Genomic DNA, 56,899 nt, shown 5'->3' on the forward strand with positions numbered 1-56,899 from the left:
CCCGCCAGGACGCGCTCGCCGCGGAGGAGCTCCTCGTCGGCCCGGGTGACCCAGGTCGTGAAGGACTCGCCGTCGGCGCGGTCGGCCAGGTAGTTCGTGACGACGGCGGTGACGTAGTCGTCGAGACCGGCGCTGGTCACCTTGTGGGCGCGCAGCTTGCGGCCGAAGCTGGCCTGGAGCCCGGTCGCGCCGCCGAGGTGCACCTGGAACCCCTCGACCTGCTGGCCGTTCTCGTCCATGACCAGCTGGCCCTTGAGGCCGATGTCGGCGACCTGGGTGCGGGCGCAGGCGTTGGGGCAGCCGTTGACGTTGACGGTGATGGTGGCGTCGAGGTCGGGGAAGCGCCGCTCGAGCTCGGCGACGAGGTCGCGCGCACGGTTCTTGGTGTCGACGATCGCCAGCTTGCAGAACTCGATGCCGGTGCAGGCCATGGTGTTCTGCCGCCAGTTGGACGGGCGGGCCGACAGGCCGATGGCCTCGAGATCGGCGACGAGCGGGGCGACAACCTCGGGCTCCACGCCGATCAGCACGATCTTCTGGTACGGCGTCAGCCGGGCCCCCGCGACGGCGTACTTCTCCATGGTGTCGGCGAGCGCGACCAGCATGGTGCCGGAGACCCGGCCCGCGACCGGCGCCAGGCCGACGTACTTGCGGCCGTCCTTCTGGTCGTGGACGCCGACGTGGTCGCGGTGGCCGAGCGGGGACTCGGGGGAGGGGCAGTCGACGAGCGGACGGCCGAGGTACTCGTTCTCCAGGACCTCGCGGAACTTCTCGACGCCCCAGTCGGCGACCAGGAACTTCAGCCGGGCGCGCGAGCGGAGCCGGCGGTAGCCGTAGTCGCGGAAGATCGACGCGACGCCCGCCCAGACGTCGGGGACCTCGTCGAGCGGGATCCAGACGCCGAGCCTGCGGGCGAGCATCGGGTTGGTGGAGAGCCCGCCGCCGACCCAGAGGTCGAAGCCCGGGCCGTGGACCGGGTGGGTCGTGCCGACGAAGGAGACGTCGTTGGTCTCGGGGGAGACGTCGTGCGAGGGGTGGCCCGTCACGGCGGTCTTGAACTTGCGGGGGAGGTTCGAGAAGGCCGGGTCACCGATGTAGCGGCGCTTGATCTCCTCGAGCGCGGGTGTGCCGTCGATGATCTCGTCGGCCGCGACGCCGGCAACCGGCGAGCCGAGGAACGGACGCGGGCTGTCGCCGCACGCCTCGGTGGTGTCGAGGCCGCCGGCCTCGAGCCGCTCCCAGACGGCGGGAACGTCCTCGATCCGGATCCAGTGGTACTGGATGTTCTCCCGGTCGGTGACGTCGGCGGTGTCGCGGGCGTAGTCACGGCCCACCTCGCCGAGCGCGCGCACCGTGGCTGGCGGGAGCAGCGCGCCGTCGGAGCGGACGCGCATCATGAAGAAGCGGTCGTCGAGCTCCTCCTCCTCGAGCACCGCGGTCTTGCCGCCGTCGATCCCGGGCTTGCGCTGGGTGTAGAGGCCCATCCAGCGGAAGCGGCCACGCAGGTCGCTGGGGTCGATCGAGTCGAACCCGCGACGGGAGTAGATGGTGAGGATCCGGTCACGGACGTTGAGCGGGTCGTCGTCCTTCTTGGACATCTCGTTCTTGTTGAGCGGCTCGGTGTAGCCGAGCGCCCACTGTCCCTCGCCCTTCTTGGGCCTCGGGACCTCGGTGTGCTGGGGCGGCTTCGCCTGGTAGCGCAGATCGGACATCGGTGTCAGAGTTCCTTGTGGTCAAGGGACACACGGTGGCACCAGAGGACAAGGCCTGCTCGCGAACCGTGCGCCCGGGATGATCTGTGGATGGGGGCGGCGGGCCGAGCTCGACGCGGTGACGCGGGGCTCGGCGATCAGCGGGGCCAACAGATCATGCTGCGCATGCGGCAGAAGTCCACGTGGCGGCGTACCACGAGGTGCTTGTGCGTTGCAGCGCTGACCATGTCAAGCAGTCTCAGGGTTCGGACGGCCTGTCCGCAAATCATGATCTCGGATAACGAGACGCGTGTCCAGAATATGGGCATCGCGGCGGTCCTGCGCCTGGAACGGCGACCTCAGGCACGCGGTGGTGACGCAGAGTTAACGCGTCTCGGATTCCGTGACGATGCCGCCCGCTGACTACGCTTGGCGCCCATGAGCGACCTCTCCTCCCTGACGAGTTCCGCCTACCAGCAGGCCCTGGAGGTGATCGCCTCGGTGGAGCCACGGATCGCGGAGGCCACCAGGCAGGAGCTGGTCGACCAGCGCGCGAGCCTCAAGCTCATCGCGTCGGAGAACTACGCGAGCCCCGCCGTGCTGATGACGATGGGCACCTGGTTCAGCGACAAGTACGCCGAGGGGACGGTCGGACACCGGTTCTACGCCGGCTGCCAGAACGTCGACACCGTCGAGGCGCTCGCGGCCGAGCACGCGCGCGAGCTGTTCGGCGCGCCGTACGCCTACGTCCAGCCGCACTCGGGGATCGACGCCAACCTGGTCGCCTTCTGGTCGATCCTCGCCCACCGGGTCGAGGGGCCCTGGCTGGAGAAGTTCGGCGCCAAGAACGTCAACGACCTCTCCGAGGCCGACTGGGAGTCGCTGCGGGCCGAGCTCGGCAACCAGCGGCTGCTGGGCATGGCGCTCGACGCCGGCGGCCACCTCACCCACGGCTTCCGGCCCAACATCAGCGGCAAGATGTTCCACCAGCAGCAGTACGGCACCGACCCGGAGACCGGCCTGCTCGACTACGACGCCGTCCGCGCGAAGGCCAAGGAGTTCAAGCCGCTCGTCATCGTCGCCGGCTACTCGGCCTACCCCCGCCGGGTGAACTTCGCGAAGATGCGGGAGATCGCCGACGAGGTCGGCGCCACCCTCATGGTCGACATGGCCCACTTCGCCGGACTCGTGGCGGGCAAGGTGTTCACCGGCGACGAGGACCCGGTCCCGCACGCCCACCTCACGACGACCACGACGCACAAGTCGCTGCGCGGCCCGCGCGGCGGCATGGTGCTTGCGACGGAGGAGTACGCCCCGTCCGTCGACCGCGGCTGCCCGATGGTCCTGGGCGGCCCGCTCTCGCATGTCATGGCCGCGAAGGCGGTGGCGCTGGCCGAGGCCCGCCAGCCCGGCTTCCGCACGTACGCGCAGAGCATCGCCGACAACGCCAAGTCGCTCGCCGAGGGCTTCCTGAAGCGTGGGGCGAAGCTCGTCACCGGCGGCACCGACAACCACATCGTGCTGCTCGACGTCAGCTCATTCGGGCTCACCGGTCGCCAGGCCGAGTCCGCACTGCTCGACTCCGGCGTCGTGACCAACCGCAACTCGGTCCCGGCCGACCCGAACGGCGCGTGGTACACCTCCGGCATCCGGCTCGGCACCCCGGCGCTCACGACCCGCGGCTTCGGCCACGACGAGTTCGACAAGGTCGCGGAGCTGATCGTCGACGTGCTGACCAACACCGAGCCGGGCACCACCAGCGCCGGGGCGCCGTCGAGGGCGACGTACGTCATCGCAGACGGCGTCGCCGACAAGACCAAGTCCGCCGCCGCCGAGCTGCTCGACAAGCACCCGCTCTACCCAGGTCTCGACCTCGCGTGAGCGACGCGACAACCGTGCATTCGTGCCGTTGTGACGGCCCCGGGCCGGCCTGAGGGCGTCACTCTCGGGCAATTGTGGGGAAGTGACGCCGCAGGGGCAGCTACGCGCTCAGTTTGCGCCACACCGACACGTGCTTGTCGCTGTCGGCGGTGAACTCGCTGCGGCCCCAGTCGGCGTACCTCGCCTCGAGCCGCATCCCCGCGAGCCGCGCCATCAGGTCGAGCTCGGAGGGCCAGACGTAGCGGTAGTTGTGGGGTGAGTAGCGGAACCGCCCGTCCGCCTCGCGGGTGAGGTGGTGCGACACGGCCTGCTGGCTCACCAGGTCGTACGTGTCGAACCCGACGTGCTCCTCGGAGACGTCGAACGGCGCCGCGGTCTGGCCGGGCGGCAGCCGCCGCAGCGAGGGCACGCCGACCTCGACGACGAACCGCCCACCCGGCGCGAGGTGGCGGGCGGCATTGGCGAAGCAGGCGACCTGCTCGTCCTGGGTGCGCAGGTTGCCGATGGTGTTGTAGACGAGGTAGGCGAGCGCGAAGCCGCCGCACCCGGGCGCCTCGGCGGTGGCCATGTCGCCGACCACGACGGGGAGCGTGGCCTCGTCGACCTTGCGGCGGAGCACCGCGACCATCGGCGCGGAGAGCTCGATGCCCGCGACGGGGACGCCCCGCTCACGCAGGGGTACGCCGACGCGGCCGGTGCCGATGGCGAGCTCGAGCGCCGGGCCGCTGCCGGCCAGGCCGGCGAGGAGGTCGACCACGGGCGCGACCGCCTCCGCGCTGTTCATCGGGTCGGTGGGGTCGTCGTAGCGCTCGGCTTGGTCCTCGGTCCACAGGTCGCTGCTGGTCACGGTGGGCCAGCCTGCTGGGGGCGGCCGCCGGGGTCGAGCGAATTACGGCGGGAGTCGGCGGGCATCAGAGCACCGGCGTGGTGCGCTCCACGATCGCGCGCAGGTCGCCGCCGTCGAGCATGCCGTAGGTGCCGTCGTGACCGGTCCCGAGCCGGGAGGCGCAGAAGACGTCGGCGACCTCGGCCGGGGCGAACCGGACGAGCAGCGCGCCCTGGAGCACCGCCGCCATCCGGCCGGCCAGCCGCCTGGCCGACCCCTCCAGCTGGTCGGGCGAGCCCATCAGCGTGCCGAGGAGCTCGAGGGTGGTGTCGATCGCGCGGTCCAGCCGGGGGTCGCCGCCGCGGGCCAGCCCGACCTCGGTGATCCACGCGTCGAGCGCCTCCGGCTCGCGGCCGAGGGCGCGCAGGACGTCGAGCGCGTTGACGTTGCCCGAGCCCTCCCAGACCGAGTTGAGCGGCGCCTCGCGGTACAGGAGCGGCAGGCCCGACTCCTCGACGTAGCCGTTGCCGCCGAGGCACTCCAGCGCCTCGGCCACCATCCCGGGCGTGCGCTTGCACACCCAGAACTTCGCCAGCGGCAGCGCCAGCCGCCGGAAAGCCGCCTCGGCCGGGTCGTCGGCGTGGTCGACGGCGGCGGCGAGCCGGATCGCGAGCGCGGTCGCCGCCTCGGACTCGACGGCGAGGTCGGCGACGACGTTCTGCATCAGCGGCTTGTCGGCGAGCAGCCCGCCGAAGGCGGAGCGGTGCGCGACGTGCCAGGACGCCTCGGCGACCGCCTTCCGCATCAGCGACGTGGAGCCGAGGACGCAGTCGAGCCGGGTGGCGGCCACCATCTCGATGATGGTGCGCACACCGCGGCCCTCCTCGCCGAGCCGGTGGACCAGGGTGCCGTCGAACTCCAGCTCCGAGGACGCGTTGGACCGGTTGCCGAGCTTGTCCTTGAGGCGTACGACGTCGAGCCGGTTGCGCGACCCGTCGGGAAGGACCCGCGGCAGGACGAAGCAGGTGAGGCCATGGGGCGCCTGCGCGAGGACGAGGAAGACGTCGTTCATCGGGGCCGAGGTGAACCACTTGTGGCCGTGCAGGGTGTACTCCCCGTCGACCGACGTCGGCCTCGCCACGGTGACGTTGGCGCGGACGTCGGACCCGCCCTGCTTCTCGGTCATCCCCATGCCGGCGAGCGCGCCGAGCTTCTCCGTCGCGGGCAGGCTGCGCGGGTCGTAGGACAGCGACGCCAGCAGCGGGGTCCACTCCTTGGCGAGGGTGTCGTCGGCCCGCAGGGCGGGCACGGAGGCGTACGTCATGGAGATGGGGCAGCCGTGACCGGGCTCGGTCTGTGACCACGCGACGAAGCCGGCCGCGCGGCGTACGTGGGCGTGCTCGGTCGTCCCGGAGGTCTCCTGCTCCCACGGCGCGGCGGCGAGGCCGTGGCCGACGGCGCGCTCCATCAGCCAGTGCCACGACGGGTGGAAGTCGACCCGGTCCACCCGGCTGCCGTAGCGGTCGTAGTTGACCAGCGTCGGCTCGTGCTGGTTGGCGAGCAGGCCGTGCTCGCGGGCCTCCGCGCTGCCGGCCTCGCGTCCCACTGGCGTGAGCGAGTCCAGCACGTCGTCGGAGGCGTGCCGGCGTACGGCCTCGGCCAGGGCCAGGTCGGAGGTCACGACGTCGTGGCCGACGAGCGGGGGAGCCTGGTTGAGGGCGGCCCGGAGAGCCGCCCGGTCGTCGGCACGGGGCGAGGCGGAGGTGTCGGCTGGTGTGTCGGGAGCCATGTCCAGAGACGATAGACCGGCTCGCGCTAGATTGCCTGCGTGCCCGAGGAGAGCAGCGAGTCCGCGTTCGGAGCGCGCACCGGCCCGGGGCACGTGTCGCTGCCCGAACGGGTCCGCTCGCCATGGTGGGAGCTGGGCCGGAGGCTGCTCATGGCGGTCGGCATCCTCGTCGGCACGGTCGTCCTCGTGTACGCCGACCGGCACGCGTACGCCGACAACGCGCACCCGGGCCGGCCGATCACGCTGCTCGACTCGATCTACTACACGACCGTCACGCTGAGCACGACCGGCTACGGCGACATCGCGCCGGTCGAGGAGCACGCCAGGCTGATCAACGCGTTCGTCGTCACCCCGGCTCGCATCGGCTTCCTGGTCCTGTTGATCGGCACCACCCTGGAGGTGCTGGCCAGCCGCGGCCGGGAGATGATCCGGGTATCCCGATGGAGGAGGAACATGGGCCACCACGTCGTCGTCATCGGCTACGGCACCAAGGGACGCAGCGCGGTCGAGACGCTGGTCAACAACGGCCAGGACCGCGAGCAGATCGTCGTCGTCGACCCGAGCACCGGCGCGCTGCAGGACGCGCACGCCGACGGCCTCGCGGTCGTGACCGGCGACGCGACCCGTCGCGACGTCCTCATCCGGGCCGGGGTCGGCACCGCCGACCAGGTCATCATCACGACCAACCGCGACGACTCCAACGTGCTGGCGATCCTGACGGTGCGCCAGCTCAACCCGAACTCCTGGATCGTCGCCGCAGCGCGCGAGCAGGAGAACGCACCGCTGATGAAGCAGTCCGGCGCCGACTCGGTCATCACCTCCTCCGACGCGGTCGGCCGGCTCCTCGGCCTGTCGTCGCTCTCGCCGATGCTCGGCCAGGTGATGGAGGACCTGCTGACCTACGGCGAGGGCCTCGAGGTGGCCGAGCGTGACCTGCTGGTCAGCGAGGTGGGCAGGCAGCCGCAGCACCTCGACGACCAGGTGATCGCGGTGGTCCGCGACGAGAAGGTGTTCCGCTACTTCGACCCCGTGGTCAGCCAGCTCGCCCGCGGCGACCGGCTCATCGTCGTACGCCCCGCCAAGGAGCTGCCGTGGGCTCCTCGCCCGGGGACGCACGACGAGGACTTCGCGACCGACGACTCCTGACCTCACCTCACGGAAGGCCCGGGAAATAGGCTGAGCCGCTGGCGTCTCGGGTCACCAGCGGCTCAACAAGACCTAGATTAACCCGGCGTTCACGCGAAATCACGCGGACGCCGCGCGGGCGGCGAAGAGATGGCCCGGACGGGCCGGCGGACTAGTCCGAACGGGCTATGCCGCGGGACCGCCGGTCCCGGCGCGTGGCCCGCATCCGGCGCAGCCGGCGGACCAGCAGCGGGTCGTGGTCGAGCGCCTCGGGCCGGTCGATGAGCGCGTTGAGCGCCCGGTGGTAGTCGGCCGGGGTGAGGCCGAACTGCTCGCGGACGGCGGCGTCGCGGCCCCCGGCGTACGACCACCAGGAGCGCTCGAACTCCAGCATCCGGCGCTCCCGCTCGGTGAGCCCGGGGGAGGCGGCGGAGCGCTCGTCGGGTGCCTCGGTCATGGGTCAAGTCTCCCAGCCCGGCGTGCGACGCGGCCCGCCGGGCCGGGCCGCCGGGGCCGGCCGAGGATTCTTGCGACTTCTTGCACTGCACATTTGTGGGGACAGCACTCCGTTGACCGGCAACTTTGCGGCGCGACAGATTCACGGCCGAGAACCATTTCGGGGGGGTTCGTCGCAGGACGGGCTCGGGACGAGGAGTCTGCGATGGACAGACGCGTTGCGGGGGGCTTGGCGGCGGTCCTCGTCGCGGCCGTGGCGGTCGTGGCGGTGCCCACCGGCGCCGACGCCGCCACGGGCAAGCCGAAGGGCAGCACCGGGGCTCCGACCAAGAGCGCGGGCCCGGCGAAGAACGCCCAGGGCCCCGGTCTGGCGCAGGGCAAGCCGGACATCGCTGCAGCCAAGGACGCCGCGTCCGCGCTCGTCGCGAGGAAGCCCGCGGTGCTCAAGCTGGCCGCGGGCGACAAGGCGGTGGCCCAGCCGGTGGTCACCTCCCACGGCCTGACCTACCTGCCGTACCAGCGCACCCACGACGGTCTGCGGGTCGTCGGCGGTGACTTCGTGGTCGCGACCGACAGCGACGGCGACGTGGTCGCGACCACGGTCGCGCAGGGCCGGAAGGTCTCGCTGGCGACCACGACGCCGGCGATCACGAAGGCGCGCGCCCGCGCAGTCTCCAAGGGCCTCGTGAAGCACCCCTCGCTCGAGGGGACCGACCTCGTTGTCCTGCAGAAGGGCGGCTCGCACCTGGCGTACGAGACGATCGTGGACGGGACGACCGCCACGGGCGCCCCCTCGCGCCTGTCGGTCTACGTCGATGCCGCCAGCGGCACGGTGCTCGAGACGAAGCAGCACGTCCTGTACGGCGACGGCACCGCCCACTGGAGCGGGCCGAACCCGGTGCACCTCGACACGACGCAGAGCGGGTCGACGTACTCGATGACCGATCCGGACGAGCCGACCCTGAAGTGCCAGAACGCCGCCAACAACACGACGTACACCGGCTCCGACGACACCTGGGGCAACAGCGACGGCACCAACCGGGAGACCGGCTGCGTCGACGCTCTCTACAGCATCCAGCAGGAGAAGGCGATGCTCGCCGACTGGCTCGGCCGGGACGGCATGGACGGCAGCGGCGGCTGGGTGCCGATCCGGGTGGGCGACCAGGAGGAGAACGCCTACTACGACGGCACCCAGGTGCAGATCGGCTACAACGAGAACGGCGAGTGGATCGGCTCGATCGACGTCGCCGCCCACGAGTTCGGCCACGGCGTCGACGACCACACCCCGGGCGGGATCTCCGGCGGCGGCACGCAGGAGTTCGTCGCCGACACGTTCGGCGCCGCCACCGAGTGGTACGACGACCAGGGCGCCGACTACGACGCCCCGGACTTCACCGTCGGCGAGCAGGTCGACCTGGTCGGCTCCGGGCCGATCCGCTACATGTACGACCCGTCCCAGGCGGGCGACGACAACTGCTACTCGTCCTCCACGCCGACCGACGAGGTGCACGCGGCGGCCGGGCCGGGCAACCACTGGTTCTACCTGCTGGCGGAGGGCTCGAGCCCCACCGACGGCCAGCCGGAGAGCCCGACCTGCGACGGCTCGTCGGTCTCCGGCGTCGGGATCCAGAAGGCGATCACGATCATGTACAACGCGATGCTGCTCAAGACCAGCTCGTCGTCGTACCTGAAGTACCGCACCTGGACCCTGACCGCCGCGAAGAGCCTGTACCCGGACAGCTGCACCGAGTTCGACGCCGTGAAGGCGGCCTGGGACGCCGTCTCGGTGCCCGCCCAGTCCGGTGACCCGACCTGCGGGGACGGCGACGGCGGCGGCGGCGGGGGCGGCGGCTCCGGCTCCTGCTCCGGCAACGTGCTGGCCAACCCGGGCTTCGAGTCCGGCAGCACGGGCTGGACCGCGAGCAGCGGGGTCATCGACAGCTCGAGCGACGCGCCCGCACACAGCGGCAGCTACAAGGCCTGGATGGACGGCTACGGGAGGACCCACACCGACACGCTGAGCCAGTCGGTCACGATCCCGTCCGGGTGCTCGGCGAGCCTGACGTTCTACCTGTACGTCGCGAGCAACGAGACGTCGAGCTCGACGGCGTACGACAAGCTGACGGTGAAGGCCGGGTCGACCACCCTGGCGACGTACTCGAACCTCAACGAGTCGTCGGGCTACGTGAAGAAGACCATCAGCCTCAGCTCGAAGGCCGGGACGACCTTCACGCTGGGCTTCACCGGAACCGAGGACAGCTCGCTGGCGACGAGCTTCCTCGTGGACGACACCGCGGTCACGCTCAGTTGACAGTCCGCGCCGGGCTGGCGGGGCAGCCCCGGCGCGGCACGTGACCGCGGTGGCGGGGGGAAACGGCAGCGGCCGCTCTCGGGGGAGGCGGCCGCTGTCGTTCCGCCGTACGAGCCCCGAAACATTTAGTTAGCGTGCCGCAAGTAAATTGCGCCCGTGAGCCCAGCCCCGACACCGACCACCGCGCAGAAGCGGATCCAGGCCGACCACCCGCACTACAAGTGGATCGCCCTCTCCAACACCACGCTCGGCATCCTGATCGCGACGATCAACAGCTCGATCGTGATCATCTCCCTGCCGGCGATCTTCAACGGGATCGACCTCGACCCGCTCGGGGCGGGCAACGTCAGCTACCTGCTGTGGATGATCATGGGCTTCCTGGTCGTCTCTGCCGTCCTGGTGGTGATGCTCGGGCGGCTGGGCGACGTCTACGGGCGGGTGAAGATCTACAACCTCGGGTTCGTGGTCTTCTCACTCGCCTCGGTGTTCCTCTCGCTCGACCCGTTCCACGGCGGGACCGGCGCGATGTGGCTCATCGTCGGCCGGGTCATCCAGGGCATCGGCGGGTCGATGCTGTTCGCCAACTCCACCGCGATCCTCACCGACGCCTTCCCCGCCGAGCAGCGCGGGATGGCGCTCGGCATCAACAACGTCGCGGCGGTCGCCGGCTCGTTCATCGGGCTGATCGTCGGCGGCGTGCTCTCCGAGGTCGACTGGCGGCTGGTCTTCTGGGTCTCGGTCCCGATCGGCGTCCTCGGCACGGTCTGGTCCTACAAGTCGCTGCACGAGACCGGCACACGCCGCCAGGGCGGCCTCGACCTGCCCGGCAACCTGACCTTCGCGATCGGGCTGACCGCCCTGCTGGTCGCGATCACCTACGGCATCCAGCCGTACGGCGACAGCACGATGGGCTGGGGCAACCCCTGGGTCCTCGGCGGGATGATCGGCGGCGTCGCGCTGCTCGTCGCCTTCTGCATCATCGAGACGAAGGTCCACGACCCGATGTTCGCGATGAGCCTCTTCAGGATCAGGCCGTTCTGGGCCGGCAACCTCGCCGGGCTGCTCTCCTCGGTCGCCCGCGGCGGCATGCAGTTCATGCTCATCATCTGGCTGCAGGGCATCTGGCTGCCGCGCCACGGCTACTCCTACGAGTCGACGCCGCTGTGGGCCGGCATCTACATGCTGCCGCTGACGATCGGGTTCCTCGTGGCGGGGCCGCTGTCCGGCGTACTCTCCGACCGGTTCGGCGCCCGGCTCTTCGCCGCCGGCGGGATGCTCGGCGTCGCGGTGACGTTCGTCGGCCTGTTGCTGATCCCGGTCGACTTCCCGTACTGGATCTTCGCGCTCATCCTGCTCGTCAACGGGCTGACCTCGGGGCTCTTCGCCGCGCCGAACGTCTCCGCGATCATGAACTCCGTCCCGGCCAACCAGCGCGGGGCCGCGTCCGGCATGCGCGGGACGTTCTTCAACGCCGGCTCCTCGCTGTCGATCGGTGTGTTCTTCTCGCTGATGATCGCCGGGCTCGCCGCGAAGCTGCCCGACACCATGACGGCGGGGCTGCAGGCCCACGGTGTCTCGGAGCAGGCGGCGACGGCGGCCGGGCAGATGCCGCCGGTGTCGTCGCTCTTCGCCTCCTTCCTCGGCTTCAACCCGATCGAGACGATCCTCGACCAGCTTCAGGGGGCGGGCATCCCGCTCGGCGACCCGGACCTCGACACGCTGACCGGCAAGACGTTCTTCCCCCAGCTGATGTCCGAGCCGTTCCACCACGGCCTCGTGGTGGTCTTCGCCGCGGCCGCCGTCATGTGCGTCCTCGCCGCGATCGCCTCGCTCGTCGCGGGAGGCAAGTACGTCCACGAGGACGAGCCGGTCATCGCCGAGACCGCCGCGGGCGTCGCGATCCCCGAGGAGGAGTGAGGCCGGGCTCAGTCGACGCCGAGGCCGTGGTCGCGCGCGGTCGCGATCGCCGCTGACCGGCTCTCGACGTGAAGCTTCGCGAGGACGGCGGAGACCCGGTTGCGGACCGTCTTCTCGGCCAGGAAGAGCCGGCGGGCGATCGCCGTGTTGTCCAGGCCGCGGGCCATCAGGTCCAGCACCCGGTGCTCGGCCTCGGTCAGCTGCGGGAACGCCGACCGCGCCTCAGCCCTGACCAGGTCGGGTACGCCGGCGGCGACCCCGGCCGCGACGATGAGCTCGCCGTGGCCGACCGCCTCCAGGGCGCGGGCGATGTCCCCGCGGGACGCCTCCTTGAGGAGGTAGCCGCGCGCGCCCGCGGTCAGCGCGGCCTGGAGGCTGGCCGGGTCCTGGCTCATGGTCAGCACGAGCACCGCCGTACCGGGGTGGTCGCGGACGACCAGCCGGGTCGCTTCGACGCCGCCCAGTGCGGGCATGGCCAGGTCCATGAGGACCACGTCGGGACGGTGCTCGGCCACCGCGGCGACGGCCTCGAGGCCGTCGCCGGCCTCGGCGACCACGGCGACCCCGAGGTCCTCGAGCACGCCGCGTAGGCCGTCGCGGTAGACGGGGTGGTCGTCGGCGATCACCGCGCGGGTCATCGGCTGGCCTCCGGGGCCGGCTGCTCGGCGCCGCGGGGGACCGGGACGCGCGCCCGGACGACCGTGCCGCCGCCCGGGCGCTCGGTGACCTCCAGGCGGCCGCCGACCTCGCTCGCCCGCTCGCGGATGCTCCGCAGTCCGACGCCGGGGGCGGCGTCGGGTGCGATGCCGTGGCCGTCGTCGCTGGCCTCGACGACCAGCCACGCCTCCTCGCGGCGCAGCGACAGGCAGCAGCTGCGGCACCCGGAGTGCCTGACCGCGTTGGTGACGGCCTCCGCCGCGATGCGGTACGCCGCCACCTCGGTCGCCGGCGGCAGCGATCCGGTCCCCGTGGCGCTGAGGGTGACGCGCGAGCCGTAGGGCTCGACGAGCTGCTCGAGGGCCCCGACGAGTCCGAGCTCGTCCAGGGCCGGTGGTCGCAGGTCCTCCATCACCCGGCGCAGGTCGCTGACCGTCTCTCGCAGTTGGCCGGCCAGCCACTCGGCCCGGTGGGCCAGCTCCGGATCGGTGCCCGGAGCCTGCGGGAGCCGCGCGGTGACGCCGTCCAGCTGCATCGCCATCGCCGCCAACCGCGGGCCGATGCTGTCGTGCAGGTCGCGGCGCAGCCGCAGCCGTTCCTCCTCACGGGCGGCGACCAGCTGCTCTCGGCTGCGCTGGAGGTCGTGCAGGAGGGCCGCTGAGCCGAGCAGCACGCCGGCGCGGTGGGCGAGGTCGTCGAGCACGGCACGCTCCGAGGGCGAGAACTCCTCGCCCGCGCGGCGGTGGCCGACGACGAGGCTCCCGACCTGCTCCGACCGGTCCCGCACCCGCCACTGCTCGGTGTCGCCGACCGGGCTGCCGTCCCGCAGGACGGGCAGCCGGTCGTCGCTCGGGAGGACGGCGAGATACGGCAGCCGCAGTGCGGTCCGTACGCCGGCGAGGACCTGGGCCAGGGCGTCGACCGGCCCGGTCGCCAGGTCGAGGCGCCCGTGGACGCGCCGCAGGACGGCGTACGGGTCTCCCCGCTCGCCGAACACGAGCCGGTCGACCAGGCGCTGGAGCTGGTCGCGGGCGGCCGCCGCCGCGACGGCGGTGAGCGCGATCGCGGCGTACGTCAGCCGGCGGCCGGTGGGCAGCGTGCCCGCGCCCGCCACCGTGGCGGCGTACGCGACGAGAAGGAGGCCGGTGAGCGGCGCGTAGACGAGAGTGCGGCTGAGGGCGGTGCCGATGTCGAAGAGCCGGTGCCGGACGATCCCGGCGGCCATGGCCGCCAGCAGCAGGACCAGCCCCGCGCAGAAGGCCGCCGACGAGACACGACCGCTGGTGACGGAGCCGACCGCCACCGCGAGCACGAGGCACACGACGCCGAGGGCGAGCCACTGCATCCGCGCCCGCTCCTCGCCGGAGGAGCGGCGCAGCCGCAGCAGCACGGCGACGAGCCCGAAGCCGCCGGCGCCGATCATCGCGGCCTCCGCGCTGACGAGGGTGGTGACGTTGAGCCAGTCGCCGTCGTCGAGTGCCAGCGGGTTGCGGAGGGCGGGGGCGGCATCGGTCCCGATCGGGGCGAGCATCCGCGCGAGGATCCCGACGGCGATCAGACCCACCACCGTCGCGCGCAGCCGGCGCCACACCCTCGCCTCGCTCGGGAGCCGACCGTCGGGGAAGTGCAACGGCACCAGGCCGACGAGGACGAAGTAGGGCCAGTACCCCCAGATCGCGAGCCAGGCGCAGGCCTTCCAGCCGACCGGGTCGGACCCGGGAAGCAGACTCAGGGCGGCGTACTGGCCGGCGAGGAGGTACGGCCCGATCCACGCCGTGGAGAGCAGCAGCCATCCGGCCCGGTTGCGCGGCTGGTGGGCGACGACGAGGGCGGCGACGAGGGGGTACGCCGTCCCGAGCACCACGTCCGCCGGGTCGAGCAGCACCCGGTGAGCGGTCCCCGCCGCCACGTGCCGGTGCAGCACGATCGCACCGACGGCGCAGCCGACCGAGGCCACCGCGAGCGCGGTCGCGACGGCCGGCGCGCGGCTCCCCGCCGGCGTACGGGCCATGGCCGCATCCTGCACCGCGACTGTCCCGGCCGGGAGGGTCCCTGGGGTCCTTCCTCAGAAGAGAGGACCGGTGTCCCTCGGAGACGGGACGGCGGGACGGCCACGCTCGTCGCGGGCCCGGCAGAGGGCCCCGGACACAAGCCTGGACACCCGTGGAGGAACAGATGACCCAGACCACCATGACCGAGCCGATGCAGGCGGCGACGCAGGCGACCCGCCGCTGGCCTCTGTGGGGGGTCGCGGCCGGCGCGACCGGTGCGATCGCCACCATCTTCACCACCGTCGCCGACGGCCGGAAGGGGATCGACGAGTCGGTCCTCGACGACGTCTCGCGGTCGACGTACCACCTCGGCGGCGGGCTCGGCGTCGTCAGCGTCGTCTGCCTGCTCGTGCTGGCCGCCTGCTGGCGGAGCGGCACGCAGGCGTACACGAGCCCGGGCGTACGTCTCGTCGCCGACTGCCTGGTCGCGTCGGCGGGCGCCCTCTCACTGGGCTACGGATGGAAGCTGTCGATGGCGCTCTACCTGCCGGGCGGGGTCAACGAGGGCCAGTTCGGCAAGGAGGGCCTGTTCGTCTACTACGTGCTCAACGACTTCGGGCCCTACCTCGGCTGGCTCCCGGTCGTCGTCGCCTCCGGCGCCATGGCCTGGGTGGGCTTCCGCGAGGGCCTGGTGTCGCGCTGGCTCGCCGCGGTCAGCGTGCTGCCGCCGCTCGTCGTCCTGGTCATGGCCATCGCGCTCGGGATCGCCGGGTTCCCGGGCATCGTCGGGCCGATCTGGCTGGTGGTGGCGTTCCTCGGGCTGACCCTCGGCAGGCACCGCCTCACGGGGCGCCGTTGAGACCGACGCTCAGCCGCGCGCGGTGAGGACGAGGGGACCGTCCTCGGTGATCGCGACGGTGTGCTCCATGTGGGCGCCCCGGGAGCCGTCGACGCTGCGGAGAGTCCACCCGTCGGGGTCGGTGTAGATCTCGTCGGTCGTGTGGAGGAACCAGGGCTCGATCGCGATGACCAGGCCGGGTTGCAGCTTGAAGCCGCGGCCCGGCCTGCCGTCGTTGGGGACGTGCGGGTCGCCGTGCATCGTCCGGCCGACGCCGTGGCCGCCGAACTGGGTGTTGATCTTCAGCCCGGCGCCGCGGGCGACCGTCGCGATGGCGTGGGAGATGTCGCCGATCCGGTTGCCGGGCACCGCGGCGGCGATGCCTGCCTCGAGCGCGCGGCCGGTGGTCTCGATCAGGTCGAGGTCCTCCTGGCGGGGCGTGCCGACCACGACGGAGAGCGCGCTGTCGGAGACCCAGCCGTCGACGCTGGCGGCGAAGTCGACGCTCAGCAGGTCGCCGTCCCTGAGGTCGTAGTCGAACGGGAGTCCGTGGAGGACCGCGTCGTTGACGCTCGTGCAGAGCACCTTGCCGAACGGCATCGCGCCGAACGAGGGGTGGTAGTCGATGTAGCAGGACTCCGCGCCCCGGTCCTTGATCATCGTGTGCGCCAGCTCGTCGAGCTCGAGCAGGTTGACGCCGACGGCGGCCTTCTCGCCCAGCGCGGTGATGACGTCGGCGACGAAGCGGCCGGCCGGCTTCATCTGCTCGATCTGGGTCGGGGTGCGGAGTTCGATCACGCGGACAGGTTAGCCCGCGGAGCGCAGAGCAGCCGCCTTCGCGGCGAGGTGACGGTGCTCGGCCAGGTTGGCGGCCAGCCCGGCTGCCAGCTCGTACGCCGCCGCGGCGCCGGTCGCGTCGCCCGACAGCTCGAGCAGGTGGGCCTGTACGGCGGGGAGCCGCGGATGGTCGGCGAGCTCACCGGCCACGCCGTCGAGCACCTTCTGGGCGTCGGCCGGCCCGACGGCGTACGCCACGGCGACGGCGCGGTTGAGCGTCACGACCGGGCTGCCGGTGACCTGCTCGAGGAGGCCGTAGAGGGCGGCGATCTGCGCCCAGTCGGTGTCGGCCGCGGACGCGGCGCGGTCGTGGAGCGCGGCGATCGCGGCCTGGAGCTGGTACGGCCCCACGGAGCCGCTGCCGATCGCGGCGTCGAGGAGCCGGGTGCCCTCGAGGATCCGGTCGGGGTCCCACAGAGAGCGGTCCTGCTCGTCCAGCGGCACCAGGGCGCCCCGGCCGTCAACCCGGGCCGGCCGGCGGGCGTCGAGCAGCAGCATGAGCGCCAGCAGTCCGGTCAGCTCGGCGTGGCGGGGGAGCGCGGCGTGGGCGCGCCGCGCCAGCCGGATCGCCTCGAGGCACAGGTCGACCCGCTGGAGGCGGTCGCCCGCGGAGGCGACGTACCCCTCGTTGAAGAGGAGATAGAGCACCGTGAGCGCCGGGCCGACGCGGCCGTCCAGGGACCCGTCGAGGGCCAGCGGCTCACCGCGGATCGTCGCCTTCGCGCGGGAGATCCGCTGGGCCATGGTCCGCTCCGGGACGAGGTAGGCGCGCGCGATCTCCGCCGTCGTCAGGCCGCCGACGGCGCGCAGGGTCAGCGCGACGGCGGAGGTCGGGGTGAGCTTCGGGTGGCAGCAGAGCAGAAGGACCTCGAGCGAGTCGTCGACCGCGGTCGGCTGCGGGTCGGGAGGTTCGCGCAGCAGGTCGGCCCGCTCCCGCCGGGCGCGGGCGGCCTCGCTGCGCCGGGCGTCGATCAGGCGCCGCATCGCGGTGCTGACGAGCCAGCCCCGCGGCGCCTCGGGGACGCCGCGCTCGGGCCAGGCGCGGACCGCCTCGACGAGAGCCTCCTGCACGGCGTCCTCGGCCGCGTCGAAGTCCCCGCACCGCCGGGTCACCACGGCGACGACCTGCGGCACGAGGTGCCGCAGGTCGTCGTAGCCCGTGGAGGTCATGCGATCCCGTAGTCGTGGCGCACCTGGTCCGGGTCGGCGCCGTGGTACATCCGCCGCACCTGGATCGGCTGCTCGATCGGTCCGTTCGGACCGGGCACGGCCGAGAGCTGGGCGGCGATCTCGAGCGCGCGCTCCTCGGACTCGACGTCGACCATCGTGTAGCCGGCCACCCACTCCTTGAACTCCTGGAAGGGACCGTCGATCACGGTCGTGTCGGTGCCGTTCGAGGTGACGACGTGCGCTTGGTCCGGCGGGGTGAGCGCCTCCTCCACCACCAGCTCCCCGGACGCTTCGAGCGCCTTGGACAGCGCCGCGTAGTAGTCGAGGTGGGCAGCGACCACCTCCGGCGCCCAGTTGCTCATTCCGCCCGACGTGTCGTTGCCGAGCTGGTTGTCGACGATCAGCAGGTATCGAGGCATGGCTCTCATCCTCACTCGGTGGGCGCCCCGTCGGCGCCGTTCACGAGTAGAACGGAGCCGCCGGTGCGTTGTCGACATCCTCCGTCGAAAGACGTGCGCCGCCGAGGACGCGAGCGATCATGCGGTCCTCGTCGGCGCGAGCACCCGCACCGGCTCGCCCGCGAGCCACGCGGCGACGTCCTCGACCGCCTGGGTGAAGAAGCGGGTGTAGTTGGCCTCGGAGACGTAGCCGAGGTGCGGCGTGGCCAGGACGTTCGGCAGGCTCCGGAACGGGTCGTCGGGTGGCAGCGGCTCGACGTCGAAGACGTCCAGCCCGGCGCCCGCGATCCGGCGGGTCGCGAGTGCGTCGACCAGGGCAGCGGTGTCGACGAGCCCGGCGCGCGAGGTGTTGACCAGGAACGCGGTGTGCTTCATCAGCGCGAGGTCGTCGTCGGCGACGATCCCGCGGGTGGAGTCGGACAGGACCAGGTGGAGCGAGACGACGTCGCTGGTCGCCATCAGCTCGTCCTTCGGCACGAGGCGTACGCCGGCCGCGGCCGCGCGGTCCTCGGTGAGGTGTGGGCTCCACCCCACGACGTCCATCCCGAACGCCTGACCGACCGCGGCGACGCGGCTCCCGATCCTCCCGAGCCCGACCAGGCCGAGCCGGGCGCCCTCGAGGTCGACGCCGACGGTCTGCTGCCAGCGCTCGCCGCGGCGCAGCCCGGTCGCCTCGGTCAGCAGGTGCCGCGTCAGGCCGTGGATGAGCGCCCAGGTCAGCTCCACCGGCGGCGTCGAGCTGCTCTCGGTGCCGCACACGGTCACGCCGCGCTCCGCGGCCGCGTCGAGGTCGATCGAGGCGTTGCGCATCCCGGTCGTGACCAGCAGCCGCAGGTCCGGCAGCCGCTCCAGCAGCGTGGCCGGGAACGGCGTACGCTCCCGCATCGCGACGACGATCTCCGTACCGGCGAGGAGGTCGACGAGCTCCTCGCCCTGGCGGTGGTCGCCCACCGTGACGGTCTCGACGCCCGGGAGCGAGCCCCAGTCGGCGTACGCCGCCGCCACGTCCTGGTAGTCGTCGAGGATCACACAGCGCAGGGTCACGAACGCCAACCTAGCCGGTGGCCTTCCTCTGCTCAGAGCGGATCCGCCCACGGTGGAACCCCTGGGATCCGACCGACCCGGCGGTCAGGCTCGAGGGCATGACGACCCAGACTCCCGAGCGCCTCACCGGTCCGCTCGACGACCAGCTCACCACCCGCCTGCTCCACCAGCGGATCATCGTCCTCGGCCAGGAGGTCGACGACGCCATCGCCAACCGGCTCTGCGCCGAGCTCCTCCTGCTGTCGGCGGAGGACCCGCGCCGCGACATCAGCCTCTACATCAACTCGCCCGGCGGCTCGGTGACCGCCGGCCTGGCCATCTACGACACGATGCGGCTGATCCCCAACGACGTCTCCACGCTCGCGATGGGGCTGGCGGCGAGCATGGGGCAGTTCCTGCTCACGGCAGGTACGCCGGGGAAGCGGTTCGCGCTGCCCCACGCGGAGGTGCTGCTCCACCAGGGCTCCGCCGGCATCGGCGGCAGCGCGATCGACATCGAGATCCAGGCCGAGCGGCTGCAGCGGTCCAAGGACCTCATGATGCGGCTCACCGCCGAGCACACCGGCCAGCCGGCCGAGAAGGTCGAGCAGGACGCCCTGCGCGACAAGTGGTTCACCGCCGAGGAGGCCCGCGACTACGGGCTGGTGGACGAGGTCCTCACCGACGTCCGCTCCGTCGCCCCGGCCCACCGCGGTGTCTCCTTCGGGATGGGGGAGCAGCAGCCATGAGCCAGTACACGATCCCCTCCGTCGTCGAGAAGACCCTGCACGGCGAGCGTGCCGTCGACATCTACAGCCGGCTCCTCACCGACCGGATCGTCTACATCGGCACGCCGATCGACGACGGCGTCGCCAACGTCGTGATCGCCCAGCTGCTCCATCTCGAGTCAGAGAGCCCGGACGCGGAGATCAACCTGTACCTCAACTCGCCGGGCGGCGACCCGACCGCCATGCTCGGGGTCTACGACACGATGCAGTTCGTCCGGGCGCCGGTCGCGACGACCTGCGTCGGGCAGGCGGCCGGCAGCGCGGCGGTCCTGCTCGCGGGCGGGTCCGTCGGCCGGCGTACGGTCCTGCCGCATGCGCGCGCCGTCCTGCAGCAGCCCGGCCAGGGCGTGCAGCGCGGCGACCTCCCCGACCTCCAGGTCGCCGCGAAGGAGATCACCCGGCTGCGCGCCGAGCTCGAGGCGATCCTCGCCCATCACACCGGGCGTACGACGGAGCAGGTCCGCGCCGACACCGACCGCGACCTGGTCCTCGGGGCGGAGGACGCGGTGGCGTACGGCCTCGTGGACGCCGTGCTGGAGAGCCGCAAGCTCCTCGGTGCTGTGTAGAGGTCAGGCCGCGAGCGCGACCGGACCGCGGGGGCGGGCGACGGTGAGCCGTCGCGTGACCCGGCCCGTCAGATCGACGAGGCGCAGGCCGAGCGCCCCGGCGACGGCCTCGAGCACCTCGGAGCTCGGCTCCTTGCGCCCGCGCTCGACCTCGGAGAGGTACTGCATCGAGACGCCGGCGTCGGTGGCGACGTCGGCCAGCGTCCGCCCCTGCTCGCGCCGCTCGTCGCGGAGCACGTCGCCGACCGCTTCGCGCCAGAGCGGCTGGACCTCGTCCGCGCCGTCGGGCGGCGGCGCGGGCCGCTGCGGGAGCCGGATGATGTCGCCCATGGCCGCACCCTAGGCCCGCGGCGCGCCCACCGCGAGGGCTGTTCGCCGCCGGCGAACGGCGTCCGCGGGTCAGACCCGCCGGCAGAGGAACCCGTGGCTGCGGCCCTCGACGACCGGGGCGTCCTCGACGAGCTCGAAGCCGGAGATCGACACCATCGTGCGGACCAGGTGCGGCGTGAGGAGCCACCACCACGGACCGAAGCGCGGTGCGCCGTCGACGGGGTCGGTCCACTCGGGGATCGGCGCCCCCGTGATGCCATGGACCCTGATCTGGGCCCTTTCGAAGTACTCGTGGAGGACACGGTGCTGGTGCTCGTCCAGCGCCGGCAGGAAGAACGTCCCGGCACCGCGGAAGTCGAGCGTCCCGGCCGAGTTGGAGATGATCTCGGGTACGACCATGCTGACCAGGATCAGGTGCTCCTTGGTGATGGCGCGGAGGTTGCGCAGGCAGCCCATCGGGTCCGGCATGTGGTAGATCACCCCGGAGCAGTGGACGAGGTCCCTCGCGGCGACCCGTTCCGGCAGGTCCGGCGCCATCACGTCGGCCGAGATCCGCTCGTAGTCGGTCAGGCCCATCCCGGCCATGCGCTCGTCGAACGCCGCCCAGAGCCTGTGATCGGGCGGCGCGATGTCCGCCATCGCAGCGGAGGCGGCTCCCGCCTTGAGCGCGTCGGAGACCCGCTCGTTCGTGGTCCCCCAGAGGCCGCCCACGTCGACGAACGAGCGCCCTCCCGCGAGCTCGGCGATCCAGCGCTGAGTGATCTTCACGTGCCCTCCCTGTGCGACCACTGTGACACCCCAAGGTCGCACAGCCGCGACCCGGAGTACCTGAGAGCCAGGGCGACAACTTCCTGAGGAACGCGTCAGACCGTCGCGGCGGCGGCACGCTCCCGGAAGTAGTCGGCGGCCAGGACGGGCGCGTAGACGGCGCCGCCGCCGATGGGCGGGTCGAGCGGTCTGACGACCTGGTCCATGTCCGCCTCCATGAACATGATCAGGCTGATCAGCTCCTCGGACGGCGCCTCGGCGGGAGGCGGGAGCACCCGGTGCCTGGTCGAGCGCCACCGGTCCCCGGTCCAGCGGGCGAGCATGTCGGCGATGTTGATGGTGAGCGCGCCCTCGACGTACGGCGCGTCGGCCCACTCGCCGTCGCGCGTCTGCACCTGCAGGCCGCCGTACCCGGGCTGGCGGTCGAGGATCGTGAGCATGCCCCAGTCGGTGTGGGGCGCGACGCGGTACTGCCCCTCCTGGGCGGCGCCGGTCTCGGTCAGGGCGGGGTAGCGGTTGATGTTGTAGGTGTGCGGCGATCGCTGCGCACGCTCACGGAAGTAGCCCTCGGGCAGGCCGAGCGCCGTGGCGAGGACCGTCAGCAGGTCGTCGTACAGCGCGCGGGCCTGGTCCATGAAGACCGTCGACAGCCGCTCGAGCTCGGGCACCTCGGCCGGCCAGACGTTGGGCAGGAACCACTCCTCGTCGATCTCCGGGTCGCCGGTGGAGAAGTCGCGGCCGAGAGTCAGGCTCTCCTTCAGGTCGGCCTTGGAGGCGTCGGCAGCCTCGCCGTAGAACGCGTTGGCCTCGGCACCCTTCGCCAGCCAGCCGCGGCCGCCGACGCGGGTGCGGTACGGCTCCTTCTGCTCGGCCGGCAGCCCGAAGAACCGCTTGGCGGCGGCCCGGATGTCGGCGAGCAGCCCGGGGTCGATGCCGTGGCCGCTCACCAGGAAGAAGCCGGAGTCCTGCATCGCCGCGTCGAGGCGTACGGCGAGCGCCTGCCGCTGCTCCGCGTCTCCGCTGCGCCACGCGGCGATGTCGATCAGGGGGATGTCGGGCGTGGACATGTGCCCACGGTAGGACGGGTGTGTTGCCTCCGGGTTTCAGCGCGCCCGGGCGGTCGCGACGGCAGCGGCGGGGGAGCCGTGGTGGACCGGCCCGTGGCCCGGCACGAGGACGTCGGCCTCGACGCCGGCGATGGTGTCCAGCGCCCGCTCGGCCTGCTCGAGGTCGTGGTGGAAGAACGACGCGATCCGCTGCGGGCCCCTCACCCCGCTCAACGGGTGACCGGTGACCAGCGCGTCGCCGGTGAGCAGGACCCGTTCGACCAGGTAGGCGGTGTGCCCGCTGGTGTGGCCGGGCGTCGGCACCGGCACCGGGGAGCCGGGTACGTCGAGCGGCCCGTCGGCCGCACGCGGGAACTCGGTCGTACGCGGAACCTGCCGGTCGCGCAGGGCGCCGTTGCTGAGCAGCTCCCTGATCCACGGCCAGGCGCGCGGGCGCCACGCGATCCGCGCGATGTCGGCCGGCCCGGCCTGCTCCAGGAACTCCCGCCGCGCGTGGGCCGCCTCCGTCGCGGAGGCGTGCACCGGGACGTCGTACGTCGTGAGCAGGCCGGGCAGACCGCCGAGGTGGTCGATGTGCGCATGCGTGAGAAGCACCGCGCGGAGGGTGCCACCGACCTCGGCGAGCGACTCGAGCACCTCCGGCAGGTCGCCGGGGTAGCCGCCGTCGACGAGGGTGAGGTCGTCGCCGTCCCTGAGGACCGTCCAGTTCACGGCGGTTCCGGCGACGGCGTACACCTGCGGGGTGACCTCGGTGATGCGCATCGCTCAGCCGCCCGTCACCAGCCGCGCTCGCGCCACTCGGCGAGGTGCGGGCGCTCGGCGCCCAGCGTCGAGTCGTCGCCGTGGCCCGGGTAGAACCAGGTCGCGTCGGGCAGCCGCTGGAAGATGCGCGCCTCGACGTCGTTGATCAGCTGCTCGAACCGCGCCGCGTCGCCCTGGGTGTTGCCGACGCCGCCGGGGAAGAGCGAGTCGCCCGTCCACAGGTGCGGGTCACCGTCGGGGTCGTCGTACAGCAGCGCGATCGAGCCGGGCGTGTGACCGCGCAGCGCGATCACCTCGAGGGTCGACTCGCCGACCGTCACGGTGTCGCCCTGGACGACAGTGCGGGTGATGGGCACGCCGGTCGCCTCGGTGATGGCGGCGGCGTCGGGCTCGCCCGCCACCGTGGCGGCGCCGGTCGCGTCGACGACCTCCTTCAGCGCGCGGTGGTGGTCCCAGTGCTGGTGGGTGGTGACGACGGTGGCCAGTGAGCCGCCGGTGAGCGGAAGGAGTACGTCGGCCTCGGCCGCGGCGTCCACGAGCAGCTGCTCCCCGGTGTGGTTGCAGCGCAGGAGGTAGCAGCCGTTGGACATCTTCTCGTCGACCGCGACCTTCGTGATCGTCAGGTGCGTCAGCTCGCGTACGTCGGCCGGCCCGCCCGGCTTCACGGTGCCTGTGTAGGTCATCGTCGTCTCCTCACCAGTTGCCGATGGTCGGCAGGGGCCCGCCCTCGGCCGTCAGGCGGTCCACGCCGCCGCGGCCGGTGAGCCACCAGCCCAGGTCTGCGACGCTACCGGAGACCACGGGCCCGCCGTCGCCGGCCATCCACTCCTCGCCGGTGTCGGTCGCGACCAGCCGCACCGGCGCGTGCTGCCGGACCCGGCGTGCTACCAGGTGCGCGCTGAACTCCGGGGACCAGTCGGCGCAGGAGTAGCCGGCCGCGAGGTCGGCGTGGTGGATCTCGGTCTCCGTCAGGCGCATCGAGATCGTGTCGCCCGCGGTGAAGGTCTTGTCACCGGCCGGCGTACGCCGGATCGTCGTGCCCCACGCGTCCGGCGGCACCAGCGCGAGGGCGCCGGCGAAGCCGCGGACCGCAGTGTGCAACCGCGTGCGGAGCTCCGCGGGCGGATGGGTGGCGAGGTCGTCGATGTCGCCGTCGCGTGCGTCCTGCGAGGCGTACATCGGCACGTCCATGCCCGCCGCCACCCCGGCCAGGGCAGCGGCCAGGGCCTCACCGTTGAGGACCAGGTGGGCGACCACGTGCCCGCGGCTCCAGTCGGGCAGCCCGGAGGGCTCGGCCAGCGCTGCTTCGGGCAGCCCGTCGACCGTGGCCAGCAGCTGTTCCGTCGCGGCGTCGAGCAGGGTCCGGGGGTCCCGCGGGTCGCTCATGGATCCACTCAAGCAGACCGGAGGAGGGCTCGCCTGCACAAACTGTCGGCGGTCCGTGAGATCGTGCACAGCATGCGTGACGCGCTTTCCCCGTCGCGTAGGATGACGAACACATGTTCGACGGTCTCGACACGGCTCGAGCGGGAAGGTCTGACCCAGTGGCGGAGCAGCAGCTGATCATCCGGGGCGCCCGGGAGCACAACCTCAAGGACATCTCTCTCGATCTGCCCCGGGACGCCCTGATCGTCTTCACCGGCCTGTCCGGGAGCGGCAAGTCGAGCCTCGCGTTCGACACCATCTTCGCCGAGGGCCAGCGCCGCTACGTCGAGTCGCTGTCGGCGTACGCCCGGCAGTTCCTGGGCCAGATGGACAAGCCCGACGTCGACTTCATCGAGGGGCTCTCCCCGGCGGTCTCGATCGACCAGAAGTCCACCTCCCGCAACCCGCGCTCGACGGTCGGCACCATCACCGAGGTCTACGACTACCTCCGTCTCCTCTACGCGCGCGCGGGCCGCCCGCACTGCCCGGTCTGCGGTGCACCGATCGAGCGGCAGACGCCGCAGCAGATCGTCGACCACGTCCTCGGCCTCGAGGAGGGCCGCCGGTTCCAGGTCCTCGCGCCCGTCATCCGGGGCCGCAAGGGGGAGTACGTCGAGCTCTTCGGCCAGCTGCAGAGCCAGGGCTACTCCCGTGCGCGGGTCGACGGCGAGACCCACACGCTGGACTCGCCGCCCAAGCTCGACAAGCAGAGGAAGCACACGATCGAGGTCGTCGTCGACCGTCTCCAGGTCAAGGAGTCCTCCAAGCGGCGGCTCACCGACTCGGTCGAGACCGCGCTCGAGCTCGCCGGCGGCCTGGTGGTCTTCGACTTCGTGGACACCGGCGAGCAGATGAAGTTCAGCGAGCGGATGGCGTGCCCCAACGACCACATCCTCGACACCGACGAGCTCGAGCCGCGGTCGTTCTCGTTCAACAGCCCGTTCGGCGCCTGTCCCGCGTGCACCGGTCTCGGCACCCGGATGGAGGTCGACCCCGAGCTGGTGGTCCCCAACCCGCGGGCGACCCTCGCCGAGGGCGCGATCCAGCCGTGGAGCCAGGCCCACGTCGCCGACTACTTCCTCCGGCTCCTCGGTGCGCTCGGCGACGAGCTCGGCTTCGACGTCGACACCCCGTGGGAGGAGATCCCGGAGAAGGCGCGGAAGTCGATCCTCGACGGCCACGGCCGGAAGGTCCACGTCGTCACCACCAACCGCTACGGCCGGGTGCGGTCCTACGACGCCGAGTTCGAGGGCGTCCGTCGCTACGTCGAGCGGCGCCACCACGAGGCGGAGAGTGACACCAGCCGCGAGCGGTTCGAGGGCTTCATGCGCGAGGTCCCGTGCCCGACCTGCGGCGGCAGTCGGCTCAAGCCGGTCTCGATGGCGGTGACGCTGGGGGAGAGGGGCCGCGACGGCAAGAACATCGCCGAGCTGTGCGCGCTGCCGATCAACGAGGCGGCCGCGTGGCTCGACTCCGTCGAGCTGAGCTCGCGCGAGCGGCAGATCGGTGAGCGGGTCCTGAAGGAGATCCAGCAGCGGCTGCGCTTCCTGCTCGACGTCGGCCTCGACTATCTCTCGCTCGACCGACCCTCGGGGTCGTTGTCCGGCGGCGAGGCCCAGCGCATCCGCCTCGCCACCCAGATCGGCGCGGGCCTCGTGGGCGTCCTCTACGTGCTCGACGAGCCGTCGATCGGGCTCCACCAGCGCGACAACCACCGGCTGATCGAGACCCTGATCCGGCTCAAGGACCTCGGCAACACGCTCATCGTGGTCGAGCACGACGAGGACACCATCAAGGTGGCCGACTGGGTGGTCGACATCGGTCCCGGCGCCGGCGAGCACGGCGGCCAGGTGGTCCACAGCGGCACCGTCGCGGAACTGTTCGCCAACGACCACTCGATGACGGGTCAGTATCTCGCCGGCAGGCGCGAGATCCCCGTCCCCGCCGTACGCCGGCCGCGGACGGCCGGCCGCGAGCTCACCGTCCACGGTGCCCGCGAGCACAACCTCCAGGACATCGACGTCACCTTCCCGCTCGGGCTGTTCGTCGCGGTGACGGGCGTCTCCGGCTCCGGGAAGTCGACGCTGGTCAACGACATCCTCTACACCTCGCTGGCCAAGGAGCTCTACGGCGCCCGTGCGGTCCCCGGCCGCCACACCTCGATCAGCGGGCTGGCCAACGTCGACAAGGTGATCCACGTCGACCAGTCGCCGATCGGCCGCACGCCGCGGTCCAACCCGGCGACCTACACCGGCGTCTTCGACCACATCCGCAAGCTGTTCGCCTCGACGCCCGAGGCGAAGATGCGCGGCTACCAGCAGGGCAGGTTCTCCTTCAACGTCAAGGGCGGCCGCTGCGAGGCGTGCTCGGGCGACGGCACGATCAAGATCGAGATGAACTTCCTGCCCGACGTCTACGTCCCCTGCGAGGTCTGCCACGGCGCCCGCTACAACCGCGAGACGCTCGAGGTCCACTACAAGGGCAAGACCATCGCCGAGGTCCTCGACATGCCGATCGAGGAGGCGCAGGACTTCTTCGCGGCGGTCCCGGCCATCGCCCGTCACATGAAGACCCTCGTCGAGGTCGGCCTCGGCTACGTCCGGCTCGGCCAGCCGGCGACCACCCTGTCGGGCGGCGAGGCCCAGCGCGTCAAGCTCTCCTCCGAGCTCCAGAAGCGCTCGACCGGTCGCACCGTCTATGTCCTCGACGAGCCCACGACCGGGCTCCACTTCGAGGACATCCGCAAGCTGCTCGGCGTGCTCTCCAGCCTGGTCGACAAGGGCAACACGGTCCTGGTCATCGAGCACAACCTCGACGTCATCAAGACCGCCGACTGGCTGATCGACATGGGTCCCGAAGGCGGCAACCGCGGCGGCACCGTCGTCGCGGAGGGCACTCCCGAGACCGTGGCGGCGACCCCGGGGAGCTACACCGGACAGTTCCTCCGGCCGCTCCTCGACGGGCGCGAGGCGGAGCAGCTGGTCGACGGCACGCTGGTCGACGTGGCGGAGTCATCGGCCACGTCGAGGTCCGGGGCCACCAAGACCACCAAGACCACCAAGACCGCGAAGAGCGCCAAGTCGGCGCGCAGCAAGACCACGCCCAAGAAGGCCGCCGCCGGCTGAGCTGTTCCCTGACCCGGGCACCGGTCACGGACTGGTCACGATTCGCCCCGTCGGTGTCCCGGGCCGTCCCCACGCTTTACCTTCCCCTCAGGCAGAGTGAAAGGAGGCGACGGTGGACGAGGACGCATGCGCGAGCCGTCGCAGGGCGCTGTGTGGTCTGGCCGGCGCCGGTCTCGGCCTGCCACTGCTGTCCGGCTGCCTGGACAAGAAGTGGGGTTCGGAGACGAAGACCGGGCTGAAGTCGAGCGGCTCGGGCCCGCTCGAGCTCACCGCCGCAGACGTCCCGGTCGGCGGCGGCGTGGTCGTGAAGGACCGCAACATCGTGGTCACCCAGCCGAAGGAGGGCGTGGTCAGGATGTTCGTGGCCACCTGCACCCATGGCGCCGCCTGCCAGGTGACGAAGGTCCGGGACCGCGAGATCATCTGCATCTGCCACGGCAGCAGGTTCGCGATCGCCGACGGGTCCGTGCTCCACGGTCCGGCACCCGATCCGCTCACGACGCAGCCGTTCCGGGTCGGGGAGCACGGCCGTCTCGTCCCGGAGGGGACGGCCGGCGCCTCGGTGCCGCCGATCTGACCCAGACGCGGGTGAACCATCCGCAGGCTCCCGTCGTGTCGTAGACAGACCAGTCACCGAGCACGTCCCGGGAGGATCGGCCATGGACCACCAGCGACCCCGCACCAGTCGCCGACACCTGCTCACTGGATCCGCCGCGGCCGGCGTCGGCCTGCCGCTGCTCGCGGCCTGCGGCTCCGACTCCGGCGAGGGGGCCGATCCGGCCGCCTCGGATTCGGCGTCGAGCCCTCCGTCGAGCACCCCGAGCGCGGCGGCGACCAGCTCGGCGCCGAGCAGCCGCGCTGCGGGGTCGTCGTCGGCGGCGCCGTCGAGCCCGGCGGCCGCGGGCCTGGTGGCGACCAGCGAGGTGCCGGTGGGCGGCGGAGTCGTGATCGCCAAGGAGAAGGTCGTCGTCGTACAGCCGACCAAGGGGCAGTTCAAGGGCTGGTCGTCGACGTGCACCCACATGGGCTGCACGGTCGGCACCGTGTCGGACGGGCTCATCCACTGCCCTTGCCACGGCAGCGAGTACTCCATCGAGGACGGCTCGGTCCAGGGCGGCCCGGCCCCGAGGGGCCTGCCTGCTGTCGCGGTGAAGGTCGTCGGCGGAGAGGTCGACCTCGCCTGACGGGCGAAGCGGGACCGCCGGCGTCACAGCACGGCGACTCCCGGCGCGCCCGAGCGGGCACGTACTGTCGTGGTGGACGACCCGAGCGAGAAGGAGCCGCGGATGGGCCAGGGACCGGCCGAGAGCGACCGAGGGCTGACCCGCCGCCGCGTGCTCGGCGGTGCCGTCACGGCGGGAGTCGGGCTGCCCGTCCTCGCCGCGTGCGGCGGGGGCGGCAGCGACACCGCGTCGGGGCCGACCGGCTCCGGTCCGCTGCTGAAGGTGAGCGAGATCCCCGAGGGCGGCGGCGTCGTGGTCGCCGACCGCAACCTGGTGGCGACGCAGCCGTCCAAGGGCACCTACAAGCTCTTCGTGGGCACGTGCACGCACCAGGGCTGCCAGGTCCAGGAGGTGCAGGACGGCACCATCGACTGCCCCTGCCACGGCAGCCGGTTCTCGATCGAGGACGGCTCGGTGGTCCAGGGGCCCGCGACGAAGGCCCTTCCCGAGGTGGACTTCTCGGTGAAGGGCGGGGAGATCGTCCCCGAGACCTGAGCGTCCAGGCGCCCGGTCAGGCTCCGGCGCCGGCGAGCGCCTGACGGCGCCAGCGCTCGTCGCGCGGCGAACGGCGCCGGTCGAGGCGCTCGTCGAGCAGCACCCGGGCCTCGTCCCACCGGTCGGCGCGCAGGAGCGCCGCGATCCGGGTCTCCTCGATGATCTCCCGCTGCGCGTCGGAGCCGCCGAGACGGCGGATCTGCGGAGCAAGCGTGCCCAGGTCGTCGGCGGCCTTCGACGGCTCCCCGGACCCCATCAGGTCGAGCGCACCGGCGAGCGGCGCGACCACCTCGCGCATCGTGGGGTGCCGGTGGCTCCCCGCCCAGGCCCTCATGGTGCGGAGCGCGGCGACGTCGCCGACGGCGAGGTGGGTGATGGCGGTGTGCATCGCCAGGAACGGGGTCGCCGGCCGCTCCATGGTCGCGCGTCCGGTGACGCGGATGACCTCGTGGATGTCCGGGACGTCGGTGGCGCCGGGCGTCAGGGCCCACCGGAAGAGGAGTGAGCCGCTGTCGACGAGCGCCCGGCAGCCGAGCGCGTTGCCGGGCTGCAGCTGCGACTCGTAGCGGCGGCGTACGGCGTCGAGGTCGCCCAGCGACAGCTCGTGGAGCGCGGCGTGCCACGAGAAGTGGGACAGGCTGTCGATGTCGGCGCCGTCGCCGAGCACCCAGTCCGACATCCACGCCAGGCCGGCCTCGTGGTCCCCGGTCTCGTAGTGCGCGTGCGCCCGGGCGTGCGCCGAGTGGCCGGCACCGGGCTCGACGGAGAGGCTGCGACAGGAGAGCTCCATGGCCTCGTCGAAGCGGCGCTGCTCCTGCCGGATGAAGGCGAGCAGGCCGGAGAACCACCAGTCGTCGCCGTACGACGGCGCGGCGCGCTCCACGATCGCCCACGCCTCCTCGGGCACCTCGGTGGCGCCGGCGAACGCGATCGTCGGGACGGCGGTCGAGAGCAGCAGGGCGTCGCGGGGATACGTCGCGAGGTGGTCGATCAGCGGGCGCGAGTCGCCGCGGATGTGGGCCGCGACGGCGTGGACGTGGCTGCGCTCGCGCTCCGAGGACCGGGCCGCGTGGAGCTCGGCGCTGGCCAGCCGGGCGGCGACGTCGACGGGCGCGCACATCTCGTGGCCCAGCAGCGCGAGGGCGGCGTGGCCGAGCCCGAAGGTCGGGTCGTGGACGATCGACTCCGCGATGTGCTCGAGGGCGCCGGTACGCAGGCGCAGCACGTCGAGCAGACCTCGGTTGTAGGCGCTGGCTGCCTCAGCGGTCGTGCCGAGGTCGTAGCCGTAGGCATCGCGGCTCATGGAACTAGACTAAACTACTCAACATTCATCGGGCGGTTGGGTGCGGCCCGATTATGTCGGACCCCGCCCGTAGGGTGGAAGGGTGCCAGACCCCCGCAGCTATCGTCCGAAGACGGGAGACATCCCGACCCAGCCGGGGGTCTACCGCTTCCGCGACCCGAAGGGCCGGGTCATCTACGTCGGCAAGGCTGTCAACCTGCGCGCCCGACTGTCCAACTACTTCCAGCCGCTCCACAGCCTCCACCCGCGCACCGCGACGATGGTGACGTCGGCGGCGAGCGTCGAGTGGACGGTCGTCAACACCGAGGTCGAGGCGCTCCAGCTGGAGTACAGCTGGATCAAGGAGTTCGACCCGCGGTTCAACGTGAAGTACCGCGACGACAAGTCCTACCCCTGGCTCGCGGTCACGGTCGGCGAGGAGTTCCCGCGGGTGATGGTCGGCCGCGGCGCCAAGCGGAAGGGGACCCGCTACTTCGGCCCCTACAGCCACGCCTGGGCGATCCGCGAGACCGTCGACATCCTGCTGCGGGTCTTCCCGATGCGCTCGTGCAGCGCGGGCGTCTTCAAGCGCAGCCAGCAGATCGGCCGGCCCTGCCTGCTGGGCTACATCGACAAGTGCTCGGCGCCGTGCGTCGGCAAGATCAGCCCCGAGGACCACCGTCGGATCGTCGACGACTTCTGCGACTTCATGGCCGGCCACACCGCGCCGTTCATGCGCGCCATCGAGAAGGAGATGTACGCCGCCAGCGAGGCCCTCGACTTCGAGAAGGCCGCCCGGCTGCGTGACGACCTCGGCGCGATGCAGCGCGCGCTGGAGAAGCAGGCGGTCGTGCTGGGCGACGGCGCGGACGCCGACGTGATCGCGCTCGCCGAGGACCCGCTCGAGGTCGGAGTGCAGATCTTCTACGTGCGCGGCGGCCGCATCCGCGGTCAGCGCGGCTGGGTCGCCGACCGGATGGACGAGGGCGACACTCCGGAGCTGGTGGAGCAGTTCCTCCTGCAGCTCTACGCCGGCGAGGACGCCGAGGGGATCCCGCGCGAGATCCTGGTTCCCGCGCTGCCGCCGGACGTCGACACCCTGGAGGAGCTGCTGTCCGACGTACGCCGGGCGAAGGTGCGCATCAGGGTGCCGCAGCGCGGCGACAAGAAGACCCTCCAGGAGACGGTCGCCAACAACGCGAAGCAGGCCCTCGCGCTCCACAAGACCAAGCGGGCGAGCGACCTCACGACCCGCAACCGCGCGCTCGAGGAGATCCAGGAGGCACTCGAGCTCGACGACGTTCCGCTGCGGATCGAGTGCTACGACATCTCCCATCTGCAGGGCAGCGAGATCGTCGCGAGCATGGTCGTCTTCGAGGACGGCCTGGCCCGCAAGAGCGAGTACCGCCGGTTCGTCATCCGGGGCCAGGAGGGCTCCGACGACGTCCGCGCGATGCACGAGGTCATCACGCGCCGCTTCCGGCGGCTGCTCGACGAGCAGGCGACGAGCGTCCCGGCCGGCAGCGACGGCGCCCCGATCGGCGCCGACGACGCGGCCGGCCCGATGCTCGTCGACCCCGAGACCGGTCGCCCGCGCAAGTTCGCCTACGCGCCCGGGCTCGTGGTCGTCGACGGCGGCGCCCCCCAGGTCGCGGCGGCGGAGCGGGCCCTCGCGGAGCTCGGCATCGACGACGTCCCGGTCGCCGGCCTGGCCAAGCGGCTCGAGGAGGTCTGGGTGCCCGGCCAGGCGGACCCGGTGATCCTCCCGAGGACCTCCGAGGGGCTCTACCTCCTGCAGCGGATCCGCGACGAGGCACACCGGTTCGCGATCACCCACCATCGCTCGCGGCGCAGCAAGTCGATGGTCGAGAGCCTGCTTGACGACGTCCCGGGGCTGGGTGAGGTGCGCCGCAAGACCCTGCTCAAGCACTTCGGCTCGCTCAAGAAGCTGCGCGCCGCGACCGAGGCCGAGATCGGCGAGGTCCCCGGCATCGGCCCGTCGACCGCCGCCGCGATCAAGAAGGCTGTCGCCGAGACCGCCGCCGGTGGCAGGGTTTCGGTCAACACCGCGACCGGCGAGATCGAGGAGTCCTAGCGTGAGCATGGAGCAGACCCCCTCCGCCCCGGCGACCGGCGAGCTCGTCGTCGTCACCGGGATGACCGGCGCCGGCCGCAGCACCGCGGCCAAGGAGCTGGAGGACCTCGGCTTCTTCGTGGTCGACAACCTCCCGCCGAGCCTGCTGCCCGACGTCGTACGCCTCGTCGACGAGTCGCGCGGCCCGCAGCAGCCGGTGGCCGTGGTCGTCGACGTACGCTCCGGGTCCTTCTTCGACCAGCTGCAGGAGATCATCGAGAAGCAGGAGACCGACCGGACGGCGACGCTGGTGTTCCTCGACGCCTCCGACGAGGTGCTCGTTCGCCGCCAGGAGGTCGCCCGCCGGCCTCACCCCCTGCAGGGCAGCGACCGGCTGTTGGTCGGTCTCGAGCGCGAACGGAAGGTGATGGCCGACCTCCGCGCGAGCGCCGACCTCGTCATCGACACCACCGCGCTCAACGTCCACCAGCTCACCGACCGGATCGCGGAGGCGTTCGGCACGCCCGGCACCACCCGGCTGAAGGTCTCGGTGGTGAGCTTCGGGTTCAAGTACGGCATCCCGGTCGACGCCGACTTCGTCGCCGACATGCGCTTCCTGCCCAACCCGCACTGGATCCCCGAGCTGCGGGCCGGCAACGGGCGCGACAACCCCGAGGTCGCCGGCTACGTCTACACCAGGCCGGGGGCGCAGGAGTTCCTCGACGGCTACGTGCCGGTGCTGGAGGGCGTCGCGCAGGGCTACCTGCGGGAGGGGAAGCGGTTCATGAGGGTGGCGGTCGGCTGCACCGGCGGCAAGCACCGCAGCGTGGCGATGGCCGAGGAGATCGCGCGGCGCCTGCGCGAGGACGGCATCGAGGCGCGCCCGGTGCACCGCGACCTCGGGCGGGAGTGAGCGGCGGTGAACACCGACGACCGGGCCCAGCGGGTGGTCGCCTTCGGCGGCGGCCACGGCCTGCACGCCTCGCTCAGCGCGCTCCGGCTGCTCGTCGACGATCTGACCGTCGACGAGCTCTCCGCGATCGTCACGGTCGCCGACAACGGCGGCTCCTCGGGGCGCCTGCGCCGCGAGTTCGGCGTGCTCCCGCCCGGCGACCTCCGGATGGCGCTGGCCGCGCTCTGCGGCGACGACCGCTGGGGCGACACCTGGGCCAAGGTGATGCAGCACCGCTTCGCCGGCGACGGCGAGATGCGCGGACACAACCTCGGCAACTTCCTCATCGTCGGGCTGTGGGAGCTGCTCGGCGACCATGTCGAGGCGCTCGACTGGGTCGGCCGGCTCCTCGGCGCGAAGGGCCGGGTCCTCCCGATGGCGCTGGTGCCCATGGACATCGAGGCGGAGGTCCGCGGCCTCGACCCGTCCGACCCCGAGCTGCTGACGACGGTTCGCGGCCAGGTCGAGGTGGCGACCACCGACGGCATCATCGACTCGATCGCCCTGCTCCCCGACAATCCGCCGGCGGCACCCGAGGCGCTGGCGGCGATCGCCGCCGCGGAGTGGGTCTTCCTCGGCCCCGGCTCGTGGTTCACCTCGGTGATCCCGCACCTGATGGTCTCAGCGCTCCACGAGGCGCTCGTGTCGACCGACGCGAACGTGGTCGTGGTCCTCAACCTCGCCGAGCAGGCGGGGGAGACGCCCGGGTTCGGCCCCTCCGACCACCTGGCCGTGCTCGCGGCGCACGCGCCGGACCTGCGGATCCACACCGTGCTCGCCGACAGCTCGATGGAGGGCCTCGACGAGCTCGCCGACACCGCCAAGGCCTATGGCGCCAGGCTGGTCGTCGACGACGTAGCGATCGGCGACGGGACGCCGCGGCACGACCCGGCGCGGCTCGCGGCGGCGTACGCCCGCATCATGAGTCACGGCTGACGTCGTCATCTCCATCACAGCCCCGCGCAGCGTCCCCACCAGGGCGGCCGGGGGTCGTTGACGAACGTGAAAGACTCCGAGACATGGCGATGACGGGACAGGTGAAGGCCGAGCTCGCCTCCACCCAGATCACGAAGACCTGCTGTCGGAAGGCCGAGGTCGCCTCGACCCTCAGATTCGCCGGGGGGATCCACATCGTCGGCGGCAGGATCGTCGTCGAGGCCGAGCTCGACACCGGAGCCGCCGCCAGAAGGCTGCGGAAGGACATCTCCGAGATCTACGGCCACAGCGCCGAGGTCGCGATCGTCCAGGCCAACGGCATCCGGAAGGGCAGCCGCTACATCGTCCGGGTGGTGAAGGACGGCGAGGCGCTGGCCCGCCAGACCGGGCTTCTCGACCAGCGTGGCCGCCCCGTCCGCGGACTGCCGCCTGCGGTCGTGTCCGGCGGGGCGTGCGACGCGGTCGCGGCCTGGCGCGGCGCGTTCCTCGCCCACGGCTCTCTGACCGAGCCCGGCCGGTCCTCCTCGCTCGAGGTCACCTGTCCCGGCTCCGAGGCTGCGCTCGCGCTCGTCGGGGTCGCCCGCCGCCTCGGCATCCAGGCGAAGGCCCGGGAGGTCCGCGGCGTCGACCGGGTCGTGATCAGGGACGGCGACGCGATCGGCCAGCTGCTCACCCGGCTGGGCGCCCACGAGACGCTGATGGCCTGGGAGGAGCGTCGGATGCGCCGCGAGGTCCGCGCCACCGCCAACCGGCTCGCCAACTTCGACGACGCCAACCTGCGCCGCTCCGCCCGCGCCGCCGTGGCCGCAGGTGCCCGCGTCGAGCGCGCCCTGGAGATCCTCGGCGACGAGGTCCCCGACCACCTGCGCCAGGCCGGCAACCTCCGGCTGGAGCACAAGCAGGCCTCGCTCGAGGAGCTGGGCCAGCTGCACGACCCGGTGCTCACCAAGGACGCCATCGCCGGCCGGATCCGGCGCCTCCTGGCGATGGCGGACAAGCGGGCCGAGGAGCTCGGCGTACCCGACACCGAGGCCTCGCTCACCCCCGAGATGCTGGCGGACGACGCCTGAGGTGTGACTCCGCTCGCATTGCGGTGGTTGGATCGTGACAAACGGACACGTGACCCGCCCGGTCCTCTACGTACCCACCCGTAGTCGATAGGGTCGCAGCGTCCCTGACGGAATCGAGCGCAGGAGCCAACAGTGACAGTTCGTGTAGGCATCAACGGCTTCGGCCGGATCGGCCGCAACTTCTTCCGGGCCGTGCAGGCCTCGGACCTGGACATCGAGATCGTGGGCGTCAACGACCTGTCGGACAACGCGACGCTGGCGCACCTGCTGAAGTTCGACACGATTCTCGGGACGCTTTCCGACGAGGTCTCCGCGACCGCGGACTCGATCGTCGTCGGGGGCAGGGAGATCAAGGCGTTCGAGGAGCGCGACCCGGCCAACCTCAAGTGGGCCGACCTCGGCGTCGACGTCGTCATCGAGTCGACCGGCTTCTTCACCGACGCCACCAAGGCCCGCGCCCACGTCGACTCCGGCGGCGCCAAGAAGGTGATCATCTCCGCGCCGGCGAAGAACGAGGACGCCACCCTGGTCATGGGCGTCAACGAGGAGACCTACGACCCCGAGGCCCACACGGTCGTCTCCAATGCCTCCTGCACCACCAACTGCCTGGCGCCGCTGGCCAACGCGCTCCACAAGGGCATCGGCATCGAGCGCGGCTTCATGACGACCGTGCACGCCTACACCGCCGACCAGAACCTCCAGGACAACATCCACAAGGACCTGCGCCGCGCCCGCGCCGCCGCGCTCAACGTCGTACCCACCTCCACAGGGGCCGCGAAGGCGCTCGGCCTCGTCATCCCCGAGCTCAAGGGCAAGCTCGACGGCTACGCGCTGCGCGTGCCGGTGCCGACCGGGTCGATCGTCGACCTCTCCTTCGAGGCCTCGCGGGAGACCAGCATCGAGGAGATCAACGGGATCATGGAGAAGGCCGCCGACGGAAAGTACATCGTCTACTCCACCGACGCGATCGTCTCCTCCGACATCGTCACCAACCCGGCCTCGAGCATCTTCGACGCGCCGCTGACCAAGGTCATCGGCAACCAGGTCAAGGTCGCCTCCTGGTACGACAACGAGTGGGGCTACTCCAACCGCCTCGGCGACCTGGTCGCCTACATGGGGACGAGCCTCTGACACTGATGGCAGCACAGACCCTCGACCAGCTGATCGAGCAGGGCGTGGCGGGCAAGCGCGTCCTCGTCCGCTCCGATCTCAACGTCCCCCTCGACGGCACCACGATCACCGACGACGGCCGGATCCGGGCCAGCGTCCGGACCATCAAGGCGCTCGCCGACGCGGGCGCCCGGGTGGTCGTCGCCGCCCACCTCGGCCGGCCGAAGGGCGAGCCGGACCCGAAGTACTCCCTGGCCCCCGTCGCCGCCCGGCTCGGCGAGCTGCTCGGCACCGAGGTCGCCTTCGCGACCGACACGGTGGGCGAGTCGGCCCGTGCGACGGTGGCGGGCCTGGCCGACGGCCAGGTGGCGCTGCTGGAGAACGTCCGGTTCAACCCCGGCGAGACCAGCAAGGACGACGCCGAGCGCGGGGCGTTCGCCGAAGAGCTGGCCGCGCTCGCTGACGTCTTCGTGAGCGACGGCTTCGGCGTCGTACACCGCAAGCAGGCGAGCGTGTACGACGTCGCCCTGCTGCTCCCGCACGCGATGGGCGGCCTCGTCGCGGCCGAGCTCGACGTGATGAAGCGGCTGACCGAGACGCCGGAGCGGCCGTACGTCGTCGTGCTCGGGGGCTCGAAGGTCTCCGACAAGCTCGGCGTCATCGACAACCTGCTCGGCAAGGCCGACACCCTGCTCATCGGTGGCGGCATGGTGTTCACCTTCCTCGCGGCACAGGGCCACCCGGTGGGCAAGAGCCTGCTCGAGGAGGACCAGATCGAGACCTGCCGGCGCTACCTGCAGCGGGCCGCCGACAGCGGCGTTCAGATCGTGCTGCCGACCGACATCGTGGTCGACACCGCGTTCCCGTCCGGGGACCGCGCACCGAGCCCGCGGGTCGTGCCGGCCGACGCGATCCCCGACGACGCGCTCGGGCTCGACATCGGGCCCGCCTCCGGGATCGCCTTCGCCACCGCGCTCGACGGTGCGAAGACCGTCTTCTGGAACGGTCCGATGGGCGTCTTCGAGGTGCCCGCCTTCGCAGAGGGCACGCGAGCGGTCGCCGACGCGCTGACGCGGATCGACGGCCTCTCGGTCGTCGGCGGTGGCGACTCCGCCGCCGCCGTACGCGCCCTCGGCTTCCCCGATGACGCGTTCGGCCACATCTCCACCGGCGGCGGCGCCAGCCTCGAGTACCTCGAGGGCAAGGAGCTTCCCGGCATCACCGCGCTGGAGGCGCCCGACCGCTCGGTGCTGGAGAGCTGATGGCCGACAAGACGTCCGGCCGCACTCCGCTGATGGCCGGCAACTGGAAGATGAACCTGAACCACCAGGAGGCGGTGGTCCTGGTCCAGAAGCTGGCCTGGACGCTCGCCGACAAACGGCACGACTACAGCGCCGTCGAGGTAGCGATCTTCCCGCCGTACACCGACATCCGGTCGGTCCAGACCCTCATCGACGCCGACCGGATCCCGATCAAGTACGGCGCGCAGAACGTCTCGACCCGCGAGAACGGCGCCTACACCGGCGAGGTCTCGGCCTCGATGCTGGCCAAGCTCGGCTGCAGCTACGTGATTGTGGGGCACTCCGAGCGGCGTGAGCACTACGGCGAGACCGACGAGTGGGTCGCGCTGAAGGCGAAGATCGCGCTCAAGCACGGCATGACGCCGATCGTCTGCGTCGGCGAGGGCCTGGCCCAGCGGCGCGAGGGCAACCACCTCGGGTTCTGCACCGACCAGGTCGACCGGTCGCTCGGCGGGCTCACCGCCACGGAGGTGGCCGGGATCGTCATCGCCTACGAGCCGGTCTGGGCGATCGGCACCGGCGAGACCGCCACCCCGCAGGACGCCGAGGAGGTCTGTGCCGGCATCCGGCAGCAGATCGAGACGTCGTACGGCGGTCCGGCGGCGGACTCCGTCCGGATCCTGTACGGCGGCTCGGTGAAGCCGAACAACGTGGCGGCACTGATGACCGAGCCGGACATCGACGGCGCCCTCGTCGGCGGCGCGAGCCTGCACGTCGACGACTTCGCCGCGATCTGCCGCTACTACGACCTGCCGGTGCTCTGAACCGGCGCGCCTGACGTAGGATTCTCGATCGTGGAACTTCTCTTCACCATCATCCTGATCGCCAGCAGTGTGCTGATGGTCTTGCTGGTCCTGCTGCACAAGGGTCGCGGTGGCGGCCTCTCCGACATGTTCGGTGGTGGTGTGTCCAGCTCCCTGGGAGGCTCGTCGGTCGCGGAGCGCAACCTCGACCGGCTCACGGTCGGCATCGGGGCGATCTGGTTCGCCTGCGTCATCGCGCTGGGGATCCTGCTGGCCTACTGAGGCACGCGGCCAGCGGTCCGCCGTACTGCTCACGCCCGCGGCGCGGGCTCAACACAACAGCGAGAGGACAGATCCGTACATGGCTGGTGGAGGGAACGCGATCCGTGGGAGCCGGGTCGGCGCGGGTCCGATGGGGGAGGCCGAGCGTGGCGAGGCAGCACCCCGGAAGGCCGTGACCTACTTCTGCGCGAACGCCCATCGCTCGGTGATCACCTTCGCGGTCGAGGCCACGCCGCCGGACTCGTGGGACTGCCCCAAGTGCGGTCTGCCCGCCGGGCTCGACGCCGACAACGCGCCGCCGGCGCCGCGGATCGAGCCCTACAAGACCCACCTCGCCTACGTGAAGGAGCGCCGCTCCGAGGAGGAGGCCGAGGACATCCTCGAGGAGGCCATCTCGCTGCTGCGCTCCCGGCGCAAGTCCGGCGAGATCATCTTCTAGAGCGCGTACGCCGACGGGCGGCCTCTCCTGCGGGAGGGCCGCCCGTCGCTCGTTCCCGGGCGCTGCCGGGCTTCCGGGACACGGGAGGACGGTGGCGATGCCGGTGCGCGGGGGAGTAGCCCTCGAGGGAGGACCGGCGGCTCCGGACCGCCGGCAGAGAAGCTCGGGAGCTCGATGATGCGCTCGTTCTCGGCACCCCTGCGCGCCGCGGCGGCCCTCGCCGCCGCGCTGCTCGCCCTGGCGGCCGCGGTGCAGCCGTACGCCGTCGCCTCGCCCGCCTACGGTCGCCAGCACGACCGCCACTACGACCGCCACTACGACCGGCAGGGCCTGATCGCCCTCACTGATGCGTACGTCGCCGCGCTGGTCGCACACGATCCGTCGCAGGTTCCGCTGGCTCACGACGTACGCACGGTGGAGAACCTCCAGCCGATCCAGCCCGGCGAGGGCCTGTGGTCGACGACCACCGGCGGCCCGACCGACTTCCAGATCCATGTGCCGGACCCGCGCCGTCAGACGGCCGGCTACCTCGGCGTGATCGAGGACGACGGCCAGCCGGCGCTCGTGGCGATCCGGCTCCAGCTCGACCACGGCCGGATCGTGCAGGCCGAGCACCTCGTCGCCACCGATCTCGCCGAGGCCAACCTGGAGAACCTCCAGACGCCCCGCCCGGGCCTGCTGGCGGAGGTGCCGCGCCGTCATCGGCTGCCGGAGCGCACGCTGCGGACGATCGGCGCGACGTACTACGACGCGCTCGACGGCAACGACAGCAGCCTCGCGCCGTTCGCCGACGACTGCGAGCGGCACGAGAACGGCCTGGTGACCGCCGGCCCGGACGTCCCGCCGAACGACCCGAGCACCGGATGGCCCGCCGTCCCGGGCGACTGCAAGGGCCAGATCGACAGCCAGGTGTTCACCTACATCAAGACCATCGACGACCGGCGGGTGTTCGCCGCGGACCCGGTGACCGGGCTCGCGATGGGGTTGTCGCACTTCCGTCAGCCGATGGACAACACGCCGTACGACGTCGTCACGGTCGACGGCACCGTGGTGTCGTGGGACCCGGACTTCGACCCGTTCGACCTGCCCGCCGCGCACATCTTCAAGGTGGGCGCCGACCGCCGGCTGCACGAGATCGAGGCGATGGGGTTCGTCGCCCCGCCGAACTCCCCGAGCGGGTGGTGAGCCTCAGATCTTCGAGGCCGACCCCCGGTCGAGGAACCAGACCGTCTCCTCCGAGCCGCTGACGCCGGCGGCCGGGGTGTCGTGGACGTCGGCGCCGCCGAGCGCGGCGGCGACGGCGTCCGCCTTGCCCTCACCGCTGACGAGGAACCAGACCGAGGTCGACCGGTTCAGCGCCGGGAAGGTCAGGCTGATCCGCTCGGGCGGCGGCTTCGGGGAGTCGGTCACGCCCACCGCGATCGCGTCCTCGACGTCGAGCTGCGGGTAGCCCGGGAAGAGCGAGGCGATGTGGCCGTCGGGCCCCACGCCGAGCATGAGCACGTCGAACTGCCCGGAGCCGCGGGCGCTGATCTCCTCGGCGTACGCCGCGGCGCCCTCGTCCACGGAGCCGGCGTCCGCGGTCGAGGCCATCTCGTGGATCCGGTGGTCGGGGACGCCGACCTCGTCGAGGAAGGCGGCCCGCGCCTGCCCGGCGTTGCGGTCCGGGGAGTCGGCGGCGACGTAGCGCTCGTCGCCGAACCAGAACTCCACCGCGCCCCAGTCGACACCGGACTCCGCCGCGAGCCGGGCGACCTCGCGGTGGATGGCGTCGGCGATGGTGCCGCCGGTGAGACCGATGTGGGGGACATGGCCGGCGGCCTGGGCGTCGGAGATCCGGTTGAGGAGCTCACCGGCCACAGAGGTGGCCAGCTCGGCGGCGTCCTGGTGGACCTCGATGCGTGCTTCGCTCACGCCGCCACCTCCGTCGGGAACAGCAAAGAATACGGACGCGGCGGCGTGAGGGCCTCGATGGTCGCTCGCTGGCGCTCGCTCATGTGCGCTTCCTCTTCGTGGTGCGGGTGGTGGGGGTCTGCTGCTTCGCCAGCGCGCGGGCGGTAGCGGCGTAGATCTCGTCCTCGTCGAGCCGCCGCAGCTCCTCGTTGAGCAGCTCGGGGACCGTACGCCGCTTGAGCGCGATCGGCCGGTCCGGACGTCCGGGCGTGGAGAGGGTGGCGAGCCGCCCGTCGGGGCGGCTGAGCCGGAGGTCGCCGCCGGGGGTCGTCAGGACCGCCTCGGTGATCCCCGGACCGTCGGAGACGCGGTGGTCGACGGCGACGTCGAGCCGGTCGCGCAGCCACGCGACCAGCAGGTCGGCGCTCGGGTTGCCCCGCTCCGCCTCGACCGACGCCGACTGCACGGTGCCGGGGTGCTGGTCGAGGGCGGCCGCCAGCAGCGCCCGCCACGGCGTCAGCCTGGTCCAGGCGAGGTCCGTGTTGCCCTTGGCGTACGTCGTGCAGGCGGTCGCCATCGCCCGCGACCGCGCCCGCGGGGCGGAGGCGGCATCGGTGATGCGACGCTGCGCGAGCCGGCCGATCGGATCCTCCGCCGGGTCGGCCGGCGCGGCGGAGGGCCACCAGACGACGACGGGGGAGTCGGGCAGCAGCAGCGGGAGCACCACGGAGTCGGGGTACTGCGCGACCTCGCCGGTCAGCCGGATGAGCGCCGTCTCGCCGCCACGGCCAGCACCGATGCCGACCTCGGCGTCGACCCGCCCGGCGCCGCGCTTGGGTCCGATGACGACGCCGAGCACCCGGGCGGGGTGCTCCTGCGCGGCGGTCTGGGCGGACTCCATGGCCGCCACGGCACCGTCCTCGTCGGCCACGACGATGAGCGTCATGACCATGCCCATCGCTGGGCTCCCGGCGCGCAGCCGGGCACGGATGAACTCGGCCGCGATCGCCGCCGCCCGGGTGTCGGCGAGCTCGATCACGGCCGCCTCCAGACCCGGCCGTCGCGCTCGAGCATGGCGTCGGCGGACGAGGGTCCCCAGTAGCCCGATGCGTAGGCCTCGGGCCCGACGCCCTTCGTGTCCTGTGCGGCCCAGAAGTCGAGCACCGGGTCGAGGATCTGCCAGGAGAGCTCGACCTCCTCGTGGCGCGGGAAGAGCGGCGGGTCGCCGAGCAGGACGTCGAGGATGAGCCGCTCGTAGGCCTCGGGGGAGGACTCGGTGAACGAGCCGCCGTAGGCGAAGTCCATGTTGACGTCGCGGATCTCCATCTGGGTGCCGGGCACCTTCGAGCCGAAGCGCATCGTGAGGCCCTCGTCCGGCTGGATCCGGATGACGAGCGCGTTCTGGGTGAGCTCGGCGGTCGCGCTCTGGGTGAACGGCAGATGCGGGGCCCGCTTGAAGACGACCGCCACCTCGGTGACCCGCCGACCGAGCCGCTTGCCCGTGCGCAGGTAGAACGGCACCCCGGCCCAGCGCCGGTTGTCGACGTGCAGCGTCACGGCGGCGTACGTCTCGGTCGTGGAGTCCCGGGCGATGCCGTCCTCGTCGAGGAAGCCGACCACCTTCTCACCGCCCGCCCAGCCGGCGGCGTACTGGCCGCGGGCGGTCGTCACGGCGAGGTCCTCGGGCAGCCGGATCGAGGAGAGCAGCTTCTGCTTCTCGACGCGCAGGGCGGAGGCGTCGAAGGAGACCGGCTCCTCCATCGCCACCAGCGCCATCAGCTGGAGCAGGTGGTTCTGGATGACGTCGCGGGCCGCGCCGATGCCGTCGTAGTAGCCGGCCCGGCCGCCGATGCCGACGTCCTCGGCCATGGTGATCTGGACGTGGTCGACGTAGTTGGCGTTCCAGACCGGCTCGAACATCGCGTTGGCGAAGCGCATCGCCATGATGTTCTGCACCGTCTCCTTGCCGAGGTAGTGGTCGATCCGGAAGATCGAGCCGTCCGGGAAGACGGAGTGCAGGATGCCGTTGAGCTCCTGGGCCGACCTGAGGTCGTGGCCGAACGGCTTCTCGACCACGACCCGCCGCCAGCGGTCCGGGGAGGACTCGGTGAGGGCGTGCCGCTGGAGCTGGCTGACCACCTTGCCGAACGCCGCCGGGGGGATGGCGAGGTAGAACGCGTGGTTGCCGCCGGTCCCGCGGATCTCGTCGAGCTCCTCGATGACGCGCCGCAGGTGGTCGAAGGAGTCGTCGCTGTCGAAGTCGCCCGGCACGAACCGGAACCCCTCGGAGAGCTGCTCCCAGACCTCCTCGCGGAACTCGGTGCGGGCGTACTGCTTCACCGAGTCGTGGACGACCTGCGCGAAGTCCTGGTCCGCCCAGTCGCGGCGCGCGAAGCCGACGAGCGAGAACCCCGGCGGCAGCAGCCCGCGGTTGGCGAGGTCGTAGATCGCCGGCATGACCTTCTTGCGCGACAGGTCGCCGGTGACCCCGAAGAGGACCATCCCGCAGGGCCCGGCGATCCGGGGGAGCCGCCGGTCCCTGGGGTCCCGCAGCGGGTTCTCGAGCATCTCAGGTGCGGTGCTGTCGGTAGTAGTCGATCAGCGCCTGGGTGGACGCGTCCTGCGCCCCGAGAGCCTCCTCGTCCCCGGAGATCGCCGGCGTGACCTGCAGTGCGAGCTGCTTGCCGAGCTCCACGCCCCACTGGTCGAAGCTGTCGATGCCCCAGACCACGCCCTGGGTGAAGGTGATGTGCTCGTAGAGCGCGATCAGCTGACCGAGCACCGACGGCGTCAGCGCCGGCGCCATGATCGAGGCGGTCGGCCGGTTGCCGGTGAACACCCGGGCCGGGACGATCGCCTCCGGGGTGCCCTCTGCCCGGACCTCGTCGGCGGTCTTCCCGAACGCCAGCGCCCGGGTCTGGGCGAAGAAGTTGGCGAGGAAGAGCTCGTGGACGTCGATGCTCTGCCCGTCGTGGGCGTCCTTCAGCGGGTACGCCGGGTTGGCGAACGCGATGAAGTCCGCCGGGATCAGCCGGGTGCCCTGGTGGATGAGCTGGTAGAACGCGTGCTGGCCGTTGGTGCCGGGCTCGCCCCAGAACACCTCGCCGGTCTTCGTCGTCACCGGGCTGCCGTCCCAGCGGACGCCCTTGCCGTTGGACTCCATCGTCAGCTGCTGGAGGTACGCCGGGAAGCGGTGCAGCAGCTGCGAGTAGGGCAGCACGGCGTGGGTCTCAGCCCCGAGGAAGTCGGCGTACCAGACGTTGAGCAGGCCCATCAGCACCGGGACGTTGGCGGCGAGCTCGGTCGTACGGAAGTGCTCGTCCATCGCGTGCATGCCGGCCAGGAAGTCGGCGAACCGCTCCGGACCGATCGCCACGACCAGCGAGGTGCCGATCGCGGAGTCGACCGAGTAGCGCCCGCCGACCCAGTCCCAGAACCCGAACGCGTTGGCCGGGTCGATGCCGAAGGCGGCGACCTTGTCGAGCGCGGTGGAGACCGCCACGAAGTGCTTCTCGATGGCGGCCTTCTGGTCGACGTCGCTGTGCCCGACTTCTTGGCCGAGACCGTCGAGCAGCCACGCCTTGCAGAGCCGGGCGTTGGTCAGCGTCTCCAGGGTCCCGAAGGTCTTGCTGGACACGATGAACAGCGTGGTCGCCGGGTCGAGACCCGCCAGCTTCGTCGCCGCGTCGGTGGGGTCGATGTTGCTGATGAACCGACACTCGATCTCCGGGTGGCGGTACGGCGCGAGCGCCTCGTAGGCCATCACCGGGCCCAGGTCGGAGCCGCCGATGCCGATGTTGACGACGGTGCTGATCCGCTCGCCGGTGACGCCGGTCCAGGTGCCCGACCTGACCCGCTCGGCGAAGTCGTAGACCCGCCTGAGCACGTCGTGGACGTCGGCCACGGCGTCCTGGCCGTCGACGTCGAGGGTCGCGTCGGGCGGGAGCCGCAGTGCGGTGTGGAGCACCGCGCGGTCCTCGGTGACGTTGATGTGGTCACCGCGGAACATCGCGTCCCGGCGCTCGGCGACCCCGACCTCCTCGGCGAGCCCGAGCAGGGTCGACAGCACGGCGTCGTCGACCAGACCCTTGGACAGGTCGACGTGGAGGTCGGCCGCGCCGAAGGAGAGCCGGGAGACCCGGTCGGGGTCGGCGGCGAACCAGCCGCGCAGGTCCGGCTCGAACCCGGCCGCCAGCTCGGTCAGCCGGCTCCACGCCTTCGTCGCGGTCGGGTCGACCGGAGCCGTCACTTCACGGACTCCATCTGTCCCTTCACGGTGTCGACCAGCTCGGTCCAGGAGGCCTTGAACTTGTCGACGCCCTCGAGCTCGAGCACGGTGAAGACGTCGGGGAGGTCCACCCCGGCGGTGGCCAGGTCGTCGAAGACCTGCTGCGCCTCGGCGGCGCGGCCACTCACCATGTCGCCGGTGACCTCGCCGTGGTCGGCGAAGGCCTCGAGGGTCTTCTCCGGCATCGTGTTCACGGTGTCGGCGACGACCAGGTCGGTGACGTAGAGGGTGTCGGGGTAGGCCGGGTTCTTGACCCCGGTCGAGGCCCACAGCGGTCGCTGCCTGTTGGCGCCGGCGGCCTCGAGCGCGGCCCAGCGCTCGCCCCCGAAGACCTCCTCGAAGGCGGCGTAGGCCAGCCGGGCGTTGGCCACCGCGGCCTTGCCGGCCAGGGCGGTCGCCTCGGGCGTGCCGATCTTCTCGAGCCGCTTGTCGATCTCCGTGTCCACCCGGGACACGAAGAACGACGCGACGGAGCGGATCGTGGAGAGGTCGATGCCCTTCTCCTTGGCCTGCTCGAGCCCGGTCAGGTAGGCGTCCATGACGGCCCGGTAGCGCTCCACCGAGAAGATGAGCGTGACGTTGACGCTGATCCCCTCGGAGATCGCCGCGGTGATGGCCGGCAGGCCCTCGAGCGTCGCCGGGATCTTGATGAGCGCGTTGGGCCGGTCGACGGCCGCCCACAGCGCCTTGGCGCTGGCGATGGTCGCGTCGGTGTCGTTGGCGAGGGTCGGCTCGACCTCGATCGAGACCCGGCCGTCGTCCTTCGTCGCCTGCGCCACCGGCGCGAGGATGTCGCACGCGTTGCGGACGTCCTCGGTGGTCAGGTCGAAGATGACCGTGTCGACGTCCGCGCCGTCGGCGACCAGCTTGCGCACCTGGTCGTCGTAGCGCTCGCCGTTGGCGATCGCCGCGGCGAAGATCGTCGGGTTGGTGGTGACTCCGACGACCGACTTCTCCTTGACGAGGTCGGCGAGGTTGCCGGTCTCGATGCGCTCCCGCGACAGGTCGTCGAGCCAGATGGACACACCGGCCTGCGCCAGTGCCTTGAGACGATCACTCATGGGGTTCCCCTCCTGATCGGATGATGGACGACGTCGGCGCGGTTCACGCGTTGTTGACGATCGCGATGCTGTCCTTGGCCGCCTGTGCGACGGCCTCCGGCGTGAAGCCGAACTCCTTGAAGATGCGGGCCCCGTCGGCCGAGGCGCCGTAGTGCTCGAGCGAGACCATCTTCCCGGCGTCGCCGACGTACTCGCGCCAGCCCTGCTTGATGCCTGCCTCGACGCTGACCCGGGCCTTGACCGTCGGCAGCAGGACGGTGTCCTTGTAGGACTGCTCCTGCTGCTCGAACCACTCGATCGACGGCATCGAGACGACGCGGGCGTTGATGCCCTCGGCGGCGAGCTGCTCCCGCGCCTTGACGGCGAGCTGCACCTCGGAGCCGGTGCCGATGAGGATCACGTCGGGCTGACCGCCCTCGGCGTCGATGAGGACGTAGCCGCCGCGTCCGACGTTCTCCGTCGTCGCGAAGCCCTCCTCGCCGCGCGGGAACGTGGGCACGGCCTGACGGGTGAGCACGAGTCCCTGCGGCCGGTCGCTGTTCTTGAGGATCTGCAGCCAGGCGGCCGCGGTCTCGTTGGCGTCGGCCGGGCGTACGACGTCGAGCCCGGGGATGCCGCGGAGCGCCCAGAGGTGCTCGACCGGCTGGTGGGTCGGCCCGTCCTCGCCCAGGCCGATGGAGTCATGGGTCCAGACCCAGATCGACGGCGCTCCCATGAGGGCGCCCACGCGGACCGCTCCGCGCATGTAGTCGGAGAACTGCAGGAACGTGCCGCCGAAGACGCGCGTCCCGCCGTGGACCGAGATTCCGTTGATGATGGCGCCCATCGCGTGCTCACGGATGCCGAAGTGGAGCACACGACCCTCGAGCGGGTCGCCCTCCCACAAGTTGGTGGAGCGGTCCTTGGGGACGAACGACTTCGCGCTCTCGATGGTCGTGTTGTTGGACTCGGCGAGGTCGGCCGAGCCACCCCACAGCTCGGGCATGACCGGCGCGATCGCGTTGATCGTCTTGCCGGAGGCGGCGCGGGTGGCGATGCCCTTCTCGTCGGCCTCGAAGACCGGCAGCGCCTCCACGAGTCCGTCCGGGAGTGCACGCGTCTTCATCCGCTCCAGGATCGCCGCCCGCTCGGTGTTGGCCGCCGCCCAGGCGTCGTACTGCTGCTGCCACTCGGCCTGCCAGGCCTTGCCCCGCTCGATGAGGGAGCGGGTGTGGTCGAGCACCTGCGCCGGGATCTCGAACGTCTGCGCCGGGTCGAAGCCGAGGATCTCCTTGGTGGCCGCGACCTCGGCCTCGCCGAGCGCCGAGCCGTGCGCCTTGCCGGTGCCCCGGGCGTTGGGGGCGGGCCAGGCGATGACGGTGCGCAGCACGATGAGCGAGGGCTGGTCGGTGACGCCGTCGGCTGTCCGGATCGCGTCGTAGAGCTGCGGGACGTCCTCCTCGTAGGTCGTGGCGTCGTGGGTCCAGTCGACGGTCTGGACGTGCCAGCCGTAGGCCTCGTAGCGCTTCGCGACGTCCTCGGTGAACGCGACATCGGTGTCGCCCTCGATGGAGATCCGGTTGGCGTCGTAGATGAGCGTCAGGTTGCCGAGCTTCTGCGTGCCGGCGATGGAGGAGGCCTCCCCGCTCACGCCCTCCTCGAGGTCGCCGTCGGAGGCGATGGCGTAGATGTGGTGGTCGAAGAGCGAGTCGCCCTCGGGGGCGGTCGGGTCGAGCAGCCCGTGCTCGCGGCGGGCGGCCATCGCCATGCCGACCGCGTTGGCCACGCCCTGGCCGAGCGGGCCGGTCGTGACCTCGACGCCGGCGGTGTGGCCGTACTCCGGGTGGCCCGGGGTCTTGCTGCCCCAGGTCCGCAGGCTCTTGATGTCCTCGAGCTCGAGGCCGAAGCCGCCCAGGAAGAGCTGCAGGTAGAGCGTGATCGAGCTGTGGCCGGCGCTCAGCACGAAGCGGTCGCGGCCGATCCAGTCCGGGTCGGCGGGGTTGTGCCGCATCACCTTCTGGAACAGGAGGTACGCCGCCGGCGCGAGGCTCATCGCAGTGCCGGGGTGGCCGTTCCCGACCTTCTGCACTGCGTCCATCGCCAGGACGCGGATCGTGTCGACCGCCTTGTCGTCCAGGTCGGTCCACTCAAGGTCGGGAAAAGAGCTCACGAGGTTCCTTCACTGGGTCGAGAACTGTGGAACTGCCTGGGTCCGAGACTACTCAGCGTGGGGGTTAGACTCACACCCGCAGTTCGTTAACAAACGACGCCCGGGCATCATTCGATCTTCAACTGAGGAACTCATCACGTGACGTACGTCGGCCAGCCGGTCCCGGACCTGCAGTCCCCCGGGACCCGGGCGACGGCGAGGGACGTGGTGGCGGCGTACGTCGGGCTGACGAAGCCGCGCGTGATCGAGCTGCTGCTCCTCACCACCGTCCCGGTGATGTTCTTCGCCGCGCGTGGCGTCCCCGGTCTCGGCCTGGTCGTCGCGACCGTCGTGGGCGGCACGTTCTCGGCCGGCTCGGCCTCGGTCTTCAACTGCGTCTACGACCGCGACATCGACGAGCAGATGCGGCGCACGCGCCGCCGGGCGCTGCCGCGCCACATCGTCTCGCCACGCGCCGCGCTCGTCTTCGGCACCGTGCTCGGGGTCCTCTCGACCGTGATCCTCGCGATCTGGGTCAACCCGCTGTCGGCGGTCCTGTCGGTCGCGGCCAACGCCTTCTACGTGTTCGTCTACACGATGCTGCTCAAGCGGCGTACGGCCCAGAACATCGTCTGGGGCGGCATCGCCGGCTGCTTCCCGGCCCTGATCGGCTGGACGGCCGTCACCGGCGAGCTGTCGTGGGCGCCGGTCGTCCTCTTCGCCGTGGTCTTCTTCTGGACCCCGCCCCACACCTGGGCGCTGGCTCTGCGCTACCGCGAGGACTACGCCGGCGTGGACGTCCCGATGCTCCCGGTCGTCAAGTCGGCCCGCGACGTCGCCCGCCAGATCGTGCTCTACTCCTGGGCCATGGTCGCGACCTCGATCGCGCTGTGGCCGGTCGCGTCGACCGGCTGGTTCTACCCGCTCTGCGCCGTCGTCCTCGGCGCCGTCTTCCTCGTCCAGGCCCACCGGATGCTCGCCCGGACCCGCGGCACCGAGGAGCTCTCGCGGATCCAGCCGATGCACCTCTTCCACAGCAGCAACCTCTACCTCTCGCTGCTGTTCGTCGCGGTCGCCGTCGACCCGCTCATCACGCGCTGACGCTCCCGTCGAGTCGGGGGTTCTGACCCGTCGGCCGCTTCTTGCATGCAAGGTTGTATGCTTCCTGGGTGACCGCGACAGCCCCCGCCGCCAGGCGTGCGTACGACGCCGTGAAGGACCGCATCCTCTCCGGCAGCTTCCCCGCCGGAGAGCTGCTGAGCGAGGTCGAGGTCGCCCACGAGCTCGCCCTCAGCAGGACGCCCGTCCACGAGGCGTTCCTCCGGCTCGAGGCCGAGGACCTGCTTCGGCTGATCCCGCGGCGCGGGGCGGTCGTCGTCCCGGTGCCGCCGCACGAGGCCGCCGACATCCTCGACGTACGACGTGCGCTGGAGACCGCCGCCGCCCGCCGGCTGGCGACCGGCACGCCGTCGTACGCCGCCGCCCGCGAGCGCCTCGCCGAGCGGCTGTCGGCGCTCGCGACCGAGCAGGACGGCCACGCCGCGGCGCGGGACGTCGAGGCGTTCGCGATCGCCGACGAGGAGTTCCACCGGGCGATCGTCACGGCGTCCGGCAACGCCCTCGCCGACCGCTTCTACGCCACCCTCGCCGACCGGCAGCGACGGATGACGGTCGGCTCCGTCGGCGGCCGGCCCGAGCACCTGCCCGTGCTCGTGGCCGAGCACCGCCGGCTGGCCGCCCTGGTGACCGAGGGCGACGCCGAGGCCTTCGAGGAGGCCCTGGTCAGCCACCTCGAGGCGACCCACGACCTCCTGCTCGGGCGGGGAGGCGGCCGATGACGGCCGAGCTCCTCGACCGCCCCGCCGCCGACAGCGCCGCCGTGTCCCCGCGCGCGTGGCGGTTCGTCGCCGCTGCGATGTTCGTGATCGGCTGGGGCGGCAACCAGTTCACGCCGCTGCTGCTGGTCTACCGCGAGGAGGCCGGGTACTCCCAGGTCGACGTCGACGTCTTCCTCGGCGCGTACGTCCTCGGGCTCATCCCGGGACTGCTGGTCGCCTCCGCGCTGTCGGACCGCTTCGGACGGCGGCCGGTCACGATCGCCGGTCTCGGGTTCGCCCTCGTCGGCAGCGTGGTGCTCGCGATCGGCGACGTGAGCGGCTTCGGCGTCGTCTTCGCCGGCCGGGCACTGAGCGGGGTCGCCGTGGGCGTCGCGATGGCGGTCGGTACGACGTGGGTGAGCGAGCTGTCCGGGCCGCCGTACGACACCACGGCCGCGCCGGGTGCCGGCGCCCGGCGCGCGTCGATCGCGCTCACGGCGGGCCTCGGCCTCGGGCCGGCGTCCGCCGGGGTCCTCGCCCAGTGGACGTCGCTGCCGCTCGTGTGGCCCTACGCCGTCCACGCCCTGCTCTGCGTGCCCGTGCTCGTCCTGGTGGCCCGGCGTGGCCGGGAGACGCGGTTCGACACCGGCGCCGTGCGCGTGCTGCACCGGCTGCGCGTCCCGGCGGCCGGCCACCGTCGGTTCGTGCACGTCGTCCTGCCGATGGCCCCCTGGATCTTCGGGTCGGCGGCGGTGGCGTACGCGATCGTGCCGCAGCTCGTCGACCCAGCGCTGGGGGAGTGGGCACTGGTCTTCACCGCTGCGCTGACCGTGGCCACCCTGGGCTGCGGCGTGCTCGTCCAGCCGATCGCCCGCCGCCTCGACGACAGCTCCACCGCACGGGCGGTCGTCGTCTCGATGGTCCTGATGACCGCAGGTGTCCTGGCCGCGGCGCTGACCGCCGTCACCCGCGCGCCGTGGCTCGCCGTACTGGTCGCGATCCTGCTCGGCGCGGCGTACGGCATCGCCGTCGTCTCCGGCCTTCTCGAGGTGCAGCGGATCGCGGAGCCCGACGAACGCGCCGGGCTGACGGGTGTCTACTACTCGCTGGCGTACGTCGGCTTCCTCGTCCCGGCGCTCCTCGCGGAGCTGCACCGCTGGTTCGGCTACCCGGCCATGCTGACCACGCTGGCCGGCGTCGCACTCGTCTGCACCCTCGTCTGTGCCTCGGGCTGGTCGCGCCACCTGCCGTCCCGCTGACGGACCACAACCCCCGACTCGACGGGTCGCAACCGCCGACTCGACGGGTCGCAACCCCCGACTCGACGGGTCGCAACCCCCGACTCAACCAGCGTGGCGGATGCGGAGGAGGACCCAGGTGACGGCAGCGGAGATGAGCGCGGCGCCGAGCATGTGGCAGCCGACGAGGACGATGGGCAGGTCGGTGAAGTACTGCACCCAGCCGATCGTGGCCTGGGACAGCTCGACGGCCAGCAGGACCCAGGCGGCCTGGCGGGTGGCGGCGGGGGCCTTGAGAGCGTACGACGTGAACAGCAGCCCGACGGTCAGGCCGATGAAGAGGCAGACGAGGTCGGCGTGGACCTGCGAGATCCGCAGCGGGTCCAGACCGTTGCGCGGGGAGTCGAGATCGCCGGCGTGCGGGCCTGCGCCGGTGACGACGGTGCCGGCGTAGATCACCAGCCAGGCGACCGCAAAGGTCGCCCACGCGAGCCAGACCACCGGCCCGTGCGCGACGGCGTCGGTGGCCGAGCCCGCCGCGACCGTGTAGACCCGCCACAGCAGCAGCACCGAGACCCCGATGATCGCCATCGACGCGACCAGGTGGAGCGAGACGACCCACGGGTTCAGGTCGGTGAGGACCGTGATGCCGCCGATGACCGCCTGGGCGGGGATCCCGCACAGGATCAGCACCGAGAGCCGGCGCAGGTCCCGCCGTCCGGTCTGCCAGGCAGCGACGACCGTCAGCACCGCGATCGCGACGAGCACGAAGGTCAGCATCCGGTTGCCGAACTCGATCGCGGAGTGGACGTTGAGCTCGCCGTGCGGGGTCATCCCGCGCTCGGTGCAGCGCGGCCAGGTCGGGCAGCCCAGGCCGGACGAGGTCAGCCGCACCGCGCCGCCGGTCACGACGAGCACGACGTTGGCGGCGAGCGTCGCCCAGGCGAGCGGCCGCAGCCAGCGCGCGAGGTCGAGGCGGCGTACGACGGCCGGGTCGGTGGTCACTCCCACTTGAACGTCCTTGCGGTGAGTCCGGTGCCGAGCGCTGCCCAGAGGAGCAGGACCCCGAGGTCCCTCCAGCTCACGGCGTTGTCGAGGAAGGCGCTGCGCATCGCCTCGCCGAGCGCGCCGGAGGGCAGCCAGCGGGCGACGTGGCCGAAGGCGCCGTAGGCCGAGAGGGGGAGTACGACGGCGCCGCCGGCCAGCAGCAGCAGGTAGATGAGGTTCGCGGCGGCGAGCGTGGCCTCGGCCCGCAGCGTGCCGGCGACGAAGAGCCCGAGCGAGGCGAAGGCGGCGGTCCCGAGCAGGACGGTCAGCAGGAAGCCGACGACGCCGGGCTCGGGCGTCCAGCCGAGCAGCTGCCCGACCCCGCCGATGACGAACATCTGCAGCAGCTCGACGCACAGCAGCGCGAGGACCTTGCCCGCCAGCAGCCCGATGCGCGGCAGGGGAGAGGCGCCGAGGCGCTTGATGACGCCGTACCTCCGCTCGAAGCCGGTCGCGATCGCCAGCGACGTGAACGACGTCGACATCACCGCCAGCGCGAGCACACCGGGCGTGAAGAGGTCGACGAGCGGGTGCGGCTCCGTCAGGTCCAGCGCGGAGCCGCCCTTGACGCCGCCGATCAGGACGATGACCGGGATGACGACGGCGAGCAGGAGCTGCTCGCCGTTGCGCAGCATCAGCCGCGCCTCCATCGAGGCCTGCGCGAGCACCTGCCTGGCCAGGGGCGCGCCTCCGGGGGCCGGGGTGAAGACGCCGGCCGCCGTGGGTGAGCTAGTCATGGGTGAGCTCCCGTCCGGTGAGCTCGAGGAAGACGTCCTCGAGGTTGCGCTGGCCGAGCGTGAGCGACTCCGGGAGGACGTCGTTCTCCTCGCACCACCGCGAGACCTTCGCGAGGGTGGTGGAGTCGGCAGGCCCCGTGACGCGCAGCGAGCGCTCGTCGAGCTGGATGACCTCGATGCCGTCGCCGAGCGCGGCCCGCAGCGACTCCGGCGCGCCCGGAGGGAACGGCCGGGTCACCACCAGCCGGATGGTCGCCGAGCCGCCGCCTCGGGTCAGCTCCAGCGGCGTGCCGGAGACGACCAGCCGGCCGTGGTCGATGATGTGCACCCGGTCGGCGAGCTGCTCGGCCTCCTCCAGGTAGTGCGTCGTCAGCACCACCGTGACGCCGTCGGCACGCAGCTCGCGCAGCAGCTCCCACGTCGTACGACGGGCGGCGGGGTCCATCCCCGCCGTCGGCTCGTCCACGAACACGATCTCCGGGCGGCCGACGAGCGCCATGGCCAGGCCCAGCCGCTGCTGCTGGCCCCCGGAGAGCCGCCGGTACGGCGTACGCCCGCACTCGCCGAGGCCGAGCCGCTCGGCCAGCATCTCGACGGGCAGCGGGTTCGCGTGCAGCCGGGCGACGTGCCGCAGCATCTCCATGGCGCGCACGCCGCTCCACGCGCCCTGCCCCTGGAGCATCACGCCGATCCGGGGGAGCAGCTCGCGCCGCTGCGCGACCGGGTCGAGGCCGAGGACCCGCACGGTGCCCTGCTGCGGGCGCCGGTAGCCCTCGCAGGTCTCGAGCGTCGTGGTCTTGCCCGCGCCGTTCGGGCCGAGCACCGCGGTGATGCTGTGGCGGGCGACCTCGAGGCTCAGACCGTCGACGGCGGTCTTCGCGCCGTAGGCCATGCGCAGATCACAGACCTCGACAGCGGCGGTTGACACCGCGCCAGTCTAGGAACTACAGCACACGACCCCGGAATCGGGGGCTCAGACCTCCGCACCCTCGGTGACCGAGCCGCCCTCGGAGTCCGACGGGATGGTCGCGAACGCCGCGGGCGGCTCGCGCCACAGGTCGGGCAGGGTGCCGGCTCCCGCCTGCTCGACGGCGCGCCAGACCCGCTCGGGGGTGCACGGCAGGTCGATGTGGCGTACGCCGAGGTGGCTCAGCGCGTCGACGACGGCGTTCTGCACCGCGGGGGTGGACCCGATCGTCGCGGACTCGCCGATGCCCTTGGCGCCGAGCGGGTTGAGCGGGGTCGGGGTCTCGGTGTTGGCGGTGTCGTACTGGATCGTGTCGGGTGCGCTCGGGATGCAGTAGTCGACGAAACCCGAGGTCAGCGGGGTGCCCTCGGCGTCGTACACCATCTCCTCCCAGAGCGCCTGCGACATGCCCTGCAGCGCGCCGCCGTGCTGCTGCCCCTCGACGATGAGCGGGTTGAGGACCCGGCCGCAGTCGTCGACGGCGACGTGGCGCAGCGGCTTGACGAACCCGGTCTCGGTGTCGACCTCGACGATCGACACGTGGGCACCGAACGGGAAGGTGGCGGCCGCCGCCTTGAAGTCGAAGGTGTCGGACAGACCGGTGCCGCGGGCGTGGGCCTCGGCGGCGATCTGCTTCCAGGAGACCTGCACGTCGGCGACGCCGCGTACGCCGAAGCCGTCCTCGCGCGGCTCGAGGTCGCCGGGGGACGCCTCGAGGAGACCGGCGGCGAGGTCGACGGCCTTCTCGTAGACCTTGTCGGCGGCGCCGCTCACGGCGCTGCCGCCGAGCTGGAGCGAGCGGGACCCGCCGGTGCCGCCGCCGCTGCGGATCCGGGCGGTGTCGGACTGGACGAAGCGGATCCGCTCCATCGGGATCCCGAGCCGGTCCGCGACGATCATCGAGAACGACGTCGCGTGTCCCTGCCCGTGGGCGGAGGTCCCGGCCATGACCGTCGCGTAGCCCTCCTCGTCGACGTCGACCGAGGCGAACTCGGTGCCGCCGAACCCGGTGATCTCGACGTAGGTCGACAGGCCGATCCCGAGCAGCCTCGTCTCGCCCGCCTCGCGCCGGCGCGCCTGCTCGGCGCGGACCGAGTCGACGTCCGCGATCCGCAGCGCCTCGTCGAGTGCGTGCTCGAAGTCCGCGACGTCGTACGTCGCGCCGGTGCGGGTCGTGTAGGGGAAGGCGTCCTTGGGGATCAGGTTGCGCCGCCGGATCTCCTCCGGTGCGAGGCCGAGCTCGTCGGCGGCGACGTCGACGAGCCTCTCGATCATCGCCGCCGCCTCGGGACGACCGGCGCCGCGGAAGGCGCCCATCGGGGCGGTGTTGGTGAGCGCGGCGATCGCGGCATAGGTGACCTTCGGGATGTCGTAGGCGCCCTGCGACATGAGGTAGGTGCCGCCGAGCACGAAGGAGCCGCCGAAGCCGGCGTACGCCCCGCAGTCGCCGACCATCCGCAGCCGTAGGCCGAGGAAGCGACCGTCGTCGTCGAGGCCGAGCTCGGCGTACTGCACCTGGCCGCGGCTCTGCATCGAGATCATCGCCTCGCTGCGGGTCTCGGCCCACTTGACCGGCCGGCCGGCCTCCAGGGCGGCGCCGACGACCGCGCAGTGCTCGGGCGCGACGCCGGCCTTCCCGCCGAACGCCCCGCCGACGTGCGGCGCGACGACCCGGACGTCCTCCGGCGCGAGACCGGCGTACGCCGCAAGCTGGTCGCGCGCCATGTGCGGCTGCTGTGTCGCGACGTGGACGGTGAGCGTCGGCTCGCCCTCGCCGCCGGGGTAGACCGCGATCGCGTGCCCCTCCATCGGCGCGGTGGCGACCCGCTGGTTCTCCATCCGGACGCGTACGACGCGGGCACCCTCGGGCCACGGCGCAGCCTGCGGGTGGGCGACGGGGTCGAGGGAGGCGTCGAAGTCGTCGTCCTTGCGCGAGGCGGCGATGTTGCTGCCGAGCTCCTCGAACTGCAGCGGCGCGCCGTCGGCGAGCGCCGCCTCCATGTCGGCGACCGGGT

The 56,899-nt window shown here is 71.9% G+C and carries 51 protein-coding genes (2 of these 51 only partly in view); 24 read left to right on the forward strand and 27 right to left on the reverse strand.

Annotation, left to right across the window (positions count from 1 at the left end; all coding sequences use genetic code 11):
- Nucleotides 1–1,712 carry the 5' portion of a nitrite/sulfite reductase gene (locus ABLE53_RS12195; RefSeq protein WP_348859212.1) on the reverse strand. 10 nt of this gene lie to the left of the window's left edge, so the window shows 1,712 of its 1,722 coding nt (coding positions 1–1,712); it begins with the start codon at nt 1,710–1,712; the stop codon falls past the left edge of the window.
- Between the two features lie 417 nt (nt 1,713–2,129).
- On the opposite strand from ABLE53_RS12195, the gene ABLE53_RS12200 reads away from it, so the two are divergent.
- Nucleotides 2,130–3,572 carry a glycine hydroxymethyltransferase gene (locus ABLE53_RS12200; RefSeq protein ID WP_348859213.1) on the forward strand — a complete coding sequence of 481 codons (1,443 nt, stop codon included), beginning with the start codon at nt 2,130–2,132 and terminating at the stop codon, nt 3,570–3,572.
- A gap of 100 nt (nt 3,573–3,672) precedes the next feature.
- Here ABLE53_RS12200 and ABLE53_RS12205 read toward each other — a convergent pair whose 3' ends face one another.
- Nucleotides 3,673–4,419, reverse strand: coding sequence for a class I SAM-dependent DNA methyltransferase (locus tag ABLE53_RS12205; protein WP_348859214.1), 747 nt, complete (start codon nt 4,417–4,419; stop codon nt 3,673–3,675).
- 64 nt (nt 4,420–4,483) lie between these two features.
- Entirely contained in the window at nt 4,484–6,187 is a 1,704-nt protein-coding gene (locus ABLE53_RS12210) for an acyl-CoA dehydrogenase family protein (RefSeq protein WP_348859215.1), read from the reverse strand.
- 150 nt (nt 6,188–6,337) lie between these two features.
- Here ABLE53_RS12210 and ABLE53_RS12215 point away from each other — a divergent pair, with 150 nt between their 5' ends.
- Nucleotides 6,338–7,333 carry a potassium channel family protein gene (locus ABLE53_RS12215; RefSeq protein WP_425474880.1) on the forward strand — a complete coding sequence of 332 codons (996 nt, stop codon included), beginning with the start codon at nt 6,338–6,340 and terminating at the stop codon, nt 7,331–7,333.
- Between the two features lie 151 nt (nt 7,334–7,484).
- On the opposite strand, the gene ABLE53_RS12220 is transcribed toward ABLE53_RS12215, so the two are convergent.
- On the reverse strand, nt 7,485–7,769 hold the full coding sequence (locus ABLE53_RS12220) for a DUF3263 domain-containing protein (RefSeq protein WP_348859219.1): 285 nt from the start codon (nt 7,767–7,769) through the stop codon (nt 7,485–7,487).
- 204 nt (nt 7,770–7,973) lie between these two features.
- Here ABLE53_RS12220 and ABLE53_RS12225 point away from each other — a divergent pair, with 204 nt between their 5' ends.
- Together ABLE53_RS12225 and ABLE53_RS12230 are read left to right on the forward strand one after the other, a co-directional pair.
- Nucleotides 7,974–10,079: a M4 family metallopeptidase gene (locus ABLE53_RS12225; RefSeq protein ID WP_348859220.1), complete on the forward strand. Its 2,106-nt coding sequence runs from the start codon at nt 7,974–7,976 to the stop codon at nt 10,077–10,079.
- A gap of 156 nt (nt 10,080–10,235) precedes the next feature.
- Nucleotides 10,236–11,996, forward strand: coding sequence for an MFS transporter (locus ABLE53_RS12230; protein WP_348859221.1), 1,761 nt, complete (start codon nt 10,236–10,238; stop codon nt 11,994–11,996).
- A gap of 8 nt (nt 11,997–12,004) precedes the next feature.
- Here the strand turns inward: ABLE53_RS12230 and ABLE53_RS12235 are convergent, their stop codons facing one another.
- Nucleotides 12,005–12,634, reverse strand: a complete 630-nt coding sequence (locus ABLE53_RS12235; RefSeq protein ID WP_348859222.1) for a response regulator — start codon at nt 12,632–12,634, stop codon at nt 12,005–12,007.
- Nucleotides 12,631–14,664 (reverse strand): sensor histidine kinase, encoded by a 2,034-nt coding sequence (locus ABLE53_RS12240; RefSeq protein WP_348859223.1) that lies wholly within the window; start codon nt 14,662–14,664, stop codon nt 12,631–12,633. Before ABLE53_RS12240 ends, ABLE53_RS12235 begins: the two co-directional genes overlap by 4 nt.
- A 164-nt stretch (nt 14,665–14,828) precedes the next feature.
- Here ABLE53_RS12240 and ABLE53_RS12245 point away from each other — a divergent pair, with 164 nt between their 5' ends.
- Nucleotides 14,829–15,503, forward strand: coding sequence for a hypothetical protein (locus tag ABLE53_RS12245; RefSeq protein ID WP_348859224.1), 675 nt, complete (start codon nt 14,829–14,831; stop codon nt 15,501–15,503).
- A gap of 9 nt (nt 15,504–15,512) precedes the next feature.
- On the opposite strand, the gene map is transcribed toward ABLE53_RS12245, so the two are convergent.
- From map to ABLE53_RS12265, 4 genes are all read right to left on the reverse strand, one after another.
- Nucleotides 15,513–16,280: a type I methionyl aminopeptidase gene (gene map, locus ABLE53_RS12250; RefSeq protein ID WP_348859225.1), complete on the reverse strand. Its 768-nt coding sequence runs from the start codon at nt 16,278–16,280 to the stop codon at nt 15,513–15,515.
- Nucleotides 16,281–16,289: 9 nt separating this feature from the next.
- On the reverse strand, nt 16,290–17,489 hold the full coding sequence (locus tag ABLE53_RS12255) for an RNA polymerase sigma factor (protein WP_348859226.1): 1,200 nt from the start codon (nt 17,487–17,489) through the stop codon (nt 16,290–16,292).
- On the reverse strand, nt 17,486–17,908 hold the full coding sequence (locus tag ABLE53_RS12260; protein WP_348859227.1) for a YciI family protein: 423 nt from the start codon (nt 17,906–17,908) through the stop codon (nt 17,486–17,488). Before ABLE53_RS12260 ends, ABLE53_RS12255 begins: the two co-directional genes overlap by 4 nt.
- A 117-nt stretch (nt 17,909–18,025) precedes the next feature.
- Nucleotides 18,026–18,991, reverse strand: a complete 966-nt coding sequence (locus ABLE53_RS12265) for a D-2-hydroxyacid dehydrogenase family protein (protein WP_348859228.1) — start codon at nt 18,989–18,991, stop codon at nt 18,026–18,028.
- A gap of 98 nt (nt 18,992–19,089) precedes the next feature.
- Between ABLE53_RS12265 and ABLE53_RS12270 the strand changes: the two genes are divergently transcribed.
- Together ABLE53_RS12270 and ABLE53_RS12275 are read left to right on the forward strand one after the other, a co-directional pair.
- Entirely contained in the window at nt 19,090–19,719 is a 630-nt protein-coding gene (locus ABLE53_RS12270) for an ATP-dependent Clp protease proteolytic subunit (RefSeq protein ID WP_348859229.1), read from the forward strand.
- Nucleotides 19,716–20,324, forward strand: a complete 609-nt coding sequence (locus tag ABLE53_RS12275) for a ClpP family protease (protein ID WP_348859230.1) — start codon at nt 19,716–19,718, stop codon at nt 20,322–20,324. Before ABLE53_RS12270 ends, ABLE53_RS12275 begins: the two co-directional genes overlap by 4 nt.
- Before the next feature lie 3 nt (nt 20,325–20,327).
- Here ABLE53_RS12275 and ABLE53_RS12280 read toward each other — a convergent pair whose 3' ends face one another.
- From ABLE53_RS12280 to ABLE53_RS12305, 6 genes are all read right to left on the reverse strand, one after another.
- On the reverse strand, nt 20,328–20,654 hold the full coding sequence (locus tag ABLE53_RS12280; RefSeq protein ID WP_348859231.1) for a helix-turn-helix domain-containing protein: 327 nt from the start codon (nt 20,652–20,654) through the stop codon (nt 20,328–20,330).
- 69 nt (nt 20,655–20,723) lie between these two features.
- Entirely contained in the window at nt 20,724–21,422 is a 699-nt protein-coding gene (locus tag ABLE53_RS12285; RefSeq protein ID WP_348859232.1) for a class I SAM-dependent methyltransferase, read from the reverse strand.
- A 95-nt stretch (nt 21,423–21,517) separates the two neighbouring features.
- The gene (locus ABLE53_RS12290; RefSeq protein ID WP_348859233.1) at nt 21,518–22,489 is read right to left on the reverse strand and encodes an isopenicillin N synthase family dioxygenase; all 972 of its coding nucleotides are present in this window, start codon (nt 22,487–22,489) and stop codon (nt 21,518–21,520) included.
- Nucleotides 22,490–22,525: 36 nt separating this feature from the next.
- Complete coding sequence (locus ABLE53_RS12295; RefSeq protein ID WP_348859234.1) at nt 22,526–23,251, reverse strand: MBL fold metallo-hydrolase; 726 nt, start codon at nt 23,249–23,251, stop codon at nt 22,526–22,528.
- A gap of 14 nt (nt 23,252–23,265) precedes the next feature.
- Nucleotides 23,266–23,934, reverse strand: a complete 669-nt coding sequence (locus tag ABLE53_RS12300; RefSeq protein ID WP_348859235.1) for an MBL fold metallo-hydrolase — start codon at nt 23,932–23,934, stop codon at nt 23,266–23,268.
- A 10-nt stretch (nt 23,935–23,944) separates the two neighbouring features.
- Complete coding sequence (locus ABLE53_RS12305; RefSeq protein WP_348859236.1) at nt 23,945–24,637, reverse strand: maleylpyruvate isomerase family mycothiol-dependent enzyme; 693 nt, start codon at nt 24,635–24,637, stop codon at nt 23,945–23,947.
- A gap of 113 nt (nt 24,638–24,750) precedes the next feature.
- Between ABLE53_RS12305 and uvrA the strand changes: the two genes are divergently transcribed.
- The 4 genes from uvrA (at nt 24,751) to ABLE53_RS12325 (ending at nt 29,519) form a co-directional block, all read left to right on the forward strand.
- The gene (gene uvrA, locus ABLE53_RS12310) at nt 24,751–27,801 is read left to right on the forward strand and encodes an excinuclease ABC subunit UvrA (protein WP_348859237.1); all 3,051 of its coding nucleotides are present in this window, start codon (nt 24,751–24,753) and stop codon (nt 27,799–27,801) included.
- Between the two features lie 112 nt (nt 27,802–27,913).
- On the forward strand, nt 27,914–28,378 hold the full coding sequence (locus ABLE53_RS12315; protein WP_348859238.1) for a Rieske (2Fe-2S) protein: 465 nt from the start codon (nt 27,914–27,916) through the stop codon (nt 28,376–28,378).
- 82 nt (nt 28,379–28,460) lie between these two features.
- Nucleotides 28,461–28,985, forward strand: a complete 525-nt coding sequence (locus tag ABLE53_RS12320; RefSeq protein ID WP_348859239.1) for a Rieske (2Fe-2S) protein — start codon at nt 28,461–28,463, stop codon at nt 28,983–28,985.
- 102 nt (nt 28,986–29,087) lie between these two features.
- A complete protein-coding gene (locus ABLE53_RS12325; RefSeq protein WP_348859240.1) occupies nt 29,088–29,519 on the forward strand; it encodes a Rieske (2Fe-2S) protein in 432 nt (143 codons plus the stop codon).
- A gap of 16 nt (nt 29,520–29,535) precedes the next feature.
- On the opposite strand, the gene ABLE53_RS12330 is transcribed toward ABLE53_RS12325, so the two are convergent.
- Nucleotides 29,536–30,822, reverse strand: a complete 1,287-nt coding sequence (locus tag ABLE53_RS12330) for a tetratricopeptide repeat protein (RefSeq protein ID WP_348859241.1) — start codon at nt 30,820–30,822, stop codon at nt 29,536–29,538.
- Between the two features lie 82 nt (nt 30,823–30,904).
- Here ABLE53_RS12330 and uvrC point away from each other — a divergent pair, with 82 nt between their 5' ends.
- From uvrC to ABLE53_RS12380, 10 genes are all read left to right on the forward strand, one after another.
- Nucleotides 30,905–32,896, forward strand: a complete 1,992-nt coding sequence (uvrC, locus tag ABLE53_RS12335) for an excinuclease ABC subunit UvrC (RefSeq protein WP_348859242.1) — start codon at nt 30,905–30,907, stop codon at nt 32,894–32,896.
- A 7-nt stretch (nt 32,897–32,903) separates the two neighbouring features.
- A complete protein-coding gene (gene rapZ, locus ABLE53_RS12340; protein ID WP_348859790.1) occupies nt 32,904–33,788 on the forward strand; it encodes an RNase adapter RapZ in 885 nt (294 codons plus the stop codon).
- Nucleotides 33,789–33,794: 6 nt separating this feature from the next.
- Nucleotides 33,795–34,763, forward strand: a complete 969-nt coding sequence (locus ABLE53_RS12345; RefSeq protein WP_348859243.1) for a gluconeogenesis factor YvcK family protein — start codon at nt 33,795–33,797, stop codon at nt 34,761–34,763.
- A gap of 83 nt (nt 34,764–34,846) precedes the next feature.
- Nucleotides 34,847–35,833, forward strand: coding sequence for a DNA-binding protein WhiA (gene whiA / locus ABLE53_RS12350; RefSeq protein ID WP_348859244.1), 987 nt, complete (start codon nt 34,847–34,849; stop codon nt 35,831–35,833).
- 132 nt (nt 35,834–35,965) lie between these two features.
- Nucleotides 35,966–36,964, forward strand: a complete 999-nt coding sequence (gene gap / locus ABLE53_RS12355) for a type I glyceraldehyde-3-phosphate dehydrogenase (protein WP_348859245.1) — start codon at nt 35,966–35,968, stop codon at nt 36,962–36,964.
- A 5-nt stretch (nt 36,965–36,969) separates the two neighbouring features.
- On the forward strand, nt 36,970–38,205 hold the full coding sequence (locus ABLE53_RS12360; protein ID WP_348859246.1) for a phosphoglycerate kinase: 1,236 nt from the start codon (nt 36,970–36,972) through the stop codon (nt 38,203–38,205).
- The gene (gene tpiA / locus ABLE53_RS12365) at nt 38,205–39,008 is read left to right on the forward strand and encodes a triose-phosphate isomerase (protein WP_348859247.1); all 804 of its coding nucleotides are present in this window, start codon (nt 38,205–38,207) and stop codon (nt 39,006–39,008) included. The genes ABLE53_RS12360 and tpiA overlap by 1 nt, the downstream gene beginning before the upstream one ends.
- 30 nt (nt 39,009–39,038) lie before the next feature.
- Nucleotides 39,039–39,269, forward strand: coding sequence for a preprotein translocase subunit SecG (gene secG / locus ABLE53_RS12370; protein ID WP_348859248.1), 231 nt, complete (start codon nt 39,039–39,041; stop codon nt 39,267–39,269).
- A 79-nt stretch (nt 39,270–39,348) separates the two neighbouring features.
- Entirely contained in the window at nt 39,349–39,708 is a 360-nt protein-coding gene (locus ABLE53_RS12375) for an RNA polymerase-binding protein RbpA (protein ID WP_348859249.1), read from the forward strand.
- A 177-nt stretch (nt 39,709–39,885) separates the two neighbouring features.
- Nucleotides 39,886–40,893 (forward strand): DUF8021 domain-containing protein, encoded by a 1,008-nt coding sequence (locus ABLE53_RS12380; protein WP_348859250.1) that lies wholly within the window; start codon nt 39,886–39,888, stop codon nt 40,891–40,893.
- 3 nt (nt 40,894–40,896) lie between these two features.
- On the opposite strand, the gene pgl is transcribed toward ABLE53_RS12380, so the two are convergent.
- The 6 genes from pgl to tkt all read right to left on the reverse strand — a co-directional run bounded on the left by pgl (nt 40,897) and on the right by tkt (nt 49,099).
- Complete coding sequence (pgl, locus tag ABLE53_RS12385) at nt 40,897–41,622, reverse strand: 6-phosphogluconolactonase (protein ID WP_348859251.1); 726 nt, start codon at nt 41,620–41,622, stop codon at nt 40,897–40,899.
- A gap of 79 nt (nt 41,623–41,701) precedes the next feature.
- Nucleotides 41,702–42,640, reverse strand: a complete 939-nt coding sequence (locus ABLE53_RS12390; RefSeq protein WP_348859252.1) for a glucose-6-phosphate dehydrogenase assembly protein OpcA — start codon at nt 42,638–42,640, stop codon at nt 41,702–41,704.
- On the reverse strand, nt 42,637–44,169 hold the full coding sequence (zwf, locus tag ABLE53_RS12395; protein WP_348859253.1) for a glucose-6-phosphate dehydrogenase: 1,533 nt from the start codon (nt 44,167–44,169) through the stop codon (nt 42,637–42,639). The genes ABLE53_RS12390 and zwf overlap by 4 nt, the downstream gene beginning before the upstream one ends.
- Nucleotide 44,170: 1 nt before the next feature.
- The gene (gene pgi / locus ABLE53_RS12400) at nt 44,171–45,850 is read right to left on the reverse strand and encodes a glucose-6-phosphate isomerase (RefSeq protein ID WP_348859254.1); all 1,680 of its coding nucleotides are present in this window, start codon (nt 45,848–45,850) and stop codon (nt 44,171–44,173) included.
- Entirely contained in the window at nt 45,847–46,950 is a 1,104-nt protein-coding gene (gene tal / locus ABLE53_RS12405; RefSeq protein ID WP_348859255.1) for a transaldolase, read from the reverse strand. Before tal ends, pgi begins: the two co-directional genes overlap by 4 nt.
- 43 nt (nt 46,951–46,993) lie before the next feature.
- Nucleotides 46,994–49,099, reverse strand: coding sequence for a transketolase (tkt, locus tag ABLE53_RS12410; RefSeq protein ID WP_348859256.1), 2,106 nt, complete (start codon nt 49,097–49,099; stop codon nt 46,994–46,996).
- A gap of 138 nt (nt 49,100–49,237) precedes the next feature.
- Here tkt and ABLE53_RS12415 point away from each other — a divergent pair, with 138 nt between their 5' ends.
- The 3 genes from ABLE53_RS12415 to ABLE53_RS12425 all read left to right on the forward strand — a co-directional run bounded on the left by ABLE53_RS12415 (nt 49,238) and on the right by ABLE53_RS12425 (nt 52,154).
- Entirely contained in the window at nt 49,238–50,179 is a 942-nt protein-coding gene (locus tag ABLE53_RS12415) for a heme o synthase (protein WP_348859257.1), read from the forward strand.
- 68 nt (nt 50,180–50,247) lie between these two features.
- The gene (locus tag ABLE53_RS12420; protein WP_348859258.1) at nt 50,248–50,916 is read left to right on the forward strand and encodes a GntR family transcriptional regulator; all 669 of its coding nucleotides are present in this window, start codon (nt 50,248–50,250) and stop codon (nt 50,914–50,916) included.
- Entirely contained in the window at nt 50,913–52,154 is a 1,242-nt protein-coding gene (locus tag ABLE53_RS12425) for an MFS transporter (protein ID WP_348859259.1), read from the forward strand. Before ABLE53_RS12420 ends, ABLE53_RS12425 begins: the two co-directional genes overlap by 4 nt.
- An 84-nt stretch (nt 52,155–52,238) precedes the next feature.
- Here the strand turns inward: ABLE53_RS12425 and ABLE53_RS12430 are convergent, their stop codons facing one another.
- The 4 genes in view from ABLE53_RS12430 to ABLE53_RS12445 are tightly spaced (at most 45 nt apart) and all read right to left on the reverse strand, a layout consistent with a single transcriptional unit that may run on beyond the window.
- Complete coding sequence (locus ABLE53_RS12430) at nt 52,239–53,144, reverse strand: COX15/CtaA family protein (protein ID WP_348859260.1); 906 nt, start codon at nt 53,142–53,144, stop codon at nt 52,239–52,241.
- Nucleotides 53,135–53,917 carry an ABC transporter permease gene (locus ABLE53_RS12435; protein ID WP_348859261.1) on the reverse strand — a complete coding sequence of 261 codons (783 nt, stop codon included), beginning with the start codon at nt 53,915–53,917 and terminating at the stop codon, nt 53,135–53,137. Before ABLE53_RS12435 ends, ABLE53_RS12430 begins: the two co-directional genes overlap by 10 nt.
- The gene (locus ABLE53_RS12440) at nt 53,910–54,845 is read right to left on the reverse strand and encodes an ABC transporter ATP-binding protein (RefSeq protein ID WP_425474870.1); all 936 of its coding nucleotides are present in this window, start codon (nt 54,843–54,845) and stop codon (nt 53,910–53,912) included. Before ABLE53_RS12440 ends, ABLE53_RS12435 begins: the two co-directional genes overlap by 8 nt.
- A 45-nt stretch (nt 54,846–54,890) precedes the next feature.
- Nucleotides 54,891–56,899, reverse strand: the 3' portion of a protein-coding gene (locus ABLE53_RS12445; RefSeq protein ID WP_348859262.1) for a xanthine dehydrogenase family protein molybdopterin-binding subunit. The gene runs 388 nt beyond the window's last position; the window shows 2,009 of its 2,397 coding nt (coding positions 389–2,397); its start codon lies beyond the right edge, outside the window — the gene reads right to left on this strand; it ends in the stop codon at nt 54,891–54,893.

This window comes from Nocardioides asiaticus (genome assembly GCF_040049175.1).
Classification (GTDB): Bacteria; Actinomycetota; Actinomycetes; order Propionibacteriales; family Nocardioidaceae; genus Nocardioides; species Nocardioides cheoyonin.

What these genes read in the sequence shown, in the direction of transcription:
- ABLE53_RS12200 (WP_348859213.1), top strand. Translation starts at nt 2,130, where the DNA reads ATGAGCGACCTCTCCTCCCTGACGAGTTCCGCCTACCAGCAGGCCCTG.
- ABLE53_RS12210 (WP_348859215.1), bottom strand. Translation starts at nt 6,187, where the DNA reads ATGGCTCCCGACACACCAGCCGACACCTCCGCCTCGCCCCGTGCCGAC.
- ABLE53_RS12215 (WP_425474880.1), top strand. Translation starts at nt 6,338, where the DNA reads ATGGCGGTCGGCATCCTCGTCGGCACGGTCGTCCTCGTGTACGCCGAC.
- ABLE53_RS12220 (WP_348859219.1), bottom strand. Translation starts at nt 7,769, where the DNA reads ATGACCGAGGCACCCGACGAGCGCTCCGCCGCCTCCCCCGGGCTCACC.
- ABLE53_RS12225 (WP_348859220.1), top strand. Translation starts at nt 7,974, where the DNA reads ATGGACAGACGCGTTGCGGGGGGCTTGGCGGCGGTCCTCGTCGCGGCC.
- ABLE53_RS12235 (WP_348859222.1), bottom strand. Translation starts at nt 12,634, where the DNA reads ATGACCCGCGCGGTGATCGCCGACGACCACCCCGTCTACCGCGACGGC.
- ABLE53_RS12240 (WP_348859223.1), bottom strand. Translation starts at nt 14,664, where the DNA reads ATGGCCCGTACGCCGGCGGGGAGCCGCGCGCCGGCCGTCGCGACCGCG.
- ABLE53_RS12245 (WP_348859224.1), top strand. Translation starts at nt 14,829, where the DNA reads ATGACCCAGACCACCATGACCGAGCCGATGCAGGCGGCGACGCAGGCG.
- ABLE53_RS12255 (WP_348859226.1), bottom strand. Translation starts at nt 17,489, where the DNA reads ATGACCTCCACGGGCTACGACGACCTGCGGCACCTCGTGCCGCAGGTC.
- ABLE53_RS12260 (WP_348859227.1), bottom strand. Translation starts at nt 17,908, where the DNA reads ATGCCTCGATACCTGCTGATCGTCGACAACCAGCTCGGCAACGACACG.
- ABLE53_RS12270 (WP_348859229.1), top strand. Translation starts at nt 19,090, where the DNA reads ATGACGACCCAGACTCCCGAGCGCCTCACCGGTCCGCTCGACGACCAG.
- ABLE53_RS12275 (WP_348859230.1), top strand. Translation starts at nt 19,716, where the DNA reads ATGAGCCAGTACACGATCCCCTCCGTCGTCGAGAAGACCCTGCACGGC.
- ABLE53_RS12280 (WP_348859231.1), bottom strand. Translation starts at nt 20,654, where the DNA reads ATGGGCGACATCATCCGGCTCCCGCAGCGGCCCGCGCCGCCGCCCGAC.
- ABLE53_RS12290 (WP_348859233.1), bottom strand. Translation starts at nt 22,489, where the DNA reads ATGTCCACGCCCGACATCCCCCTGATCGACATCGCCGCGTGGCGCAGC.
- ABLE53_RS12295 (WP_348859234.1), bottom strand. Translation starts at nt 23,251, where the DNA reads ATGCGCATCACCGAGGTCACCCCGCAGGTGTACGCCGTCGCCGGAACC.
- ABLE53_RS12300 (WP_348859235.1), bottom strand. Translation starts at nt 23,934, where the DNA reads ATGACCTACACAGGCACCGTGAAGCCGGGCGGGCCGGCCGACGTACGC.
- ABLE53_RS12305 (WP_348859236.1), bottom strand. Translation starts at nt 24,637, where the DNA reads ATGAGCGACCCGCGGGACCCCCGGACCCTGCTCGACGCCGCGACGGAA.
- uvrA (WP_348859237.1), top strand. Translation starts at nt 24,751, where the DNA reads ATGTTCGACGGTCTCGACACGGCTCGAGCGGGAAGGTCTGACCCAGTG.
- ABLE53_RS12320 (WP_348859239.1), top strand. Translation starts at nt 28,461, where the DNA reads ATGGACCACCAGCGACCCCGCACCAGTCGCCGACACCTGCTCACTGGA.
- ABLE53_RS12325 (WP_348859240.1), top strand. Translation starts at nt 29,088, where the DNA reads ATGGGCCAGGGACCGGCCGAGAGCGACCGAGGGCTGACCCGCCGCCGC.
- ABLE53_RS12330 (WP_348859241.1), bottom strand. Translation starts at nt 30,822, where the DNA reads ATGAGCCGCGATGCCTACGGCTACGACCTCGGCACGACCGCTGAGGCA.
- rapZ (WP_348859790.1), top strand. Translation starts at nt 32,904, where the DNA reads ATGGAGCAGACCCCCTCCGCCCCGGCGACCGGCGAGCTCGTCGTCGTC.
- whiA (WP_348859244.1), top strand. Translation starts at nt 34,847, where the DNA reads ATGGCGATGACGGGACAGGTGAAGGCCGAGCTCGCCTCCACCCAGATC.
- ABLE53_RS12360 (WP_348859246.1), top strand. Translation starts at nt 36,970, where the DNA reads ATGGCAGCACAGACCCTCGACCAGCTGATCGAGCAGGGCGTGGCGGGC.
- tpiA (WP_348859247.1), top strand. Translation starts at nt 38,205, where the DNA reads ATGGCCGACAAGACGTCCGGCCGCACTCCGCTGATGGCCGGCAACTGG.
- ABLE53_RS12375 (WP_348859249.1), top strand. Translation starts at nt 39,349, where the DNA reads ATGGCTGGTGGAGGGAACGCGATCCGTGGGAGCCGGGTCGGCGCGGGT.
- ABLE53_RS12380 (WP_348859250.1), top strand. Translation starts at nt 39,886, where the DNA reads ATGCGCTCGTTCTCGGCACCCCTGCGCGCCGCGGCGGCCCTCGCCGCC.
- zwf (WP_348859253.1), bottom strand. Translation starts at nt 44,169, where the DNA reads ATGCTCGAGAACCCGCTGCGGGACCCCAGGGACCGGCGGCTCCCCCGG.
- tal (WP_348859255.1), bottom strand. Translation starts at nt 46,950, where the DNA reads ATGAGTGATCGTCTCAAGGCACTGGCGCAGGCCGGTGTGTCCATCTGG.
- ABLE53_RS12425 (WP_348859259.1), top strand. Translation starts at nt 50,913, where the DNA reads ATGACGGCCGAGCTCCTCGACCGCCCCGCCGCCGACAGCGCCGCCGTG.
- ABLE53_RS12435 (WP_348859261.1), bottom strand. Translation starts at nt 53,917, where the DNA reads ATGACTAGCTCACCCACGGCGGCCGGCGTCTTCACCCCGGCCCCCGGA.